Genomic DNA, 57,671 nt, shown 5'->3' on the forward strand with positions numbered 1-57,671 from the left:
GGCCTGGGCGGGATTGCGTTCGCGACCCGCGGCGGGCTGGCGCTGGATCGTGGCGGCAGGCGTTCTCACCTTGTGCGTGGGCGCCATCTTGATCGCGGCATGGCCAAGCATCGGCCTCTGGTTTCTTGGTGCCATGCTTGTCGTCGATCTGATCTTCCAGGGATGGGGTTTCCTTGCCTTCGGTATCGCGCTCAAGGTGCGCGCGTCGCGGCATTCGAGCGAGTACGCGCATACGTAGGCCTCCCGGATGCTGCACGCCGCCATTTGGGGGCTGTCATTCAAGCGACGCGCCAGGAGATGTTGCGATGCGCCCTCTCGGATTTACGGAATTTGCCAATTTGCAGTGGAGGGGAGCCGTGCCGACGCGTTCCTTGCGGCCGGTCGCCGAAGAAAGCGCCATCGCGCTGACCTATAACGGCTCGACCTATGCGGTCATGATGGCGACGCCGGCGGATCTCGGCGACTTTGCCGTCGGTTTTTCGGTCACCGAAGGCATCATCGATGGCATCGACGAGATTGAGACCATCGACATCATCGAAACCGGGCTTGGAATTGAGGTGCAGATGTGGCTCGTCGAGACTCGCGCGGAGCGTCTCGTCGCGCGGCGGCGGGCGACTGTCGGTCCGGTCGGTTGTGGGCTGTGTGGAATTGAGAGCCTGGAACAGACACAGCGGGCGCCGCGCCCAGTCAGGTCGGGTGCGAAGTTCGGCGCGCGCGAGCTCCTGGACGCAATGTGCGCGCTCGGGCCGCAGCAGCAGCTCAATCGCCGGACTCGGTCGGTTCATGCGGCGGCGTTCTGGCGGCCAACTTCCAGCATCGGTCCGGTTCGGGAGGATGTCGGTCGCCACAATGCGCTCGACAAGCTCGCGGGCGCGATCCTGGCCGGGAATGTATCTGCCTGCGACGGGGCGGTCCTTCTCACAAGCCGCGTGTCCGTTGAGATGGTGCAGAAGACTGCGATGATGGGGGTTCCGCTGCTTATGGCGATGTCAGCCCCCACGTCGCTTGCAATACGAACGGCAGATGCCGCCGGGATCACGCTGATTGCGGTCGCACGTCATGATGGCTACGAGGTGTTTACGCAGCCGCACCGCATCACCTTCCCAGTAGGCGCAGCGCATTGCGCACTTCAAGACGATTGTGGGCTCCCGGTCGCATGAGGGCATCGGCGCCCATGCAAATCGGCAAAACCTATTCGTTTGCGGAAAGCCAGCCGCGGCTGGTGTCGCTAGCCTGTAGCTGCGTCTCACGGTCGGGACGCCCGCGATGGGAATGAGCATGAGCGATTTCCGTACCGAAACAGATAGCCTTGGCGAGGTGAGGGTACCCGCCGACAAGCTCTGGGGTGCCCAGACGCAACGATCTCTCGAGCACTTCAGCATCGGCAAGGATCTGATGCCACGCGAGATGATCACCGCCTATGCGGTCCTCAAGAAAGCGGCCGCCAATGCAAATCACAGAGGCCATCGACTAAGCGATGAGGTGCACAGGCTCATCGTTCTGGTCTGCGATGAGATCCTTGCTGGCCGGCACCACGACATGTTCCCGTTGCATGTCTGGATGACCGGAAGCGGTACGCAGTTCAACATGAATGTGAACGAGGTCATCTCCAACCGCTGCTGCGAGCTGGCGGGAACACCGCTTGGGAGCAAGAAACCCGTTCATCCCAATGACCATGTCAACATGGCGCAATCCTCGAACGACAGCTTTCCATCCGCGATGTACGTCGCGGCGGCAGTCAACGTGAAAAAGCGCCTGCTGCCCGCGCTGAAGGCGCTCCATGACGCCATCGCGGCAAAGGCGGCGGAATGGGACCATGTGGTCAAGATCGGGCGGACCCACATGCAGGACGCGACGCCGCTTACGTTGGGCCAGGAATGGTCAGGCTATGTGGGCATGCTGGCGGACAATATCGAACGTATCGAGGACGGCTTGAAAGGCGTTTACCGGCTGGCGCTCGGCGGCACCGCTGTCGGCACCGGGATCAATGCGGCGCCGGATTTCGCCGAGGCCGCAGCGGTCGAGATCGCCGCGTTGACCAGCCTGCCATTCGTGAGCGCGCCCAACAAATTCACGGTGCAGGGTGCGCATGATGCGCTGGTCCAGCTCTCCGGCACGTTCCGCACTCTTGCGGCTTCGCTGTACAAGATCGGCAATGATATTCGCCTGATGTCCTGCGGTCCGCGCGCGGGTTTTGCCGAGCTTTTGATTCCGGAAAACGAGCCGGGTTCCTCGATCATGCCGGGGAAGGTCAATCCGACGCAGGCGGAGGCGCTCACCATGATCGCCGTTCAGGTCATGGCCAATGACGTCGCCGTCGGCATTGGCGGCGCTGGCGGCTACCTCGAGATGAACGTCTATAAGCCGTTGATGATCTACAACATCACGCATTCGATCACGATCATGACCGACGGCTGCGTCAATTTCCGCAAATTCCTTATCGAGGGGACGCGCCCCAATCTGAAGAAGATCAAGGAATATGTCGAGCGTTCGCTGATGCTTGTGACCGCGCTTTCGCCTGTTATCGGCTACGACAAGGCGTCCAAGATCGCGCATTACGCAATGGACAACGACCTGACCCTCAAGCAGGCCGCGCTCAAGCTCGGGTTCGTCGACGAGCAGGAGTTCGATCGTATCGTCGATCCGATGAAGATGGTGCGGCCCTATGTGGCCACGGAGAGCGATCTCGCCGCTCAACGGCGTTGAGCAGATCGGAGCGATCGTCATGATCAGATGCGTGCGGTTATGGACCGGACCGGATCGCAACTCCTATTTCGAGGAGGGGACGATTGATCTGGCGCCGGGTGTGCGCGGCGACTGGTTGAGCGAGAAGATCAGGGTGGCCAGCATCTCGTTCCAGGAGACGGCATCTGGTGGTGCGTTCACTTGGCACACCGCCCCGGTCCGCCAGCTCGTCATAACGTTAAGCGGCACGCTGGATTTCCAGACACGTGAAGGCAAGCACTTTGTCCTCCACCCCGGAGACGTGCTGCTCGCCGAGGATACAGCCGGTACCGGACATAGCTGGCGGCTGGTCGACGCTTCGTCCTGGCGCCGGGCCTACGTCGTGCTTGAAGCCGGAGCGGAGGTACCGTTCAGGGCCGAGCGGCGGCAAGCCACGAGCTGACTGACAAGCGAAACAGGACTCCGGAAGAACTTAAGGAAAGCCATTATGCAGACCGACCTGCCGACCGAATGCGATGTCGTCCTGATCGGTGCGGGCATCATGAGCTCGACCGTCGGGGTGTTCCTCAAGGAGCTCGAGCCGTCTTTCTCCATTGCCATGCTCGAGACGCTGGAGGATTGCGGGCTGGAAAGCTCGGAGGCCTGGAATAATGCGGGCACCGGTCACGCCGCCAATTGCGAAATGAACTACACGCCGGAACGGCCGGACGGCACGATCGATATCTCCAGGGCCTTGCAGGTTAACGTCGAGTTCGACCTGTCGCGGCAGTTCTGGTCATACCTCGTGCGAAGGGGCGCGATCAAGGAACCGCGCAGCTTCATCCATCCCGTGCCGCATATGAGCTTCGTCCATGGGGCCGCCAACGTTGCCTTTCTCAGGAAGAGATTTGCGGCGATGTCGGCCCACCACTGCTATGAGGGCATGGAGTACAGTGAGGATCGCAACCGGATCGCCGATTGGGTGCCCCTGGTGATGGAGGGACGGGGCGGTGACGAACCCGTCGCGGCGACGCGGATCATCACGGGCACTGATGTCGACTATGGCGCGCTCACTCACCACCTAGTGCAGCATCTCCTCGATCAGCCGGGAGTCACGGTCCATTACAAACACCGGGTCACCCATCTTCTCCGCGCGGAAGATGGCCGCTGGCGGGTCGAGGTACAGGATCTCGAAAGCGGTGATGTCCGTCCGGTGACCGCCAAATTCGTGTTCATCGGCGCGGGCGGCGGTGCGCTGCCGCTGCTGCAGAAGTCCGGCATTCCGGAAGGAAGGGGCTATGCCGGATTTCCCGTCAGCGGCATCTGGCTGCGCTGCGACGACCCCGAGATCAACAAGCGCCATCATGCCAAGGTCTACGGCAAGGCCGCGGTCGGTTCGCCACCGATGTCGGTGCCGCATCTCGACACACGCGTGATCGGCGGAAAGCACGAACTGCTGTTCGGGCCCTATGCCGGCTTCTCCAGCAAATTCCTTAAGCACGGCTCATTGCTCGACCTCGTCGAGTCGATCAGGCCGGCCAATGTCAAGCCGATGCTGTCGGTCGCCCGCGACAATTTGGATCTGACCGAATATCTGATCGAACAGGTGCTGCAGTCCGAAAGCCATCGCTTGGCGACGCTTGACGAATATTACCCGAAGGCCGACCCCGGGGATTGGAGGCTGCAGGTGGCCGGTCAGCGGGTTCAGATCATCAAGCCAGACGTCAGGCGCGGCGGCGTCCTGGAGTTTGGCACCGAGCTCGTGGGCGCGGCAGACCGCTCGATCGTCGCGCTGCTTGGTGCGTCGCCGGGGGCGTCAACCGCGGCATTCATCGCAATCAGTGTCCTGCAGAAGTGTTTTGCCGATGAGCTGACGGCGAGCGCGTGGTTGCCGAAGCTGAAGGAGATGATTCCGTCCTACGGCATCTCGCTGATCGATGATGCCGCGCTCTGTCGAAACATCCGCGCGGAAACCGCGCGTGTTCTTCAGATCGAGAATATAGCGCCGCCCGCGACCGGCCGTGCCTCAGTGCAATGAAGCGCGCACCGAGGGTCTGGTCCGAAGTCGTTTGAGTTGAGCTGGAAGGAAATTTCCGATGGACATGACGGCGCTCCTCCTGTCGCGGATACAGTTCGGCTTCACCATCTCCTTCCACATCATTTTCCCGTCGTTCACGATCGGTCTTGCCGCCTGGCTCGCCGTACTCGAATCGATGCGTCTTGTGACGGGAAGGCCTGTCTATCAGACCCTGTTTGAGTTCTGGCTCAGGATATTCGGCGTTGCCTTCGGCCTCGGGGTCGTTTCCGGCGTGGTCATGGCGTTTCAATTCGGGACGAATTGGAGCGTGCTGTCGCGGATGTCCGGACCGATCCAGGGGCCACTGCTGTCCTACGAGACGTTCACCGCTTTTATGCTGGAGGCCGGCTTCTTTGGCGTCCTGATCTTTGGACGAAAGCGGGTTGCGCCGGGGTTCTACCTGTTCTCGACGGCCATGGTCGCGCTGGGGACGACGCTTTCGGCATTCTGGATCATGACCAACAATAGCTGGATGCAGTTTCCGGCCGGTTATGCCTTACGCGACGGCGCCTTCGTGCCCGATGATTGGACGAAGATCATCTTCAACTCCGTCGTCTGGGTGCGCTTCCCGCACATGCTGCTGGCGTCCTACCTGACCGGCGCATTCTGCGTCGCGGCGACAGGTGCATGGTATCTCCTGAGGCGAACCTACCGGGCCGAAGCGCGGATCATGCTTCGCATGGGACTATTCCTCGCCGCCGTCCTGATCCCGCTGCAGCTCGTGTTCGGGCATCTGGTCGGCGACTATGTTCATCAGCATCAGCCGGCAAAGTTCGCGGCGATCGAGGCGCGCTGGCACGACGAGCAGCCGGCGTCAGAAGTGCTGATCGCGATTCCCGATTCGATGACGGAGACCAACAGGTTCGAGATCAAGATCCCGGTACTCGGGAGCATCATCGGCAGCATGAGCCTGACGTCAAAGGAAATCGGATTGACGGACTTTCCGCCACAAGACCGGCCACCCGTGCTCGTTCCATTCATGACGTTCCGAATCATGGTCGGCTGCGGATTGATCATGCTGGCACTCGCCTGGCTCGGATCGTACTTGATCGTGAAAGGCCGGATCGAACGCAGCCGCCTGCTGCTCTGGCTCATCTTTCTAAGCTTCCCCTTGCCGTTCATTGCGATCCTCACCGGCTGGTACACCGCTGAGATCGGTCGCCAACCGTGGGCCGTCTACGGCGTGTTGCGCACGGCCGACGCGGTGACGCCTTTCCTGACCGCGCCCGCCGCGATGACGTCGCTGATCCTCTTCGGCGCGGTCTACGCCTTCATCTTCTCGTTCGGGACCTATTACATCTACCGTCTCTTGCGCGCTGGTCCGGTCGCCGCCGCTCCCAAGATCTGGGAAACCGCGGTGCCCAGCCGGCCCATGTCACTGGCGGACAGCGGGCCCGTCGCTACTCGTGGCTATATCGGTGCAGGAGAATAGCCATGGTGATGTTCTGGGTTGCTCTCCTCGCCATCAGTATTCTGATCTACCTGCTGTTGGATGGGTTCGATCTTGGAATCGGGATGCTCTTCGGTTTGACAAGGAGCGAGGCGAACCGAAGCGCGATGCTGAGCACCGTGGCACCGGTCTGGGATGGCAACGAGACCTGGCTGGTGGTTTCCGGCGTGATCCTCTGGGGAGCTTTTCCGGTGGCTTATTCCGTTCTGCTGTCGGCCTTCTATGTGCCTGTTATCGTCATGTTGCTCGGCCTGATCCTGCGCGGGGTGGCCTTCGAATTCCGCAACAAGGCGCTGCGCACCCGCTGGATATGGGAGGCAGGCTTCGCCGGCGGCTCGCTTGCGGCGAGCTTCATGCAGGGCGCGATGGTTGGCGCCCTGGTGAGGGGATTGGCATTTGCCGACGGCGAGTACACAGGAGGCGCGCTCGGCTGGCTGTCGCCATTTTCGGTGCTGTGTGGTGTCGGACTGTGCCTGGGTTACATGCTTCTCGGCGCTTGCTGGCTTGTCAGGAAGTGCGATGGCGTCGTGCGCGCGACGGCACGCCGTCAGATACCGATCCTCGCAATCGGCGTGTTGGGATTCCTGGTCCTTGTTTTCGTCTATGCGCTTGCAGAACATCTGCTTATTCTGCACCGGTGGATCGACAGGCCATATCTGTTCGTATTCCCGGCGATCGGCGCCGCTGCCGCGACGGTGCTTGCAACCAGCATTCTGCGTCATAACGACTATTGGCCATTCCACATGGTAGCGCTGATCTTCGCCTCCGCGTTCGGAACGTTGGCGCTGTCGTTCTGGCCTTATATGATCCCATTCGTCATTACGATCGATGAGGCGGCGGCGCCCCATTCCAGCCTCGCGTTCATGTTCTGGGGCGAGGGCCTGTTCGTGTTTCCGCTCCTCCTTGTCTACACCGCGGTCGGTTATCGCGTCTTTCGCGGCAAGGTCGGACCAATGGTCGATCATTATTGACGCAGCAAAGGCCGCTCGCGAGCTGGTTCAGGAGCAACTGAACGGATACGCTCAGGCAAAGCAGTCATGCCGCGGCATCGATATTCGGCTGCGGCCGATCGACGCGTTTTCACCCGTTCCCGCAAAGCTTCTTTCGCGTTCCATTGATTGCGCGAGCATGTGTGGATCGGGACGCGGCTTTGCCGCGATCCTCGGTGGACAGGGGATGACGATCGAAAACGAAGCAGGATGAACAGGTTAGTTCCGGCATCGCGAGCACCCTTGAGAAATCCAGGATGTTTCACGGCAGCCGCGGCGCGCCAGATTTGCCGGAACCCTGGCCAACCGCCCCTTTCACAACGGGCCATTGTGACCAGGGGAGACATGCCGAAAGCTCGGCTTGCTATGACCGGAACGAGGGGCTGGCAGCCGTGCTGCAATTGCGAATGCTCCCAGAGTTGTTCTAGTTTCTGAGACCAAGTCTTGGGAACAACATGATTATTGTGAGAAGTTCGCCTCCGAAAGCCCGGTCGTTGTTTTTGGCGATTGCTGCCTGAGCCCGCCTATGTCGAAGCCATCTCCTGCGTCCACCCAGCCTGCAGGCTACGCGAGCGGCCTGGATACGATGGTATTCATCGTCGACGATGACGAGAGCGTCAGAATTGCACTGTCCAATCTGCTGCACTCGGTCGGCCTCGAGGTCCAGGAATTTGCCTCGGCTGCCGAACTGTTGCGGAGCAAGCTTCCGGAGGTGGCAAGCTGCCTCGTGCTCGACATTCGGCTGCCGGGATTGAGCGGGCTCGATCTTCAGCTCGAACTGGCGAAGGCGAACATTCGCGTCCCGATTATCTTCATGACCGGCCACGGCGATATCCCGATGAGCGTCAGGGCCATGAAAGGTGGTGCGGTCGATTTCCTGACCAAGCCGTTCCGCGATCAGGATATGCTCGATGCCGTTGCGACGGCGATAGAGCGCGACCGGAGGAGACGCGAGGCTGAACGCTCCCTGCTCGGGTTGCGAGCCCTTTATGAATCGTTGACGGATCGCGAGCGCGAGATTTTCAGCCTGGTGGTGGCCGGGCTCATGAACAAGCAGATCGCGGCGGAGATCGGCGTCGCGGAGATTACGGTGAAAATCCATCGCGGACGTGTCATGAAGAAGATGGGCGCAAGATCGCTGGCCGATCTGGTCAGGATGGCCGAGGCGATCGGAATAAGCCCGATGAAGATCTAAGGGGTTGCGAAACCTAAGTATAATTTCCCGATCCTCTGGCTGTACGCAGATTGTTCGCGGGCCACCTTCCGAAGGATCGCTAACTTGCCGCAGCCTCCGATGATTTCCATCATCGATGACGATGCGTCTGTTCGTGCCGCCGTTGAAAACCTTTTGAGTTCGCTGGGATACCTTGCCTACAGTTTCGGTTCGGCCGAAGAATTTCTTCAATCGGAGCGCCTGCACGATACCGAATGCGTGATCGCCGACATCAATATGCCTGTGGTAAACGGCTTCGAGCTTTTGGTTCGATTTCGCGAGCTTGGAAAAGGCGTGCCATTCATCTTCATCACGGCGTTTCCGGACGAGGCCATATCGGAAAAGATTCTGAGCGCCGAAGCCACCTGGCTTTTGACCAAGCCTTTTGAAAAGGACAGCCTGATTCAGAAACTCGAAAGTGCCTTGCTTCACGCCCAAGATGGCAGGTCCGGCGATTAGCCGATGGGGTGGTCTCGCTCAAAAACTGCAAGGGGATTGAAACGTCTATACCGCTCGTGGTGCCTTCCGAGACCGCATCATGAGCTGACGAGAGGAAGCGTCGAATGAACGAGGGCCGAGGTAGCGGTGGTGCGAGTCCTTCGGGTCCATTTATCGAACTGTCGGGCATGACGCTTCGCTTGGGATACGAACCGTCGCTTTCAAAGCACAACGCCGCAAGCATCGCGCGGATTTCGTCAACGCTCCTGCGCTACGTCGTGGCGGTCCTCTCGATCGGCGCTGCGGTCCTGGCCGCGAAGGCTTCTGTTTCCTTCCTGAACACGGAGCCATTCGTATCCCTGTTTCTCTGCTCAATCCTGTTTTCCGCATGGTTTGGCGGGCTCGGTCCAGGGCTGTTGGCCATCGCGCTGGCTGGGCTTGCTTTTGATTACTATCTGTTGCCGCCGATCGGTTCCTTCGTCATGGGGTCGAAAGATGCGGTGCGCCTGATTGTCTTTTTCGTGCCAGCTTTGTTCGTGGTGGGGCTGACCGCCGCCCAGAGAAACGTGGCGATAACCCTGCAACGATCCCGGCGCCAACTGACCGTCGCCCTTGAAGAGCAAAGAAAGACAGAGGCAAGGTTGGCGCGCAGCGAGATGTCGCTGGCCGAGGCGCAGCGACTGAGCCAAACGGGCAGCTTTGGCTGGAAGGTCGCCACCGGCGAACTCATCTGGTCCGCGGAAACTTTCCGCATCTTCGGATACAGTCCATCGGTCACTCCGACCTTGGATCTTGTCGTCGATCGGGTTCACCCGGCCGACCGTGCCTTGGTGCAGCAGAACATCGAGCGCGCCTCCAGCGAGCAAAGGGACTTCGATTACGAATTCCGACTGTTGATGCCGGACCGAACAGAGAAGCGTGTGCGCGCCTTGGCTCATGCGGCGAAGGACGCGCAGGGCGAGTTCGAATTTATCGGCGCGGTGATGGACATCACGGCCGCAAAGCAGACCGAACTCGAGTTGCGGCAAAGCGAGCAGCGCTTCCGTGACTTCGCGGAAACCGCGTCCGACTGGTTCTGGGAGACCGATCGGGATCATCGCCTGATCAGGGTGTCGCGGGAGTCCAGAATAGTGCGCGAAGGAATCGGCGTGGCGCCTTGGGAGTTCGCCGCTGATCGCGAGGAGGAGCCGGAAAAATGGCGCGATCACTTCGCCGATCTCGCGGCGCGAAAGCCGTTTCGAGAATTCAGGTTTCGGAGCGTTCGTGACGGTGGCCCCACAGTTCATCTTTCGGTGAGCGGAAAACCCGTCTTCGATTCGACGGGCGAGTTCCTGGGTTATCGCGGCGTAGCCAGCGACATAACGGCGCGCATGCGTGGAGAACAGGCCGAAGCGGCGCTGCGGAGCGCCCAGACCGATCTCGCCCACGCCGCGCGCGTGATTGCGCTTGGCGAGTTGACCACCTCGATTGCTCATGAAGTGAACCAGCCGCTCGCGGCGATTCTGTCCAATGCCGAGGCGTGCCTGCGTTGGCTCGATCGGGGGCCGGACCACGTGGGTTCCGCGCGCCGCTCCATCGAGTGGATCGTCAAGGATGTCAATCGCGCGGCCGAGGTCATCGGGCGCGTTCGGTCGCTTGCGAGAAAAACTGACACCGAGCGAAAAGTTTTCGACATAAACGAGGTGATCAAGGAAGTCAGCCTGTTGCTCAGACGAGAGCTGGCGGAAAACAGGATCCTGTTCGGCCTGCAGCTTTCACCGGAGCAACTCACCGTGCGGGCCGATCGGGTTCAATTGCAGCAGGTCATCATGAACCTGCTGATGAATGGAATCGAGGCCATGCAGTCGGTCAGCGATCGTCCACGTGAAATGGAAATACGATCGCAACGCAATGAGGCCGGCGACATTCTCGTCGTCGTTGAGGATCGTGGCATCGGCTTCTCCAACGAAAATTCAGAGCGGATCTTCAACGCGTTCTTTACGACCAAGCCAAGGGGGCTCGGCCTAGGTCTTTCGATCTGCCGCTCGATTCTCGAGTCTCACGGCGGCCATCTATCGGCGTTCCGCAGGTCGGGGCCTGGGTCAGCCTTTCAATTCACTCTGCCGCTCCATCAAGCCGAGTGAGGGCTCGCGAAGCGAGCGTGCTTTGCATCCTTCGGGCAATCCAAGTCATAGCCCAGCCGGTCCGCGCGTCGCGTCGTCGGGTCCGCGGTCCCTATGCGATCTTCGGCATCACGCCGGGGCTGTTGTCGGGCCACTTCGCAATGCTCGCTTCGTCGACATTGAGATGCTGGGCAACCAACTTGGGAGGCGTATGCGTGAGCCAGTTGGACAGCGAAATTTCCTCGTAACGTGGCGCGCGAAACACGCCGAGGAATTGGAGGTCGGTGTCGCCGACGTTTTCGACATAATGTCCGTAGTTGCGCTTCACATAGCCGATGTCGCCGGCCGCAAAGTCCATTGTCAGCGCGTTCGGCCCCGTGTTGAAGACCGTCATGCGCGCCTTGCCCTTGATGTAGTATTGCCATTCATCCGCGTTCGGATGCCAATGCATCTCGCGCACACCGCCAGGTTTGACGGTGACAAGCGCCGCCGCGACCGTCTGGGCCACGTTGAAGTTGGTGCTATCGGCAACATGGATCGTGCCCGCGTCGGACTGCCTGACCGGGCGCGAGCCTTCGAGCGAAAAAACGAACGGGTGGGGCGGGGCGAGGGCATTCCTGCTGATCGCGGCGCGATCCGCCGCGAGGTCGCCGGGGACCGTACCTTGAAAAATCCAGAGGTTATGAAGCGGGATCTTTGCGAAAGTGTCTGCCGGAACGCCGAAGTTCTTCGCCAGCACCTCGGGCGGCGTGTGCGCGAACCAGTCGGTCAGCAGCAGGGTGTTGAACTCGTTGGCGTGGCCGTCGTCGAAGCAGATCACGAACTCGCAACCATCAGGACCAAGGCCCTGCAGCGAATGCGGCGTGCCCGCCGGGAAATACCAGAGATCGCCTGTCTTCACGTCGGCGACATAGGGGCGTCCCTGTGCATCGAGCACGGTCACGCGGCAATTGCCATAGGTCATGATGGCCCACTCGGCGGCCTGGTGCCAGTGCAACTCGCGAATGCCGCCGGCGGTCAGACGCATGTTGACGCCGGATATCTCTTTCGAGATGGCGAAATCCTCGACCGTAACCTGCCGCGCCCAGCCGCCGTTCTGAATCCGTTTCGGCGCATTGTTGAAGGAGGCCCAGGTCATGGGCATGCCGCCTACATCGGTTGCCGGCGGAAATTGCGCTGACGGGAATTCCTTGGCAATTGCCGGGTTCTGGGGGCCGGGATCGGCAAGCGTTCCCGGCGCCTTGGCGTTGATCGCGCCCTGGGGAGGCTCATCCGGATTGCCGAACGTGGCAGCCCGCGCGGACGCGGTCATTGCCGCTCCAAGGGCTGATGCAGCCAGCATGTCTCGTCGTGAAAGCATAGGCGCCACTCCAAATGGGGATGGATGAAACCAGGCAGGGCTGTGCTTGCCCTCGCGCTCAAAAACTAAGTGCCCCCGCCACGCTTTGCTTTCCCAAACAGCGGGTTTTTCCTGGAAAGCACTGCCGGATTGTCGACCTGACGCATCGCGAACGTGTTGGAAGGGAAGGCTGTGCAAGCCGCGGAAGATGCAATCAGAGAAGACACAGGTCTTTTTGGTAAGACATCGATCCGGAGCGGGCGCTTAAATCTGTCAGCGATCATCATCTTTAAAGGCAGCTCCGATGGCAGATCGAAAGGCTATTCGTCCCTATCGCCAGCCGGCCGGCGGATGGGGAGCGCTCAAGGCCCTTGGCGAGCACCTCGTCGAGCAGGACATCGCCTTGAAAGGGGCGGCGACCTTGATGCGCATGAACCAGCCCGAGGGATTCGATTGTCCCGGCTGTGCCTGGCCGGATCCGAAGCACACATCTTCCTTCGAGTTCTGCGAGAACGGTGCCAAGGCTGTCGCGTGGGAAGCAACCGCGAAGCGCTGCACGCCGGAGTTTTTCGCCGAGCACAGCGTGTCCCAGCTTTCCTGCTGGAGCGACTACGAGCTCGAGATGGTGGGACGGCTGACACATCCGATGGCCTATGATGCGGCGTCCGATCGTTACGTTCCCGTCAGTTGGGAGGAAGCTTTTGCGACAATCGGGTATCATCTCAATGCGCTGCCCGATCCGAACATGGCGGCGTTCTATACGTCCGGTCGCACCTCGAACGAGGCCGCATTCCTGTATCAGCTCTTCGTGCGCGAGTACGGCACCAACAATTTTCCCGACTGCTCGAATATGTGCCACGAGGCGACCAGCGTCGGCCTGCCGGCGTCACTGGGCGTCGGCAAGGGAACGGTCCTGCTCGATGATTTCGACAAGACCGACTGCATTTTCATCTTCGGCCAAAACCCCGGCACCAACAGCCCGCGCATGATGACGAGCCTGCGCAACGCATCCCGCCGCGGCGCGCCAATCATTTCTTTCAACCCATTTCGGGAGCGGGCGCTCGAGCGCTTCCAGGCGCCGCAGAGTCCGGTCGAAATGGTGACGCTGACCTCGACGCAGATCAGCTCGCGGCTGTATCAGCTACGCGTCGGCGGGGATATTGCGGTCCTCAAGGGCATCATGAAGATCATGGTCGAGGCTGATGAGGCGGCGCGCGCGAAGGAGCAGCCGGAGATTTTGGATTGGGATTTCATCCGCGGTCACACCGTCGGCATCGACGCGCTCGTCGAAGATCTGAAAGCGACGCCATGGGCGGACATCGAGCGCATTTCCGGGATCGCGCGCGAAGATATTGAATATGCGGCCAAGGTTTACATGAAGGCCGAACGCGCGATCATCGTGTACGGCATGGGCATCACCCAGCACCGGCAGGGCGCACACAATGTCCAGCAGCTCGCCAATCTGGCCTTGCTGCGCGGCCATATCGGACGCGAGGGCGCAGGGCTCTGTCCGGTTCGTGGCCACTCGAACGTGCAGGGCGACCGCACGGTCGGCATCACCGAGGTCCCCTCGACGGAGTTTCTCGACCGCCTGGAGAAGCGCTTTGGCTTCAAGCCGCCGGCGGCGCCCGGTCACAACGTCGTCACCGCGCTCGAGGCGATGATCCGCGGCGAGGTGAAAGCGTTCATCGCAATGGGCGGCAACTTTGCCGCGGCCATTCCGGATTGGCAAACGACGCGAGCGGCGCTGACAAGTCTCGACCTCTCAGTTCACGTCTCCACAAAGCTCAACCGCAGCCATCTCATCCACGGCCGGGAGGCGCTGATCCTGCCGTGCCTCGGACGTACCGAGATCGACATCCAGCCTGATGGTCCACAGTCCATAACCGTGGAAGACTCGATGTCGATGGTGCATGCGTCGGCGGGTCGAAATCAGCCGGCATCGGAGCATCTGAAGAGTGAACCGGCGATCATTGCGGCGATGGCCCGCGCGACGCTCGGGAATAGATCCGTCGTCGATTGGGAGGGATTCGTTGCCGATTACGATCGCATTCGCGATGCGATCGAAGACGTCTTCCCGATTTTCCAGGGCTATAACGCCCGGATCCGCATCCCCAGCGGTTTCCATCTCACCTCGACTGCGCGAGAGCGCATTTGGATGACGCCGTCCGGAAAAGCCAATTTCCTTGTCTTCGACGGGCTAGGCGAGGATCTGCAAGAAAACGATCCCGACGCTCTCTGGCTCAGCACGGTGCGAAGCCATGATCAGTACAACACGACCGTCTATTCCATGTCGGATCGCTACCGCGGCATCTACGGGCAACGTGACGTGGTCTTTCTGAACGCCTATGAAATGGAGAAACGGGGTCTCGCAGACGGCGACCGCGTCGACCTGGTCACGCTGTCGACAGACGGCGTGGAAAGGAGAGTGCGGAATTTCCGGGCGGTCGCCTATTCGTTTCCGGACGGATGCTGCGCAGCATATTATCCCGAGACCAATCCGCTCGTTCCGCTGTATGCGCACGATCCCTTGAGCTTCACCCCGTCATACAAGGGTATCCCGGTCAAAGTCGTACGCTCGGATGCGGCCGCTGCGTGAAGCTTCCGGAGCCTTTTGGAGGGAGCGGCTAGCGTCGGATGCGAGTGTCTCACCCGCGCTTTCTAGAGCGGGTTGGGATCGAATTGAATCGTAGGGGATTCCCAAATCAGGCGAACCATGATTCATCCTCAAGGCCGGGAGGAGGCTGGCAGGGATGGCGCATGGGGAGGCTCTTCGGATCGGGTGATCAAGGCCGTGGTTGAGGACGGCCTTTCGCGGAACGAGGCGGCGCGGATTTTCCGGGTCGGGATCGCGAGCGCGATCCGTTGGGTGAAGGAGTTCGAGGAGACGCGCCGCGCGGCGGCTTTGCCCACCGGCGGGGACCGACGTTCCGTGCTGAAGCCGCACCGGGATTGGTTGCTGGAACTGCGTCGTAGGGAGAACGATCTGACGCTCGATGCGATCGCCGAGCGTCTGCTTGGCACGCACGGCGTGGAAGCCGACAAGTCGATGCTGTCGCGCTTTTTCGCCGCGGAGGGGATCAGCTTCAAAAAAAACCGTGCGCGCCAGCGAACAGGATCGTCCCGACGTCGCTGAGCGCCGGGAAGCGTGGCGGCGCGCGCAGAAGGACCTTGGTGGCCGGTTGATTTTCCTCGATGAGACTTGGACGACGACCGCGATGACACGTCGTTACGCCTGGGCCGACGTCGGCGCACGCGCCATCGGCGATGCCCCGAACGGCCATTGGAAGACAACGACGTTTCTTGCGGGCCTCACCTGCGAGGGGTTGATTGCACCTTTTGTGCTCGACCGGCCGATCAACGCCGAGTGTTTCCTGGCCTATGTCGAGCAGATCCTCGTCCCCGTGCTGCGCCAGGGCGACACCGTGATCCTCGACAATCTGTCGAGCCACAAGAACGAAGAGGCCGCTCGCCTCATCGCAGGCGCCGGTGCGCGCCTACTATTCCTGCCGCCCTACAGCCCCGATCTCAATCCGATCGAGATGGCATTCGCCAAACTCAAGGAACTGTTGCGGCAAGCCCAGGCCAGAACCGTCGACGCCCTCTGGGATTTCATCGGACGCACCCTGAACCTGTTCACCCCTGAAGAATGCGCCAACTACGTCCGTCATTGCGGATACAATCCGCTTTGATCGCAACAGGCTCTAACGCTGATCTCGATCAGGCGCGACCGGACCGCCGCCAGATGGCCATTCCCTCTCTCACCGCGAACCGCCGCTCGAACTCCTCAAGCTTGACGATGCCGCGCCGGTGAGTGCCCTCGCCGATCTTCCGCTCGTCGTTCCAGGCCTCCACTGCGAACAGCACGCGCTTGCCCTCCATATCGATGACACGCGCGATCGTGCGAACCGTGCGGCCGATGGGCGTGGCAGCCAGGTGGCGAACGTTCACTTCCATGCCGACGCTGACGTAACCCGCAGGCAAGCAGTCGGCAATTGCCGATCCGGCAGCCATCTCCATGTGCAGGATCATCATCGGCGTTGCATAAACCTGCGGCATTCCCGCAACGAAATGACCGATGGTCATGTCGGGCGTGACGGTGACGGTCTTTTCGGCCGTCATTCCCAGCATCACTGTTTCGAATGTGTCCATAGCCCTCATTCCTTATTCGGCGGCGACAGGGACGGGCTTTTCGACGCGCGACTGCTTGCGCCTCGCGAACCAGGAGCCGAGCCCATCGAGATAGAGGTAGACGACTGGCGTGGTGTACAGCGTCAAGACTTGGGACAGCAGCAGACCGCCGACGATCGTATAGCCGAGCGGCTGCCGCAGTTCCGATCCCGTGCCGGTGCCGACCATCAGGGGCACGCCGCCGAGCAGCGCTGCCATCGTCGTCATCAGAATCGGCCGGAAGCGCAAGGTACAGGCTTTGTACACAGCCTTTTCCGGGGACGCGCCTTCGTTGCGCTGCACTTCGAGTGCGAAATCGACCAGCATGATGCCGTTCTTCTTGACAATGCCGATCAGGAGAATGATGCCGATGATCGCGATCACGCTAAGGTCCATGCGCACCGCCATCAGCATCAAAAGAGCGCCGATGCCGGCGGAGGGGAGCGTCGAGAGGATCGTGAGCGGATGGATGAAGCTTTCGTAGAGGACGCCAAGGATGATGTAGATAACGATCAGGGCGACGCCGATCAGCAGCGGCGTGCCTGACAGCGAGGACTGGAAAGCCTGGGCGTTGCCCTGAAACGACGTGGCGAGCGATTCCGGCTTTCCCGCTTGCCTCTCGATTTGTTCGATGCCTGCCACCGCATCACCGAGCGCAACGCCCGGCTTCAGGTTGAAGGATATGGTGACGGACGGAAACATGCTCTGGTGATTGATGAGAATCGGAGCGGGCTTGATCTCGCTGTTGACCAGGGTGCTGAGCGGCACCTGCTGTCCGGTCGAGGAGTTCAGGTAAATCTCGCTCAGAGCTTCCGGGCCGTATTGGAAGCGCGGGAGCACTTCGAGCACGACGTGGTACTGGTTCAGCGCGGTAAACATGGTCGAGACGATGCGTTGTCCGAATGCATCGTCCAGCGTGTTGTCGATCGTCGAGGGAAGAATTCCATGGCTGGAGGCGACTTCGCGATTGACGGTCACATTCAGCAACGGGCCCGCATTGGCCTGGTCACTTGCGACGTCCGTCACGAAAGGCAGGCTCCTGATCTTTTCCAGGAAAATGGCGGACCAGTGTGCGAGTTCGTTGGAATCCGCATCCGTCAAGGTGTACTGGTATTGCGTCTTAGATAAACGCGCGCCGATAGTAATGTCCTGGGCGGCCTGCATGTAAAGCGTGATGCCTTGGATGCGGGCAAGCTGCGGCCGCAGGCGATTGATGATTGCATCCGCGCTCGCCTTGCGCTGAGGCTTTGCCTTCAACATGATGAAGATGCGCCCCTGATTGAGCGTCGCGGTCGGCCCGCCCGGCCCGATATAGCTGGCAACCGAGTCGATATCCGGATCTTTCAGCAAGGTGTCGACAAGTGCCTGCTGGCGTTCGGCCATCGCCGGAAAGGAGATATCCTGCGAGGCTTCCGTGATGCCTACGATCTGACCAGTGTCTTCCTGCGGGAAGAAGCCCTTGGGGATGATCATGTAGAGATAGCCGGTCAGCATGACCGTGCAGAGCATCAGCGTCAACGTGACGAAGCGGTGCCGCAGCACCACCTGAAGACCGCGCGCGTACAGGCCGAGAAGTGCATCAAAGCCGTGCTCGAAGGCGAGGTAAATCCTCCCATGCTGCTTCTGGCTATCATCCCGCAGCAGGCGCGAGCACATCATTGGCGTCAATGTCAGCGAGATCACCAGCGACAGCAGCAGCGAAGCCGTGATCGTGATCGCAAATTCCTGAAACAGCTTGCCGACGTAACCTCCCATCAGAAACAACGGGATGAAGACGGCAATCAAGGAAAGCGTGATGGAAACGATGGTGAAGCCGATCTCGCCTGCCCCCTTGAGGGCCGCCTGCATGGGGCTGAGGCCCTGTTCGAGATAGCGCACGATGTTCTCGATCACGACCACTGCGTCGTCGACAACGAAGCCGACCGCGATCGAGAGCGCCATCAGGGAGAGATTGTCCAGGCTGTAGCCGAGTGCATAGAGAACTGCGAAAGTGCCGACCAGTGAGAGGGGGACGGTGACGGCCGGAATGACGGTCGCCCACAGGTTTCTCAGGAAGAGGAAGATCACCATTACCACCAGCGCGACCGTCAGCATGAGGGTGAACTGCACGTCCGCGACCGCTGCGCGGATGGTGGTCGTGCGGTCGGCCGCGATCGAGACTTTGATGGCCGGCGGAATTGAGGCCTGGATCTTGGGCAGCAAGCTCTTGATGTGGTCCACGGTCTCGATGACATTGGCGCCGGGAACGCGTTGCACGGCAAGGATGATGGCCGGTTGCTTGCCGTACCATCCAGCCAAGAGGTCGTTCTCCGGCGCTTCGATCGCCTTGCCGATATCGCGGATTCGTACGGGGGAGCCGTTGCGATAGGCGATGATCAGCTCGTCATAAGCCTCGGGCTTCAACAATTGGTCGTTGGTGTTCAGCGTGTAGGTGACGCGCGGACTGTTGAGCGTCCCTTTTGCCTGGTCGACGTTGGCTTCGGCAATGACACCGCGCACGTCCTCCAGCCCAATTCCCCGTGCCGCCAGCGCCTGCGGATTGACCTGAATTCGGATCGCCGGTTTTTGCTGGCCGCCGATGCCGACCAGGCCGACGCCGGGGATCTGCGCGATCTTGGGCAGGAGGATATTTTCGGCGCAGGCGTCGATGGTCGTCAGTGGCAGGGAATCGGATGTGAGCGCGATCAGCATGATCGGCGTTTCCGCCGGGTTCACTTTCCGGATTGTCGGAGGGTATGGAATATTCTGGGGGAGGTAGGGACTGGCCGCATTGATCGCGGAGAGCACATCGACGGCGGCACTGTCCACCGTGCGTGAAAGTTCGAATTGTACGATGATCTGTGCGACGCCCAAGGCGCTTGACGAGGTCAGTTGCGTGACGCCCGGAATCTGGCTTAGCTGCTGCTCGAGCGGCGTTGCCACCGAGGAGGCGATCGTCTGCGGGTCAGCGCCGGGCAGTTGCGCCGAGATCTGGATGGTCGGGTAATTGACGTTCGGCAGCGCGCCAACTGGCAGCAGTGGATACGCTGCAAGGCCGCACAACAGCAGACCGGCCATCAGCAGAACGGTCGCGATCGGCCGGGAAATGAACGGGGCTGACAGGTTCATGGAATCGCTTCCTGCACCGCGCTCTGCATGTCGGCTTCCGTTGCAGCCTTGCCATGCAATTCCTTGACGCGGCTGCCTTGCTGCAGCCTGTATTGTCCATCGACAACGACCGTCTCGTTCGCCTTGAGGCCATCATCAATGAGCGCCTGCCCCTGGCTGATCTGGGCGACTTTCACCGGCCGCACCTGCGCCGTCTTGTCCGGCGTCACCACGTAGACGTATGACCCATTTTGACCCTGCTGGACTGCTGAGGCGGCGATCGTCAGTCCATTTTTTCTGATGTCGATGAGCAGGGCGACGTTGACGAGCTGGCCCGGCCAGAGCCGGTGCGCGGTGTTCGGAAACTCCGCCTTGAGCTGGATGCTCCCGGTCGCCTGCACGATCTCGTTGTTGACGAGCAGCAGTTTGCCCTCGTCCAGCTTGACCTTGTTGTCCTGGCTATAGGCAATCACTTTCAGCGGACCGTTGGCCATCTGATCCTGGATTTGCGGCAGATCGGTTTCCGGCAGTGTGAAAATCAGCGAAATCGGCTCGACCTGGGTAACGACGACCAGTCCGTTCGGATCGGTCGGGTGAATGATGTTGCCGATATCGATCTGCCTGACACCGGTGATGCCCGGAATCGGTGAGGTCAGTCGCGTATAGCTGAGCTGGACCTTCGCCTCATCGATCTGTGCCTGGTCCGCCTTGACGGCGCTTTCCAGCTCCGCGACCTGCGCCTTCTGAGTCTCGATGAGCTGCGGCGTGGCGTAGCCCTTGTCGCCGAGCTGGGTGTAGCGCGACAGGTTGGCTTGCGCGTTCATGAGATGAGCATTGTCGCGGGCGAGGTTTGCGTTGAATTGCTCGATCTGCGCCTCATAGGGGCGGGGATCGATCTGGGCGAGTAGATCGCCAGCTTTCACGCTCTGTCCCTCGACGAAGGTGATCTGCGTGATCTGGCCCTGGATCTGGCTGCGTACGACATCGGTATTGTAGGCGATCACGGTACCGACACCGCGCAGATAGATCGGCACGTCTTTGCTGCGGACCGCTGCGGCGACGACCGGGATTTCCGGCTGTGGCGCTGGCTCGGCCGCGTGCGTTGGCTCGGCCTGGCGATCGAAGTACCAAACGGCGCTCGCCGCCGCGGCGACAATGAAGAAGGCTGCAGGAAGGGCGATCTTGTACTTCACGGCCGTTTGTCTCGCATCAAGGATCGTTCAATATTTGCTCGGAGAGGAAATCACCGCAGGCGGTCCCTGAAGCAGCCAACGAGGCATTGCATGGTTCGGCAGATTCAAACCCGACGGCACCGGGCGGCAGCGGGATCGTCGGCACCATGCTCAGGACCTGGCTCAATGGGCTGGCGGGCTGGTGGAATGCCCATACGCCGCGACGGCTGCCGATGCTTCAGGTGCCGACGACAAGCGAAGTGCCTCTAACCTGATCGGGTCTCGCAATGCGGGGCTCCTCGGTCGCCTGATCGGAGGTAGGTTAGTTTGCGAGCACAGGCGGGTATTTCAAGAAAGCACGCCACCGCAGGCGTCTCGGGCGCATACCGAAGTATGACTTGCTTAGCCGACGATATACTTATTCGAGACGCCGGTAGAATAGTGAGCGCAGCGCTGCTCGATATCTTCAAGCTGTAACGGTCGGAATGCCTCGAGGAGAAGCGCGATTGCGATAGCTGGATTGGCGGGCTGGCCCAATCCAAGGTTCTATCGGCGACGCAGCTCCGGTGCTTTCGGCTCACGGTCAATACAGTCAAGAGAGATTGATCCATGCTGCTGCACTCGCACTTGCTACAAGGAGTTCAAGCCGATATCGCCGGACGCGCGACGACCGGCGCAATGACGGGATCTTCCTCAGGTTTTCTCCGCGGCGAATCTGTCGCACTTTTGTTGAACGATCGGGCTGGTGCAGCACTCGTCTCGCGTGAGGGCCTGGCTGCGGAGAATGGGATCGTTCTCGCCTTTCAACGGCTTCAAATCGTCCTCGCGGGCGCACAAGCGGAATCGGACGAAAGACCGGATTCCAATACGTCATCCGGGACGCCCGACATTCACTCGCAAATTGCAGCGCGCCTAGTCGGGTCGGCTCTGCAAAGCCTGCCAGCTCGCTCCGCGGTCAAGGAGATGACAGACCCTGTGATCAGGCGTCTATCCGATGCGCTGGCCGCCGCAGAGGATGCCGCTGACCAGCATTCCACCATCTATGCGGACGCCGTGCGGCTCGCTATCGCCATCAGATTGCTTGGGCGGCAGTGCGAAACTCGACCGTCTGCGCCCGACATTGGGCCGGTTGAGCCGGAGTGTGGCGCGCGACAGGTGCGAGCCTTGCAAAAATGGCGGCTGAAGCGGGTTATCGAATATGTCGACAATCATCTGTCGAGCAAAATAGGACTGGGTGATTTGGCTGCGGTTGCCGGGCTGAGCCGAATGCACTTTGCCTCTCAGTTCCGCGCCGCAACTGGGCTGCGTCCGCATGAGTACCTGTTGAGGCGACGAATTGATCGTGCCGAGGAGTTGCTGCTTCGCTCGGCAATGCCGATCGTCGAGATCGCGCTGACCGTCGGCTTCCAGACGCAGGCTCACTTCACGACGGTGTTCAAGCGGTTTGTCGGGCATACACCCTATCAGTGGCGCAACGCCAATCGAGCCGACGGCCTTGCCGCGATGTAGCTCCCCCGGCGTAGCCTGTACTGGCCCGTGCTCCGCGAACTAGCGCGACGCAAGTGCCCGTCTGGCCTTGTCGAGTTCGAGCCTGCACAGGGCAGGGTTTCCATGGCGGTCGGCCGCTCGGGCGCGTGCGAGCCGATTGAGCGCGCGCTCCAAGCCGCGGCCGGCCGGCCCCTCGGCTGCAGCGATCGATCCCGGCGTCGGTTGATATCCGCGAAGGGCATCGACGCTTTCGGGCTTCCACGGACCTGCACCCGCATTCCTGTCGATGGCTGCATCGACCTGTGCCTGAACCCGGTCGATGGCGGTCTTGCAGGGCCCCGCGACAGCGGGCAGTGCCGGAGCCAGCAACATAATCAAGGCAATGCCGAATGACGAGGATCTTGTCACAGCGTGGGTCTCCTTCAGAAGCGAAACCTGATCGCATTTGAGGCAAATGCCAGCAGCGACACCGGTCGTCTTTCGGAAATGACCGTTTTGAGCATCGGGTCGAACTGCGCCATTGTAACCGCGGCCTGCTGTACGACTTCAGTGCTTCGTCCCTGCTTAAGGGCCGCCCAGACCAGTTTTCAATGTCGGTGAGCGATCGAGGCTGTGCAGGACTTCGCTGGCCGCACGTAATCCCGTTTCATACGCACCGTGGGCCGTGGAGAAGAATCGTGGCGAAGTGGCTTCGCCGGCGAAAAACAGGCGATTGTCGATCGGTGAGGCCAGAGCCGAGCGCAAAGCGGTGCAGCCGGGCAGGGCATGCGAATAGGATCCGCGAGAGAAACGGTCATTCGCCCAACCTGATGCGGCCAGCGGCCTGATCTTGCCACGAATATCAGAACCCAGCAGCTTGGTGAGCTCCTCGACGGCGTACGCAGCCATTGCGTTGCCGTCAACGAGCGCGCGGGCAAGCGCGCCGCCGAAGAACGCTTCGATGCATGGCCGGCCCAGCGGCCTCAAATCGTAGCTGCCGGTCTGCGTGCGGTCGGTCGCACCGAACAGATGGCCGTCGAGCGGCAGCATCTCAGGCTGTTCGACAAAGAGCATGACCTTCTCGGCATAGCCGAGCGGCAGGCCGGCGGCCGCGTTCACCTTATCCGGGAGAGGCGGCGAAAATCGCACGGTCTCCTGCGCGATCAAGTCGGTCGGCAGGGTGAAGATCAGCGCGCTAGCCCGGATGGTGCCCTGTGATGTCTCGACCATGATCTCGCGGCCGGAGTGGTCAATGCTTAGTACCTGCGTGTTCAGTGCCACGTTGCACGATGACCCGAACATTGCAATGAGCGCTCCGTATCCGGCGCTTGCGCGCCAGTTCGTGTCGGTATCGCAATAACCGGTCGTGTCACGGACCGACACTTTCGACAGCTCTGCCCCGTTTACATAAGTGCTGATGGCATCGATCAGAGCATTCCATCGATTGCCCGGTTGCAGCCAATCGGCCGCCGCCGTGTCCTGCGGAAGATGCGCTGCGGCCTCGAGACGGTTCTCGAACGCGCTGAACGCGGCCTGAAACTCGCGTTGTTCGCGAACCGGGAAATTGATGTCGAAACTTCGCTCGCCCCACTGCGGTTCGCCTTGGACCAGTTCGAACCCCAGGCTTCGGGCGATTGGCACAAAGCTGTTCCGATCCGCCGAATGAAGCCACTCGCAGCCGACATCAAACGCGATGCCGTCGGCGAACCGCCACGTCAGCGCGCGCCCGCCGATGCGATCCCTGGCCTCCAGGATCAGGACCGAAAGCCCATAAGTAGAGAGCGCCGTGGCCGCAGCGATGCCGGCCGCTCCGGCGCCCACAATGGCTACGTCGACCGACGAACTGCGCCGCATTTCCCACCATTCCTGCGCTGCGCCATCATAGCTGCCGCTGCTGCCGTTCGGTTAGGGGTCTGGCCGTTGTCCTTGTTTTTTTCAATTTTGAGCGAGCCGTGACAGGCTGCCTCTGGTGTTCGAAGCGAAGCGGCTGTCAGCGCCATCCTCGTATGTCCCTATATATGCTCTGCTTGCGACGAACTTCTGACGACGCGTTGGCCCCGCGAGCGCGATGGCGCTTCGCGCGGTCGCCTTAGTCCACCGCTTTCGCACGGGCCTGAAGATCAGCGAGAAACCCAACCAGCGAGCCGGCGGCATCTTCACCGTTTTCAGCAGTGACCATCTTTATTCCCCAGCGCGCAAGCAGCGCCTCCTGTACCGGGTTTGGCGACGGCATGAAGATGAAGGAGGGCGGGCGGTTTTTCTCGTAGCCGGACTGCCGCCAAGTACCCCAGATCCGGTGCAGCAGCAGGCGAATGTTTGGGTCCGACATGCTGTAGCCGATGAACAGGATCATTCGGCCGAGTGCGTCCGCCCGAAATAGAATATCGAGTGGCGAGTCGAAGGAGAGTCGGTCGAGAAAATCGTTTTCAGTCAGCACCAGCGAGGCGTCGTCGTCGAAGTCGCCATGGTATTTGACGATGCGGGTGACCCCGTCGGGGGCCTCCGCGATTTCCTTCGCATTTGCGATTTTCGCGTAAGGCCGACCGTGGGCTTCAAACGCCATCTCGAGATTCCGGTCGTAATTCGTGGTGTAAATGACCGGAAAATCCAGTTCCACGATCAGCCTGTGCAGATCGGATTTCGTCACCCGGTCCTCGGCGACTTTCCAATTCCGATCAAGCCAACTCCGCAGCGGACCGATGCTGCCGCGCTTGATACGATAATATTCCGCCAGCATCTGATGGGTTTCGCTCAGACCCTCGACGGTTCTGTGTTCAAGTCCGAGCTCATCAAGCAGATACGCGACGAGCCTGTCCCACGAGGGGAGGCCGACCGCCATGGATACGCCCGCGCCGGCGAAGAGGATCGTGCGCCGTTGCTTGATCGCCTTGGCCAGAACGTCCCTGTAATCTGACATTCCGTTCACTGCGCCGATCAACGCCTCCGCAGCGACGGCGCTCCTGCTTTGCTTGCCTCAGCCCCAAAAAGCCGAAGCCCCGCTACCGGCGGGACTCTCTTCAGTGATTGTTTCCTTGGCTCGAGCTTGCGCCAGTTCCGCCGCTGCCAGTCACGCCTGACGAGCCGCGGCGATTTCCTTGCGTGGTTCCCATGGAGCCGGTCCCTCCGCTCACTGAATTGTCTGGGCTCATTCCGGTCGTCCCGGACCGGCTCGACGCGCCGCCCGTCTGGCCTGCGGTACCGGAGCCCATTGCACCGCCGCTGGTACCACCAGTCGCGCCGGGTCCAGTTCCTGAAGCGCCTGCCGATGCACCTGCGCCGGCCCCGCCCGCTCCGCCGGCTCCTCCGCCTCCGCCGCCGCCACCCCCGCCTCCTCCGCCGCCCTGGGCCAGAGCAATCGTGCTGGCGGAGGCGAACGCAGCGGCGAAGATCAGTGTAAGCAAATTCATGCAACATCTCCTTGTTTGGACGATGGGCAATGACTGCTGCTGTCGTTCGTTCCTAAATTGATCCGCCACTAGGCCGCCTGAGAAGCGCAATGTGATCCATTGCGCACCGCGGCACTTTCAATGGAGAATGAGCTCTTCCGGAAACGGGTGTCCGCTTTTTCCGGATTGGGCTTTAACGTTCGATCAGGCTGGAAACGACGTTCAGGAGAACAAGTCATGGCAGTCAGACGACCCACCCTCGATCAGTTGCGCTCCGTCGCCGAAGATCTCGGCATGACCATGAGCGATGCCGAGCTGAAATCCTACGACGCTTTGATGCAGGCGAATTACGCCGCTTACGATGCGGTCGATGCGATGGCCGATTACGTGCCGCCGGTGAAATATCCACGCACGCCCGGCTATCGTCCCGAAGGTGAGGAAAACAAGTACAACGCCTGGTACGTCAAGACGGAGATCAAGGGCGCGCCCGGCGGCAAGCTGGCCGGCAAGAAGATCGCGCTGAAAGACAACATCTGCCTCGCCGGCGTGCCGATGATGAACGGCGCCTCGACGCTGGAAGGCTATACGCCCGATACCGATGCCACCATCGTGACCCGTATGCTGGACGCCGGCGGCACGATCATCGGCAAGGTGCACTGCGAATATTTCTGTTTCTCCGGCGGCAGCCACACCTGCGCGGCAGGCCCGGTCCACAATCCGCACAGGATGGGCTATTCGGCCGGCGGCTCGTCCTCGGGCAGCGCGGTGGTGGTCGCGACAGGCGAAGCCGACATGGCGATCGGCGGTGACCAGGGCGGATCAATCCGCATTCCCTCTTCCTTCAGCGGCATCTATGGGATGAAGCCGACGTATGGCCTCGTCCCCTATACCGGCGTGATGCCGATCGAGCTGACGCTCGATCACACAGGTCCCATGACGCGGACAGTGCGCGACAATGCGCTGCTGCTCGAGGTGTTGGCGGGTGCGGACGGGCTGGACCCGCGGCAGGGCGCGCCGAAGGTGTCGAGCTATACCGAGGCGCTCGGCGCCGGCGCGCGGGGTTTGCGCATCGGCGTGGTGCGGGAAGGCTTTGCCCACGCAAGCTCCGAGCCAGATGTCGATGCAAAGGTCAAGGCGGGCGCGGATCTCTTCGCCAAGCTCGGTGCGACCGTCGAGGAAATCTCCGTGCCGCTGCATCTCGCGGCTCCCGCGATCTGGTTGCCGATCGCGGCCGAGGGCGCCACCGAGTTCATGATGAAGGGCAACGGCATGGGCACCAATTGGCGCGGCCTTTACAACACCACGCTACTCGATGCCCATTCCGCCTGGCGGCATCGCGCCGACGAACTCTCCGACAGCCTCAAGATCACGATGCTGCTCGGGCAGTATTTCACCAAACATTATCGCGGGCATTTCTATGCCAAGGCGCAGAACCTGAACCGGAAGCTGCGCGCGGCCTATGATGAGGCATTGGCCAAATACGATCTCTTGCTGATGCCGACGCTGCCGATGAAGGCGACTCCGCTGCCGCCGCCGGACGCGCCGCGCGAGCTCTATATCCAGCGCGCGTTCGAGATGGTGCCGAACACGGCACCTTTCAATGCCAGCGGGCATCCCGCGATGAGTCTGCCATGCGGGATGAGCGACGGCCTGCCCGTCGGCCTGATGCTGATCGGAAAATATTACGACGAGCCGACCATCTACCGTGCCGCCGCGGCCTTCGAAGGCGCCGGCGACTGGACCAAGATGTAGTTCACGACGCGGCCGGCTTTGCCGAGCCGGCCGCATTCCCATTCCATAGCAGCTACGATGAATCTCTGGGTCATTGCGAGCGCAAGCACAGTGCAGGACGTCGCCATGGCTCAGTCTTTCCAGGGACTGAAACTTTTCGTATCGCCTGGCCTGAGGCCACCGAGATGGCGGAGCACGTTGTCGTAGCCGCGGTCTGTCGACTTGTAAATGAGCGTATCGTTGATTTCCTTGCCGTCGCCGGTCAGGCGCAAATGCAGGACGAGGGATCGATCGTCCTGCATGGTCGCGGTACCGGTGAAAGGCATCGATGGCCTGGCATCCGAGGGCGACGGCTTGACGTCATCGGCGACGGCGGCGCTGCTTGCGCCGAGGAGCGCCACGACAAGAAGTCCGTCGAGAAGCCGCATCGACAGAGCCTATACGATGTCGTTTCGCCGCCACACGCCAATGACGCGTCCGGTCTTGGGATCATCGTCCTCGCGCAGCATTTCGAACGGCGGTGGAAGCTTGAACGGCGGCGCGCAAAGGTTGAGGTGCCTCACCTGGCCGAATTTGATGTCGGTATTGCTCCGCGCGTTAGGGTAGGTGGTCGCCAGAAGATAGCGAATGCTGGACTTCCGGAATTGCGTGAGGGCAGCCTGGACCGCCTCGTCGGGGAAATGGATCATCAGGTCGCGCGCGAGCCAACTCTCCACTGGCGGAAGTGGATCGGAAAGCACGTTGAGCTCCATGAACTCCGTATATGGGTATTTCTTGCGATTTTCGACGATGAGATCGTGCACGATATCCGCGCCGACGTAGCGAAATCCCGGCGGCCATTTGACATGCCGCATCCAGTGAAAATCGCCGCACGGCGCATCGAGCAGCGAGCGGATGGAATGACGCTGCACGAATTCGAGAAGCTCGGCCCTGATCGATACGGTTCGCCGAAGCTCGGCGCCCCATCCGCTGCGGCTCTCGCCGTTGTTCCACCAGTTCTTCCGGAAAATGTTGGTGAAGACGAGCTTCGGGTCGTCAGTCCCGAGGCTCTCCACCGTCATCCGCTCGTTGATGATCGAACGCAGCCCGGAGGGCGCGTTGTTGCGGATCGACGAGTAAAGCCGCGGCGTGTGCCGCTTCAGCAGCAGCGCGGTTCCGGTTACAGCCTTGGAAAGCATGCGGTGGCTCCTGGCTCTTACGTGTTCAGCGCGCTCGGCCATTGGTGGACAGCGCCGGGCGACGGGCATTCTCGAATGACTGCGCGATCACGTTCCACAACGGCTTTGGCTGCAGGTGGTCGTCATAGGGCAGGGGTCGGGCAGGCCGCGTGCTCCTGTACTTGCTCATTCCGCGATAGAAGGAATAATTATCGGCAAGCTCCCAGCAGATGAGGGCCTTTACCGCGGGATGACGCAGCGTCGGCTGCAGAAACTCCTGCGCCGTCTTGGCGACCGCGGCGTCGCGTGCGGCGACATCGTCGGGAAAGGTGCCGTCGTAGACGTCGAATTCGGTGATGTAGATGTCGACGCCAAGGTCCGCCAATTGATGCAGGAATTCGTCGAAGCGGCCGGGATCGTGCGGATACTGCGGCTGCAAATGGCCCTGCAGGCCGACCACGTCCAGCTTGATGCCTGCGTGCTTGAGGTCGGCCACCAACTTCAGGAGGCCGCTGCGCACGGCAAGTCCGACCGCGTCGTCGCGCTCGGTCTGTGCCTCGTTCAGCACCAGTTTGGTCTTGGGATCGACCTGCGCGGCGCGTTTGAAGGCGCGGGCGATATAGTCGGTGCCGAAGGCGTCGTACCAGGGGCCGACGCGGAAGCCGCCGGGCGCGCGGTGCCCCGGCCAGAACGGCTCGTTGACGACGTCCCAGGACTGCAGTCTGCCCACATACCGCGCGACGACCTCGTCGATGTAGGAATCGAAAAACGAGCGCCGCTCCTCGACGCTCATGCTCTTGATCCAGGGCGGCACCCATTCGTTCCAGATCAGACAATGGCCCCGCATGGCGATCTTGTTCTGGTCGCAGAATGCGAGCATCCGGTCCGCCCACTCAAAATGCTTTGGGCCGGGCTGCGGCGCCACCCGGGCCATCTTCAAGGCGACGTCGGTGGTGATAAGCCTGGTCTGCGTGGCAAAGAGCTGACGATACGCTGGGTCCTTGTCGATCACCTCGGCCGCAGCCGCGCCGAACAGGTAGCCATTATTCGTGGCGATCGCGCCGAGATTCTCGCTCGGCGTTGCGGCGGCCTTCCGTCCGCCACCGGCGGCGGCAAGGCCGGCAACCGTCATTTGCAGAACATCGCGGCGCGAAAGCGAGCTCATTCGACAAGACCTTTGATCTGCTGGCACGGGGTCGACGAGGTGGACGACGTCCTGACGATGTCGGCGAGAGAGCGCGCCTGAGCCAGCTCCCGCTTGGTGAGAAAGTGCAGTGTCGCGCGCGGATAGGCCTCGCAGAATTGCGAGAGCGTTGCCGCGGTCGCCGCGATCGTGTCCCGCTTGGGAACCACGGCGATCCCGCCATCCTTCAGAATGTAGGCGTCCTTCACATTGGTCATCGCCGCAGTCGCCAGGCATCGCTTGAACAAATCGTCAAAATCATTCGGCTTAAGCGTCAGGTCGCCACCAAGGCCATTGAGTAGATACTCCCGGCTCTTCTCGCAATTGTCGGCGCGTGCTGCGCTCGCGGCGGATGCGAGCAGGATCGCAGCGATAGCGAGCCGCTTCATGTGGTCCTCAAGCCGGATAGGCCGGGCGCGCGGAATCGAGTCGGCGCGGCAGAACTCCGTCCATCGGCGACGCAGCTCCAGCGACATTCTCTGTCGCGAATTGGGTCAGCCCATAAGTCTCGGCGGCACAGCGCTTCCATGACAGGTTGTGGGCATGCGCAAGAGCACCTGCGGCAAGCGTCGACCGCGTTGCGCTGTCCGTCGCGAGCGTGGTGATGGCCCGCGCGATCTCATCCGCCGCGGGCGGCACGAGAAGCCCGGATTGCCCAGCGACGACTGCGTCGGGAACGCCGCCGATATCGGTTGCGACGCTCGGCAGCCCGGCGGCGCCGGCCTCGAGATAAACCAAGCCAAACCCTTCCACGCGGCCGGACGATTCAGGCAGTCCCGTGAGGCAGAAGAAATCGCTGGCGCCATAGATGTCGCGGATCTGCTCGTTCGATAACGTGCCGAGAAAACGCAGGTCGCAATCGGCGGCCGCCGCCGAGTTCCGCAACTCCGCGACATAGTCGGTTTCGCCGTCGGGTCCGATCAACAGCCAGGTCAGCCGCCTGCGCAACTCCGGCGACAAATGCCGAAGCGCCTCGAGCGTCAACAGGTGCCCCTTGCGCCGCGTCAGCCGCGCGACGGTCACCATCACCATGCGGTCGGCGCCAATCCCATGCGCCGTCCGCGTCGCCGCGCGTGTCTGTCGGCCGCCGAACCAGAAATCGGCTACGCCGAGCGGTATCGCGTGAATGCGTTGGCTATCGACCGTGAATCGCTGGCGGAAGAGGTCGCGCGTGTAGCGGCTGTTCGCAGCGATGATCGTCCGGGAGCCGAAAACACCGGCGGTGCGAATGGCGAGGCGCTTGAGTGGCGTCTGGGTCTCGTTGATTTCGGTCCCGTGCACGGTCATCAGGATGCGTGCCTGTGTCAGTCCGCGCGCGAGCGCGAGTGGGATGAAGAAGGGCCAATCGGCGGCGTGGACCACGTCGAAGTAGCCCGACACGACCTGCCGGCGCGCCAGCGCGATCTTGGACGGCAGATCCCGCATCGAGTGCAGGCCGCCGCTAAAGCGGCGGATCTCAAAGGGCAAGCGGCGATCATCCGCCGACCTGTCCTTCCCATAGTCAGGTGCAACCACGGTCACGTTGGCGCCGAGCTCCGTCGCGGCGACCGCGATCTCCCGCGCATAGGTTCCGATCCCGCCATTCGCAGGCGAAAACTCGCTCGTGAGCAGGAGAATGTTCACGGCGCCACCTCAGTAGGCCGACGAGGCGACCGTCATGCCTCGTGCGTTCTGGATGTCCTGATGGTAGCGAAAGACGCGTGCAAGCTGCTTGTTCGGTGTGAAATCGGAGATGGCACCTGCAACGCGCACGTGATCCATCTCTCCGTTGCTGATGGCGTCGCGCAGAGTGACGAAGCGCTGCGCCACCGCTTCCGCCATGTCGTCGACCGAACCGGCCCGCTGGACCAGAAAGCCGCTCTCGCCGTCGTGAATCACGGATTCAAGCTGTGGCAGATGCACGGCGACCACAGGCCGGCCGACCGCGAGCATTTCAAGCACGCAGCGCGGCATGCCCTCGAATTCGGACGTCAAGATTCCGGCATGCGCGTGGGCGAGCGTCGCCGCCATTCCGGCGGCATCCTTGAAGCCGTGGCGAATGGTGATGTCCTCGATCAACGCGTAATCGGTAAAGCGATGCGGATCGCTGGTCCCGATATAGTGGAATTCGACCCCCTCATCGAAGCGCTTGCGAAGGCGGTCGATGGCGCGGAACATCAGCGCCGGGTTTTTGAAGTCGTCGAGCCTTCCCGCATAGACGATCCGGAAGGGATCGATATCGCGGTCCAGCGGCTTGGGCTGAAAGATCTCGGTGTTGACCCAGGTCCACAACGTGTCGATCTTGTCCTTCTGACGCGGATAGGTCTTCTGCAGCCGCTCGGTAATGAACGGGTTGACGCAAAGGAATTTCGCACTGTTTGCCACCGCAAACCGTTCGCCGGCGCTGTGCACGAACCAGTATTTGCGCAGCAGCGAATCCATCTGCAGCTTCGGCACGCCTTCGCCATGCAGCATCTGGACGAAGGGCAGCCGCAGCACGACCGGCAGCCAGGAATATTCGACGCGACGCAAATCGATCGTGCAGCGTCGTGAACGGATAATACGCGATATCGGGCCAAAGAAGCGCAGCAGCGCCAGGAAGAACTGGCCGGTCAGCGATCTTCTCAGGCTGCGGGCAGCTTCCCGCGCCTGCAGATCCGAATAGTGCAGGATAGGTAGGAAGTCGAAGGTTCGGCCGCGAAATGTGAGCCTGTGAATCTCACCCAGCTTGAGATCACCCTTGGCGTCGACACCGATGAACAGTAGATCAGTATCCGCGGGATGAAAGGTGATGAAGTCCCGAATATAGGTCTCGAGCCCGCCGACTTTCTCGCCGCGGGGATCGAACGGGTGAATGAGGCAGATCTGGTAGCGGGGCTGGCCGTAGCTCGCGTTGCGCGCGCGCAATGCCAATGTCACCGAAGATGTCATGCGGCCTTCCTCATCCGTGCGGTGAGAATTTGCGGGATCGTGCGCGCGACCAGCCGTGGGACGACGGCCATGCAGCGCGCATAGCGAGGGCCTAACCGGCGCGGGTCGTGCAACATCCGCCACGCCCATTCGAGCCCAATTTTCTGCGTGATCGAAGGCGCCCGCGTTTGTGTGCCGGCGATGAAGTCGAGCGCAGCACCGATGCAGAGCATCCCGGTGCCCTTGAGCTCGTCGAGGCAACGCGCGGCAAAGAGTTCCTGGCGAGGCGCGCCAAGCGCAAGGAAACAAAGCTTGGCGCCGGAGGCGCGAATGCGTTCGACGGCGGAATCCGCTTCGCTCGAATAGGGATCGAAATTTCGACCCGGCGCGTAATAGCCGGCGATCTCAAGACCCCTGAACTTTTCACTCAGTCGTTTGGCGGTCAGCGCGAGTGTCGGCTCGTTCGAACCCAACAGGAATACCGAGAGTCCTTTCTTCTGCGCCTCCTGGCACACCGGTTCGACCAGATCGGCGCCGGTGGTGCGGCTGACTGGAGTCCCGAGCAAGCGGCTGAGTACGACGATCGGAAAGCCGTCGGCCGTGACAAAGCGAGCGCGACGATACGCCGCCCGAAATTCCGGCCGTTGCTCCAACTGCACGACATGATCGAGGTTGAGCGTACAGACGCTGAAACTATCGCCGTTTTGCGCGGCGGACACGATCGATGAAACAGCTTCTGGAAGTGATGGCACGTTGATCGTGATCCCGTCGACCATGAGGTTGCGTCGTTGTTGCGTCTGTGCGTGCAACATGTCGATCCCTTGATGACAGTTGTAATAACAAACGCATGATCAAAGTACCGTCTGCTTGCCCGCTGCCAGCGCAACGGGAACAATTGAAAATGAATCGTCGTCAACGAACGCCGCGTAAGTAATCGAACTATTGCGACGCAACGATGGCGGTGTTGACTCTCGAGATGCTGAAGTTGTCGGCAACACATTCTTCGCGAGAAGAGCTGCCATGCGGCGAACAAGCGTGAATGTTCGTGAGTAACATTGCGGCGAACGCGACATCGAATGTTTCATGTTTCCGATTGCTGCTGGCGCAAGCGAAACATCTTGAGCAATGCGGGCGCATAGAACACCGCAAGCGCGGCGGCATAGATCGCGGCGCCGAGCACGACATGACTGGCCAGAACAATCAGCGACGACGCTTCCGGCAGCATGTTCAGCGCAGCCGCCATGATTGCGGTGGCGACGGCGAGCGGCGCGAGATGTTCCAGCGGAAGCGTCAGGCCGAATCTCAGAAAGGCGATGGCAAAGCTCGTGCTCGCGGCAACGAGCGCGGCGACCACGGTGGCGCCCGCCGCGCCAGTCAAGCCCCAGCGACTGACGAAGACGAAGCTGAGCGCAAGGGTTACGGCTGCATCGATGGTTGTAACGATCGCCAGCAATCCGGTGCGATGATGCAGCAGGAACGTCTGGTCGACAAAATGTGCGCGGAGACTCCTGATCGAACCGGCGAGCACGGAGAGCGGGAGAATGGCGAGCGTGACCTGTCGGAAGGCAGGGGCAATCAGGAGATGCACGATCTCCAGGCGCAGCATGAAAATGCCGGTGATGCAGGGGGCAAGAATTGCGATCAACAACGCGCTGTTGTCGGCAAGCTGGCGCATGGCAACCTTGGCGCCGTGGCGTTCCATGCTTTTGACGGCGATGGGATAAGCGGCAGCCGTCACCAGCATGGCGGCGAAGGTCGCCGCCCGCTGGCCGAGGCCGTAGCCGACGGCGAACAAGCCCGCAGCCGCCACGCCCAGCATATCGTTCACGACAAAGCGCGACGCGTTGAGCCCGACCCAGCCGAGCGCGCCCCCAATGATCAGGGGAACGCCATATCGCGCTGCGTGGTTGATGATATCGCGATCGAGCGGCCAAAGGCCGCGGCCGCAGCCGATTTTGGGTAACACGATGAGCGCCGCGGCCAGTTGGGCAATGGCATAGCCAACGAGCGGCCATTCCGCGGACCGATCGATCAATTTGATCAGGATCATCCCGATCACGAATCCGAGCGCAGGACCGACCGTCACCTGGATCGAGTAGAGGGCGATCTGGTGTTGAACCCGCGCGCGGTCGGCAAGGTAGAGATTGAGCGTGCGGCTGGCAACATAGGCAACGGTTGCCCCGACGAGCCTGCCATTGGCCTCGGGCGCGATCACCATGAAGAGAATGGCGACGACGATCAGGCTCTGCAGGACGACGGAGCCGAGCAGCACCGCATTCTCGGTGCGATAAAATCGCGCCGTGTCGCCTTCGTCCTGATAGCGGCCGAGAAAGCGTAGGGCGTATTGCGACCACCAGGCAAGAAACACGATCTGCAGGAGCTCGTGGGTTGCGGTGACCAGCGTGATCACGCCGAGCGTCGGCTCGTCGACCACGTGGGTCCAGACGATCATCGCAACCAGTTGGGCCAGCGGACCGACGATCTGCGCGGGCATATAGAGCAGGGTGTTTTTCAGCAGCATGGGTCAGGCTCCCAGCCATCGGCAGACGCGGCGAGGGACGAATTCCCTGACGATCAGCAAGGCGGCAATGCTGCCTGCCGCCGCAACGGCAAAGGTGATCAACGAGGCGGCCGCCGGACCAAGTTCGCGCAGCGGCGCGTGGTCACGCATTAGCATCACGAAGAAAATATGCCAGAGATAGATGAAGTAGCTGCCGGAGCCTAGCGAGGCGACGAACGGCGCCTCCACATCGAAGGAAAATAACAGGAAGCAGAACAGGGCGGCATAGCCGAAAAACGCCATTGAATCGTAATAGCCGGCATCACCCAACTGAAACAGCCGCACACCCGCGTAGATGCCATAAGTGACAATCGTAGCGGCGGCGAGCAACGCGCGTGCGTCAGGGAGCGCGGATTTGATGGCGAATAGGCCGGCCAGCGTTCCGAGCGCCATGAAGGCGAACCAGAACGGAATATCGCGCATGCGGGCTTCATCGATCATGCTCTCGGTGAAACCAAGGTGCGACAGCAGCGGATCGAGATAGCTGCCAATGAGCAGTCCAAACAGAATGGCAAGAAGCAGTAGAACGACCAGACGGGTCTGGAATTTCGGGCTCGACGAGGCGGCCGCGAACACCAGCCACAGCACGATCGTGCAGCCGATATAAACGAACACATAATAATAGACGAACACGTAAGCGAGAGCGAAGCGGGCCAGCGTCGTGGTCGGACGGTGGTCCATGGCCGGATTATGCAGCGCCATGTAGATATAGGCGGCGGCGAAGGCGATCGCATAAGGAATGACGGCCGCCTTCAGGCGCTTCATGAGCGGGACCTTGCCGGAGAGCGCGGTGAGATAGCCCGAGACGAACAGGAAGATCGGCACGCACGGCCGTAACACCGAGTCGATCGCAAGTTGCCCCGCGCTCAGCGGCTGCTGCAGGGAATGAATGCCGATCACCATCAGGATCGCGAGACCTCGCATGGTATCGATGGCGGTATCCCGGCTGGCGGCGCCTGTCCGCACGCGCGGATTGGGGATGGACGGAAGTGAATCTTGCGCCGCCAGGGACGTCATCTGATGCAATCCGGACCTGGCCTTAATGCTCGACGACATGGCCGCCGCCATGCTGCAAGGACACAGGCGCCTCGCTTCTCGCGAGGCTGGCGATCAGGCCAATGACGGTGTCGCGGTCGGCGCTTGCCAGGGCGTTCCAGCGTCGGAGGTTCTGCGTATCCAGCGCGACATAGCGCGATCGCCACTCGTGATCCGACAACAGCCCGGCGATCCTGGCGGCGGCCGCTGCGGGGTCGGCCGGATCGACGAAGATGCCCGAGGCATCCAGCACTTCGCGAAAAATGGCGGCGTCGGGCGCGACGATCGGCAGCCCGCCATATTGGGCTTCCAGCAGGGGCAAGCCCAGACCCTCCTCGTGAGAGGTGCAGATGAAGATGTCGGCGGCGTCAAGCAATTCCCGCACGCGATCTTCAGGCTGATAGCCGTGGAGCGTCACGCCGGGACAACGGTCGAGCGCCTGCCAGTCGTCGCCCCAACCCTGCCGTCCGACGATGTCGAGCGTCGCATCGGCAAGGCCCTGCGCGCGTAGCGCTCGTACAATTCGCGCTGCTGCGATAAAGTTCTTTCTCGGCTCGACCGTTCCCAGCGCGACCAGCCGCAAGCCATGACCCTGGCGTTCGGCGCGGCCCGCGGCGTTGAGTCCGAAGACATTGCGGACCGGCGGTCGGTAGAGCGTGATTGCCGCATCGGGGCGGCAATGCGCCGCCAGCTTCTGCCGGGTGTCGCAGGAATTGGCGAGGAAGCGGGGATAGCTGCGCAGCGCAAGGCGGAACGGGGCGGCCATATAGAGGCGTGCCCGCAGGTTGAGATCGGCCGGTCGCGACAGCAGGAAAATGTCATGAATGTAGGGCAGCACGCGGGACGCGAATGGCCGCAGCAGAGGGCTCGGCGGAAAGCCGGGACAGAGCAACACCGACGAGGGCGCTGCGAGCCGCAGCGCCAATCCAAAGGTCTGGCGCATCACCATTTGACGCGTGCCGTGGGCCGTGACCGGAACGACATCCAGAGGTGCCAGAGCCTTGCGGGAGAACAGTTCGAGCGTGATGCGTTCGAGGCCGGTGACGTGGCGCCCAAGGTGGGTGTGATCGACATAGATCGTCATGGAGTGGCCTCATGCGTATGCCGGAACCGGCCGCGGTCGGCTCTGGGGACTGACAAGCGGCGCCACCTTGCGCTCACGCGGCAACAGTAACGTGATCAAGGCCGCAAACTGGGCAAGCTGGATGTTCTTCGACGAGAAGCTGACTGAACTCGCCGCGATGATCGTGATCAGCAGCAGGATCAGCCACGCCGCGCCCGTCGCGCGCTTCAGGATTTCCGTGAACAATCCGGCCAGTCCGAACGTCAGCAGCACGGTGGAGACGATGCCGAACTGAACGATCGAGGATATCCAGAAATCCTCGATGCCGAATTTGAGGCCATAGGCCGTCTGCAGCGCGGATGCGCGGACCGGATCGGGACCCAGAATGAGTTCCTGCCACTGAAAATGGGACAGCAGGCTGAACGTGGCGTAACGCGCCGAGGTGCTGCCTTTGTCGGACGAAAACCGCAGCAGCATCTTGTCAAAGATGCCGTGATCGAGCGCGATGAAGATGAGCGCAGCCCCGACGAACACGAGGCAGATTGCCCCAACCACGGCCAGGACCGAGGTTCGGCCGCCGCACAAGACACGGAGGACCCGTAAACCCGCGGCGATGCCCATAATAATGAGTACGGTGACGAGCGAGGTCCGGCCGCCGAATGCCATCAACGAGGCGAGAGAGAGGGCGATGAGCGGCAACCGCACGATGGCCGGCGGGCAAATCGCCGGACGGAAGACGAGCGCAATGATATAGCCGGCGATCACGCCGGACGCCGTCAGCGGGTGACCGAGCAGCGCCGAGGCGCGCCACTCGCCGGTGACGACCACGTTGCCGAGTGTCAGCGGAATCAGCCGATGCCCGGTGTGATATTCATAAAAGCCGATCACGATGTTGATCAGAATGGTGAGGTGGAGCACCCAGATGATCGGCCGCCGCTGCCAGGAGGAGAGTTGCCAGATGACCAGACACAGCAGAAGCGGGAGCAGAAAGGTGTCGATGATCACCGTAAACGGCCGTTCCGTCAGCACCATCTGAACCAGCAGACAGACCCAGCAGAGCAAATAGAACAAGAGGAGCTTTGCCCCGGAAAACATCCGGATGATGTCTCCGACCGGATCTCCTTGGCGGATCGCAAGCAGGATGAAAGCGAGCACGGCGAAATAAGTCGCCGGATGCAGCTTTTCATAGAAATTCCCGCCCGAGGTCATGTAGTGGATTTTCCAATGTGTCAGCATCCCCGCCGACATCGTGAAGATGCTGGCCACGGCGAGCAGCACCAGTCCCGTGATCGCCGCATCGATGAGCTGGATCAATGCGGCTGGCCTTGCGACGATGCTTGACGGCTGGCGGCCGGGCGCCGCGGCCCGAGCCGCCGCGCGCGGCGCTCTCGGCCCGGCAAGGCTCGCCGGCGGCACTCGGGGAGCGAACGACATTATCGTGCGGCCTCGACGGTGAGGCCGGAGGTGGCGTAAGGCTTGAGATAGGCCGAGCTCTGATAGTAGTCGTAAAAGCGCAAGCGGCTCAGATCGACGCGTGTCAGCACCGTGCCGAGAATCCGGTCGTGCACCGGTGCGAGCAGGTCCATGGTGTGAGAGAGGACCTCGCCCGGGGTCTGGTCCCACGCTAAGGCCAGCACGATACGGTCGGCAAGCTCGGCCAGGGCGCGGCCGTCAACCAATGGCACCAGCGGCGGGGAATCGATGACGACCAGCTCGTAGCGATGGCGGCAGTGGTCGAGGACATCGACCATCTGCTCGGAAAACATCAGCTCCGTGATGAATTCGGCCCGCTTGATGGTGGTCGACGGCAGAATCGACAGGCCGGTGCTCGGATCCACCAGGATCGCCCGCTCCACGGGGGCGCGACCCGTCGCGATCTCGAGCAGCCCGGTCTCGGCATGCGGGCAGAGCGAGCGCGTCAACTGCGGATTGCGAAGATCGCCGTCGATCAGCAGGGTCTTGATGCCCAGCGTTGCCAGCGACTGCGCAAGATTGGCGGCGAGCGTGGTTTTTCCCTCGTTTTCGAGGGCCGAGGTCACCAGCACGACCTTGACCGGTTGGACCCGCATCGTTCGTTGCAGCGCCAGTCGAATGGAGCGCACGGCTTCCGCGAAGAACGTGCCGGGCGCCTCGATCGCGTAGCGCATCAACGGCGGCTGCAATGGCGCCGGCAACAATGTCGTCGTCTTGGGGTCATAGCGGTCGAGCTCACTTCGGCCTCGTTTGGCCCGCCCGGCGAGTTCGCCGGCGCTGATGAGCGGAACCGCGGCCAGCGCCGGAACGCCGGAGATCTCCTCGGCCTGATCGAGCGTCTTCACCCGTTCATCCAAGTAATCCGCGATGAACGCGAGCACGCTCCCGATGCCAAGCCCCAGCGTCAGCGCAAGACCGAGGATCAGAAACTTCTTGGGCCAGGACGGCGAGATCGGAATGCTCGCCTTCGTGACCACGTGGGAATCCGGCAACTGCAGCGCCTGCTGGGCCGTGCTCTCCTTGTAGCGGGCAAGATATGATTCATAGAGTGTACGGTTGGCTTCGGCCTCGCGCTGTAATTCGCGCAAGCGCACCTGAGCCTGGCCTGAGGAGGTCGCTACGCCCTGCAACTGGTCGAAGTTCTGCTGCAGTGAAGCCTCGCGGGAGCGCGCAACGTCGTAATCATGCTGCGTACTCTGCAGGATACGCTTGATCTCATCATCGATCAGGCGCTGGGTGTCGCGGAGCTGGGCATGGACGGCAGCTACCGAAGGATGGCGCGGCCCGTATTTGCTCAAGAGATCGGCTTCGTTCTTGGCGATATCTGCATATTGCGTGCGCAGCCGGGCGATGACGTCCGAGGAGATCGCCGCGTTGATCCCGCCGGGATCGCCGCCGTTCTTGGATAATTGACGGGCCTGCTCGTATTTGGCGCGGGCTTCCGCGGTCTGCACCCGCGCGGCGATGAGTTGGTTGTTGAGGTCGGTCAGTTGCTGATCGTTGACCGTCACGCCCTGTGACACCGTGAGGTTATTGGCGGCCCGATAGTCCTCGACCGCCTTTTCCGACGCCACGACCCGCGACTTCAGCTCGTCGATCTGCCCGTTGAGCCAGGTCGCCGCGATTTTGGTCGCGTCGTTCTTGGCGCGTACCTGTTCCTCGAAATAGGCGTCGGAGACGGCATTTGCGATCATCGCGGCCTTGCGCGGCGATTGAGAGCTCACATTGATGTCAACCAGGAATGTGGTGCCCTGGCGCGCGACCTTCATTCGCCGCTGCAGGATGTCGACGGCCCTTGCAATCGCTGCATCTTGCGGGCTCGCGCCGCCCTCAGGACCCGCCGTCTTGAAGAACGACTTTATATAGTCGAGCACGTTGGGCGGCGGATTAAATTCCTCGTCGCTCGTGAGTTTGAGTTTCTCCACCACCCGTTGCAGGATGGCGATCGACTGGATCAGCATCGCCTCGCTGTCGATGGTGGCGTCGTCGGTGCCATAATTCGAGGTCTCGACCGACGATTGGTTCGATTCGATCGCGGTGGTGCGCCGCGGATCGACGAAAACCGTCGAGGTCGCGGTGTAGAGCGTCGTTGCCAGGATGAAAATATAGATCAGCGCGAGTGCGGCCAGCGCGGCCGAGCTTGTTGCCACGAGCTTCCAGCGCCGGCGCAGGATTCGCGCCATTTCACGTAAATCCACCGTCGGCTGCGGCCATTTTGTGGTTGCCGGCGGGGCTTGTTCCTCCGGCACCGGAGGCTGGTCAAAACTGCGCTGTAACATTTATCCCAACCAGGTGTTTGTCGAAGTTGAAGACCGGCACGTCGCTGTTGCGGTTGGCGTACTGGTGATAGAGAGAAATGTAGCCGTACCGATTGAGCATGTATTTGATGCGCGCCTCGGTGCTGACGACATGGTCCTTGCGGACCATCCCGAAGAACCGATCCATCTCGTAGGCGCCGCTCAGTGACAGGATGACGTTACGGCGCAGCTCGTAGTCGGCGCCGAGCTGCAAGGCGTTGCCGAGCACGCCCGTGGAACTGGTCTGCGAGGTTTCCGTGACGAGCTGCTCGGCCTTGAAATGGAGGTCGAGCAGGCGTGTCGGTCGCCAGGTCACCATGGCACGATAGGAGGGACCTGCAATGGTGCCGATGGTCGGGTCAACGAACTGCTGCTGCACGTAGCCGGCGCCGATTTCACCCGTGATGAGGTTGTTCAATCCAAGGGTGATGCCCGAAAGCGCCCGGTATCCTTGCGAATCCAGCGGCTGCCCCGGGTTCCCCCGAACGTTGCGTTCATTGCCTTCGGCGGCCGCGAACCAGCCGAACATTTCCGAGATGGCGTAATCGGCCCGGCCGTGAAGCGAATAGACCTGGCCGTCGAGGCTGTCCTGGTTGATGACCGCGCCGTTCTGCGCGCGGGTCGATCCATAATCATAAGAGTCGGTCCGAAAACCGACTGACGTTGTCAGACGATTGAATTCCTTGCGGACACTGACATCGCCGGAGAAGAGATTGTAGGGCGTCGGCTGAACGGCGCCGGCCGGCGAGGCCAGCGTGCCGACGCCGACATTCAGATGTGCGACCTCGAAATTGGTCAGCACCGCGAGATCGCGGGAGATATCGTACCAGGCATTGCCCTTGAGGCTGGCGTTGGTCTGATCAAGTCCAGGATTGGCCTTGTAGGCTGTTTCTTGTGCATCAAACGTCAGGTCGATGCCATGCCGCTCCCAAAGCGTATGCGCGCGCAAGCTGGGCTCGATCACCGCGGCGATATCCGAGCGCTTCATGATGTTGGACGAGAAAATATTGCTGTCGTAGAACGCGCCGGCCATGAAGGATGGCAGGAACATCCACGAGCCGTCGCGAATTCCGACCTGCTCATATCCCGGTTGTTGTCGAGTCTTCACCGGCGTGTCCTCCGGAGCCACCTCCTCACGGCTGTCCCGATCCGTCAGCAGCGGCAGCGGCGTCGGATCGAATATCCGTTGGGCGTTCCATGGCGGAGCAACTTCTTCGGTCGTCATAGGGACTACCTGCGCTTTCGCCGGTGATGCGAGGCTAAGCGCAATCGCCGCAGCGGGTACCGGTGCAAACTTCAGACCACGACCGCGCAGTGATCTCACGGAACGAGCGATATCTTCACTCACGTTCACGTGTGAGATTGCAAACGCACACATTTCACCATCTGTCCTTTGTGGGAAGCGACGAACGCCGCTACTCAACTACGTTCGATCGTTGCCCAAAAAAACATCGTGAAGTTCGTTTGCGGTCCACGTATCCATCTGCGTCGCACGGCGTTGAGTGATGAGCTTCAAGGGTGTCCTTCACTGCAACGAGAATGAAGAAGAAAAGTTTTCCGCGCCGCAAAAAGAATTTGCATTCCAAAGAGACGAGACTATGGCGAGCCAGTAAGACGAACGTGAGAGCCGCGCGAACGCACACTGTGAATCGAAACAGGGTGAATCGCGTGCGCTGACATGTGTGGATGCACGCTGCGCAGGAAATGCTGAGCAAAGCTGTCGCGATGTTGAGCAACGCAGCGGTTCCAATGTTACTTGGGAACACTCTTCGCAGCATATCGGCAACCGTTCAACGTTAACGTCCCGTATCGTCCGGCTTCGCCGGCAAAGGAACGAGCAATCGGTCGGCGAGAACTTTCTTGAACAGTCGACGCGGTCGCTCGAAGAGCGCGCTGAAGCCTGAGGCAACAATGATGCACGCTGCGCACAGGCAAGCGAATTCCAGCACCACCAACAAGGTAATCGCCGTATGGCGCGTTGGACGATGAGTGGCGTCGAGAAAGTGCATGTAGAGCCTGATCAGCGGATAGTGAGTGACGTAGAGCGAGAAGGAGAGGTCGGCAAAGCGTCGACTCCAATCCGTCAAATGCTCTGCCAGCACCGAACGGATGCCCGATTGCGGCATGGCCCGGTTAAAAAACGTGATCAGCACATAAGAGAAAGACACTGCCAGAAGCAGGTCCCGGAGCCAAAAATGCTCCTTGCCGAACTCGAGGCGGCCGAAGACCAGCGCGCCAGCCAGCATCACGGGCGCCGGCCAGCGCTGGCGCGGAAAGCCGGCCGGGACGAACCAGAGCGCCGCGCCGATCAGCCAGAACGGGAAGTCGAGGACAACATTGGTGTCGTCAAGGGCCGCGAACTTGAAGGACAATGCGACAATCAGCGCGACGCCGGCGCATGCAACGACGAGCCAGGCTGAAAACACCCGGGCGAAGATGGCGACCATCACGGGGAACGCGAAATAGTACACCACTTCGTTCGAGATGCTCCACAGCGGCAGATTGTTACAGAGCGGCCTGACCAGGAAGTTTTGAAATCCCAGCGCATTCCCGAGTACGGTCTGCGGCGTGTCGTCGCATCCCAAGTTCGGCGCGAACTGTTGCAGCGTGGCCGACAGAGCCGTCGCCGCGATCAGGACCGGCCCAATTCGGATGCTGCGGTCCAGCCAATACTCGCAGATGTCGCGCGGCGATCGCATGTCGATGCGAAGGACGGCTCCGCCGACCAGGTAACCACTGAGAACGAAAAACACGATCACCGCGTCGTGTCCGAACGTCGTGATCATAAAGAAGGCACTGCTGAGCCAGTTGCGTGCAATCAGAGAGTCATAGGGAACGACAAGCGTCGAGCGGACGTGAAAGAACAGGACGAGCAGAGCGGCAATGGCGCGAGCGAAGTTCAGCACATGCGAAAGTGCCATCGTTGGCGCCAGCGGATTGACAGTAGATCTGTGCATCATGGCATGCCGCAATCCGTTCCTTCGTTGTGAAGCCGAAAGCGCGGGTCAGACGAGGATATCGCCCCGGATGCGCGGCACGTGGGCGGCCGCGCTGGCGCAACGTCCTTCGATGCGCGTTAGAACCAGCGTTCGGGGATGCGAATATTGTCGCCGGGAAAGACCGGGATCGGCGCGTCCAGCGAGTAGACTTCCTCGGTCCCCGCTCCCGCGCGCCGCAGATAGACCTTGTTTTCGTTGGCGCGGTAGGTGAAGCCGCCGGCGCTCGCCACGGCATCCAATACGGTCAAACCGAGGCGATAGGGATATTCGCCGCCCTTCTTCACCTCGCCGAGAATGTAATAGGGCCGATAAAGCGCGACCTCGACGTTCACGCGAGGATCGCGGACGATGCCCTTGGCCAAGGCCGAGGTGATCGCGCTCTCAAGCTGTCGCGTTGTGAGACCTTCGGCGCGGATGCGGCCGGCCAGCGGAACCGAGATGTGCCCGGTGCTGTCGATCTCGTACTCTCCGGTGATGTCGGGCTCCCCGTAGACCTTCACGCGAACGCGATCATTCGGCCCAAGTACATAGGTGGACGCGGTCGGCGCCGGCAGTGAGGCATGTTGCGCCCAGGCCACGGAGCGAGAGGCGAGGCCTGACGCGGCAAACATGCTCAGAGCAAGGAGTAAAGAGAATCCGACGGCGCGCGTCGATCGTCGCTGCATGAGTGTATCCCCAAGAGACAGGCAAGAGACAGAAATCAGCGGCGAATGATTGTTGATCAAAGAAGGCAAAAAAATGTGAGCGAGACGTCTGTTGTCTGCTCATGCAAAGACATCACTCATAGAAACTGGATCGAAGTGTCCTCGAGAATAACACATGTTAAAATTCCGGAGCGCCATGCGCCGGTGTCGATGTTGATCCGATTGGAGCGCACGTCCGGATGCGGAACCGGTGTGTGTCCATGAACGATGAGCTTGCCGTGATCGCGAGGAGAATCCAGAAACTCACTTCGGATCCAGAGAAGGTCCCGCATCGTCTGTCGATCCAGGGGAACGTTCGGCTTGATGCCAGCATGCACGAACAAATAGTCGCCGCAACAAATCCAGGGCTTTAGGCATTTGAGAAACAGCGCGTGTGCTCTTGGAAACGCACGACAAAAGCGCTGATGCAGATCATAGTGGCTCTCCGCGCCGTCGTGACGCAGGGACACGCCGTAGGAGGCGAGCGTTTGCATGGCGCCGAGCTTGAGCCACGGGGAGAGAATGGCCGGATCGTACAGGAAACGCTCCAACAGTTCCTCGTGATTGCCGCGTAGGCAGACTGCGTTGTTTCGGACCAGGCGGGTCGCGAGCAGATCTATGACTTCTTTGGAGTCCGGACCGCGATCGACGTAATCGCCGAGATAGATTTCGACTGCGTAAGAGACGGGCCTGCGCCACAGGTCCTCATCGATACGCTCCATGGTTTCGCTCAGCAAATCGGCGCGGCCATGAACATCGCCGACGGCGTAAATGCGCGTTTCTGCTGGAGTCGAATGAGCGATGGGTGGAGAATCGGTAGCGGATCGCCGTGGCATGATCCGCAATAGCCATCATGGAACCGCTTCCCGGTCAAACAAAAGCGGAGTTGTCCGGATCGGCGCCCGCGCTTAACAGAAAATAAACCGGACGAACGCGATGATCGCGACCCAGGCCATCATATTGGCAAGCAGGATCCGGTTCCGGAGCTTGCGATCGGGTGGATCGCGCGGCTCGAGATGCGGGTCGACCGGATACGGCTCGGCACGTTCAGCGCACATCGATGCCTCCCCGCGCGGTCGAGAGACAGGGAAAACGTCAACTGGAGTTGTAACGTCCTTTCGCAGCGGCGCTATCATAGGAGAATTTTGACACTTCCGTATCGACTGGTGCAAGCCGGGTAAGTACGGGAGCAACGCTTATTTTTCCATGAAGCCTGTCGCGTAAAAGCAAATCCAGGCGTCCGGCGGACGCGGGGCTTTCGTCGCTTTCGAGGAAACATGCGCAAGTTTTCACCGTTCGCTCGCGCGCAAAAGGTTCCTAATTTTTTAATTCTGCATGGCTGCGTCGAGATGTGCGCAGCGTATTTTTTGCGCAGGTCACACTAACTGCTTTTCGCAGCAGAGATTTTCTGCGACGCACAAGCAAGTCGACGCCGCGTTGCGAAATGGAAGCGCAACATTTTCGTTTCGCTGCCCAATTTCGTTCAAGAACTTCGGAAAAATTTTAGACAAAGGCGGATCATCGCGTGGTTTGTGCTTGCTAGAGTTCGCATCTGCGAAAGTCACGGTGGCGGCTGGGCGCCGTTGCCGAATGCACCGCTGCGCTGTCTTCCGCCGGTTGGAGTGACCAACTTTTCAGCAGAGGCAAAAGCCATGGCGGCCACCATCGCAGCGCGTTTGCAACAGGACAATGTCGCGCCGTTTCGCAGCGAGCGAGGATTCATCGCGGTCAGACCGGTCGAATGCGGCAGCGGCGCCTACGGATATGGAAGACACAGATACGGTCGCCGGCACGCGCGCAACGCATCGCGCATCGAGCCGGCAAGTTCGCTTAGAAAGCGCCTGTTCGATATCGTTGCGGCAGGTACGGCTCTGCTGTTTTTTGCACCGTTGTTGATCGCGATTGCGATCGCCATCAAGCTGACCTCGCGAGGGCCGGTGCTGTTCTTTCAGTATCGCTACGGCTATCGCAATCGTCGTTTCAAGATCTACAAATTCCGCTCGATGCGCGTCGACGCCTGCGATGTGGCCGGCGTGAAGCAGACGGTGCAGGGCGACTCGAGGGTCACCTGGATCGGCAGGGTCTTGCGGAAAACCAGCCTTGATGAAATCCCGCAGCTCTTCAACGTGATCAAGGGCGATATGTCGCTGGTCGGGCCCCGTCCGCACGTGCCGGGAATGCTGGCGGCGGATCGTCTTTATGAAGACCTGGTGCCGTATTATTTCCAGCGCCATACGACGCGGCCCGGGATCACGGGCTTGGCTCAGGTGAGCGGTTACAGGGGCTCCACCGCGCAAGCCGATCCTGCGATCTCGCGGATCGATTACGACCTCTCTTACATCGAGAATTGGTCACTCCGCCTGGACATCATGATCATCCTGCGAACGATCCGCAGGGAGTTTCTGTCGGGCAGCGGCTTCTAGTTCCGTTGAATTGTTTGATCAGCATGGGTGATGGCATGGCGACGCAGGCGGGCGGCCGCATAACTCCCGTTCTCTTGTCAGGCGGAGAGGGGTCGCGGCTGTGGCCGCTGTCTCGCGAAACCTATCCGAAACAGTTGCTGTCCGTCCTGGGCGAACGAACGCTGCTGCAGGAGGCCGCGCTGCGCGTCGCCGATCGGTCGCTGTTCGTCGAACCGATCGTGATCGCGGATGTGCAACATCGTTTCATGATCGGTGAACAACTGCGCGGCGTCGGACTGTCCGCAGCCACGATCGTGCTAGAGCCGTTCGCGAAGGGAACGGCACCGGCCGTTGCGACCGCCGCGCTGCTTGCGGTTCGCTCGGATCCCGATGCCATGCTTCTTGTCATGCCGGTCGATCATTGGGTTAGGGACCGCGCCGCGTTTCATGCCGCACTTTCCGATGGCCTAGCCGCCGCGCACAAAGGACGCTTCGTCCTGTTCGGCGGCAGCCGGACAGGAGAAAAGCAGGCCGGAGGCGTTCAGGCCGGTTCGGCGGTGGAAGCGATTCCGGCCGTGCGCTATGCCGCGAGCGGTACAGATAACGCCGACTTGACGGCGATCGGGACGTGGTCTGGCGACGGTCACGGAATCTTTCTGCTGCCGGCATCGCAGCTCATCGATGAACTCGAAGCACGCGCGCCGGACCTGCTGAGCGCGTGTCGTGCCGCGCTTGCGGGCGCGACCCGCGATCTCGATTTTCTGCGCCTGGAGGAAGCGGCTTTCGAAGCCTGCCCGGCCGCGTCCGTCGAGAAGGTCATGGCGGAAACCGGCAAGGCCGTGGTCGTCGAGGCGTCGTTCGACTGGAATCACGTCGGGAGCTGGTCCGAACTGTGGGGCTTGGGCGACAAGGACAGCGCCGGCAACGTAGCGGTCGGCGACGTGGTGCTGGAAGACTCCTCCGGGTGCTATGTGCGGGCCGAAGGTCAGTTGGTGGTTGCGCTCGGCGTGGATGATCTGGTCGTAACCGCGACACCGGACGCGGTGCTCGTGACCAGGCGGGACCGCGACCAGGACGTCGCCAGGATCGTCGAGCGCCTGAAGACGAACGGCCACCGCTCGGCGACCGAGAGGCTCAGCGTGCATCGCCCATGGGGCTATTATCAATCGATCCATGCCGGCGAGCGCTTTCAGGTGAAGCGGATCACCGTCAATCCCGGCGCCAAGCTGTCATTGCAGAAACATTATCACCGCGCCGAACACTGGGTGGTCGTCAATGGGACCGCGATCGTCACGCGAGATGACGAGGAAATCATGGTGCGTGAAAACGAATCGGTGTTCGTGCCGCTGGGCTGCACGCACCGGATCGAGAATCCGGGCAAGGTGCCGCTCAACCTGATCGAGGTGCAGTCCGGATCCTATCTCGGCGAGGACGACATCGTTCGGATCCAGGATATCTATCATCGGGTCTAATTCCCGATGATCGGCAACAGGAGAGATCAGTCGCAGATGAGTGCCAGGCAGCGAACCAAAGAGCTACTGAAGGAAGCATTCCCGTCAATCTGGCTGCAATGGCATTTCATGCACCGGCCCAAAACGGCGGAGCAGGAGCTCAATTTTCTCGACAGGATCGTTCCGGAAGGGGCCGTCACCGTCGATGTCGGTGCAAACTGCGGCCTCTACACCCGCAAGCTGTCGCGGCTGTCCAGAAAGGTCCATGCCTTCGAGCCGTCGCCCAAGATGGCGGAGCTGCTGCGGCGAACCGCGGCGTCGAACGTGAACGTTCACGAGATCGCCTTGTCGGATCAGGTCGGCGATGCCGAGCTGTTCATCCCCCAGGACAACAACCAGCCGGTCTATGGCCTGGCTTCGCTGGAGCCGCGGCTTGTGGGCTCGAACCAGGCGGTTGTCGCCACGAAGGTGCCGACGGCACGGCTCGATGCGATCGTCCACGAGGACGTCGCCTTCGTCAAAGTCGATGTCGAAGGGCACGAGCTGAATGTCCTCAATGGCGCGGTCGAATTGCTCGAGAATAGTCAGCCGGTGTTCCTGGTCGAGGCGGAGGACCGGCATCGCGAGCAGGCGACTCGGCTGCTCTTCGATTTCTTCGCGCGGAGGGCCTACCGGGGCTACTTCCTCAAGGACGGCAGCGCCTTCCCGGTTCATCAGTTCCAGGTCGAGGAATTGCAGGACGAGACCGTCCTTCTTCCCGACGGCGGACGGAAAAGCGGAACGTCCTACGTCAACAACTTCTTCTTCTTTCCGCGACACATGGATGGAGCGTCGATCCTGAATGGCTAGCGCGCGATGTCGTTTGGTTGAGTCGGCACCTGCTGCGGATTGGGTTCACCTTTCCCCGCTGGGGCGAGGTGAGCCATCGAAGCAGCAACTGAACCTAGTCTCATCTCGCGCTCGCTCGGGGCTTCCCGACAATTCGATCGACAACCTCGAAATACAGATCATCAGGTAGGACCCTCGATGCGCATTGCCATGATAGGCGCCGGCTATGTCGGCCTGGTGTCCGGAGCGTGCTTTTCCGATTTCGGACATCATGTGACCTGCATCGACAACGACGACGGCAAGATCGCCGCCCTCAAAGCCGGGCAGATTCCGATCCACGAGCCGGGGCTCGCGGAACTGGTCGCGAACAATGTGAGCCAGGGGCGCCTCGCCTTCGATATCGACTTGAAGCCCGCGGTCGCCAATGCAGATGTGGTCTTTGTTGCGGTCGGCACGCCATCGCGGCGCGGTGACGGACACGCCGATCTCTCTTACGTCTACGCGGCAGCGCGCGAGATCGCGCGATCGCTCTCGAAATTCACCGTCGTGGTGACGAAATCGACGGTGCCGGTCGGCACCGGTGACGAGGTCGAGCGGATCATCCGCGAGGAAAATCCGGACGCGGAATTTGCCGTCGTGTCGAACCCGGAATTCCTCAGGGAGGGCGCCGCGATCCGCGACTTCAAGCATCCCGACCGGATCGTGATCGGGGCCAATGAAGCGCGCGCCCGCAGCGTCATCACCGAAGTCTATCGGCCGCTTCATCTCAACGCGCCGCCCATCCTCTACACCGACCGCCGCACCGCCGAGCTGACGAAATATGCGGCCAACTCCTTTCTCGCGACCAAGATTGCGTTCATCAATGAAATCGCCGACCTGGCGGAGAAGGTCGGCGCCAACGTTCAGGAGGTCGCGCGAGGCATCGGGCTCGACAACCGCATCGGCATGAAGTTCCTGCATGCCGGCCCCGGCTTCGGCGGATCGTGCTTTCCGAAGGATACGATGGCCCTGATCAAGACCGGTCAGGACAACGAGACGCCGCTGCGGATCGTCGAAACCGTCGTTGCCGTGAACGATCAGCGCAAGCGCGCGATGGCGCGGAAAGTAGCCCATGCCTTCGGCGGCAACGGCAATTTGCGCGGGAAATGCATTGCCGTCCTGGGCCTGACGTTCAAGCCCAACACCGATGACATGCGCGATGCTCCCTCGATCCCGTTGATCACGGCGCTGCAGGACATGGGCGCGGAGATCCGGGCCTTCGATCCGGTCGGCATGCCGCAGGCCGAGAAGGTGCTGGAGAACGTGACCTTCTGCAAGAGCGCCTATGATTGCGCCAAGGGCGCGCACGCCGTCGTCATCGTCACCGAGTGGGAGCAGTTTCGGGCGCTCGATCTCAAGGAGCTTTCCGCCGTCATGGCAAGCTCGGTCATCGTGGATCTGCGCAACATCTATTCACCGGAAGAGGTGATGCGAAACGGCTTCCATTATTGTGGCGTCGGACAGCCGAAGCCGCTGGCCTACTGAGCCGACGCGATCATGGTGTCCGGGACGAATGAAAGCGCGGACGCAAGCGTCCTGGTGACGGGCGCCGCCGGCTTCATCGGCTTCCACGTCGCCCAGCGCTTGCTGCAGGCCGGCCGGCGGGTCGTGGGGATCGACAACCTCAATTCCTATTATGACCCCGCGCTGAAGCAGGCCCGGCTTGATATCCTGGGCAACCACCCTTCGTTCAGCTTCCAGAAATTGGATCTCGCCGATCGCCCCGCCATCAGCGAGCTGTTCGCACGCCATCGCTTTGCTGTCGTGATTCACCTGGCGGCGCAGGCCGGCGTCAGATACTCGCTGCAAAATCCGCACGCCTATGTCGACGCCAATCTCGCAGGCTTCATGAACGTCCTGGAGGGCTGTCGGCATACCGGCTGTCATCACCTGCTGTTCGCCTCGTCCTCATCGGTCTATGGCGCCAATACCAAGTTGCCGTTCTCGGTGCACGACAACGTCGATCACCCCGTCAGTCTTTATGCCGCCAGCAAGAAGGCGAACGAGCTGATGGCGCATGCATACAGCCACCTCTACAGGATTCCCACGACCGGCCTGCGGTTCTTCACGGTGTATGGCCCATGGGGGCGGCCGGATATGGCCATGTTCATCTTCGCCAAGGCCATCATCGAGGGTCAGCCGATCAAGCTGTTCAACAATGGGCAGATGCGGCGCGACTTCACCTATGTCGATGACGTCACCGACGCGCTGGTCCGGCTGATCGATCGCGCGCCGCAGGGCAAGGCGACATGGTCGGGCGCGGCGCCGGATCCGGCGTCCAGCGCCGCGCCGTGGCGCATCTACAATATCGGCAACAACAAGCCGGAAGAGCTGACCCGGGTGGTGGCGATCCTCGAAGAGGAACTGGGACGCAAGGCCGTCAAGGAATTCCTGCCCATGCAGCCGGGAGACGTCCCGGCGACTTACGCCGATATCGACGATCTTGCCCGCGACGTCGGCTTCCGCCCCGCGACCTCCGTCGAGGAGGGTATCCGCCGGTTCGTGGCCTGGTACCGCAGCTATCGGGACTTCTGAGCGCACCCGCGCCGCGCGTGCAATTGCCGGCCTTTCGGAACGGCCGGTTTCGTGCTCATCTTGCGGCTTGCAAATCCATGCGATTGGCGGCGTCGCCGGCTCAGCCAGGCGAGGCGCAGTCATCGAGAAGGCGGGAGCATGACATTATCCGGAAAAGTTGCCGCCATCACCGGCGCGGCGCGCGGCATCGGCAGGGCCTGCGCCGAACGATTCCTGCAGGACGGCGTGAAGGTCGTCATCTCGGATGTCGATGGCGAGGCCCTTGCCAAGACTGCCAGCGAGCTCGGCCGCCCGAATGAGCTGCGCGCCGTCGTGGCCGATGTCGCCAGGCGCGCCGACGTCGACCATCTGGTCGCCTCCGCTGCCAGGGAGTTCGGTCGGCTGGACATCATGGTCAACAATGCGGGCGTTGCTCGCAACCGGGATTTTCTCGAGATCTCCGAGCAGGAGTTCGACGAGATCATCGGGATCAACCTGAAGGGCGCGTTTTTCGGCGTGCAGGCCGCGGCCAGGCAGATGATCGCGCAAGGGGGCGGCGGCGTCATCATCAACATGTCCTCGGTCAATGCGCTGCTCGCGATTCCCTCGCTTGCGACCTATGCCATGTCCAAGGGCGGCATGAAGCAGCTCACTTCGGTTGCGGCCGTGGCGCTCGCGCCGCACGGCATCCGCGTTGTGGCAGTGGGACCTGGAACGATTTTGACGGAGATGGTCGCCTCGGCGATCTTCTCCTCCGAGGATGCGCGGCGCAGCGTGCTGTCGCGAACGCCGGCCCGACGCTGCGGCGAGCGGAGCGAGGTCGCCTCCGTCGTGGCGTTTCTTGCCAGCGAGGATGCATCCTACATCACTGGGCAGACCATCTATCCGGACGGCGGCCGTCTCGTTCTCAACTACACGGTGCCGGTGAACGAGCAAGGTTGAGCAGCGCGTCATTGCGATCCGCCGTCGCTCACGCTCGCAATGACGGCGGATGTTGCGCGCGTACTCTCGACCGCCGCAATGGCGTCGCTGCGGGGCCCTATTCGCTACGCGCCTCCAGCAGCGGGCGCTTGAGAAGCGATCTGCTGTATTTGCCGCTTCGTTTCAATTTGGCGCCGAGCGACGCGTCGGCCAGGCGGAATATCTGCGTCGAGTACGCGGCGGCGGTGGCGGAGTAGATAGGGTGCGCGGCTGCTCCAATCCTGTCCTCGGAAATCGGGAGCTTGCTGAAGGCGTTCAACTGCAGCCGCTCGGAGGGATCGGTCAGCAACACCCAGCTATCGTCGGCAATCTGCATGACGGAATCGACGTCTTCGTCCCAGGCGCACAGCACCACTTCCATCCTGGAGAATCCGCCCGGGTCGGTCGCAAAGGCTCGCGCCGCGGCTTCGATCGCGCCGCTGACGCTCTCGGCATCGCCGGCCAAGACGTCCCGGATCAGCACCGTGATCGCCCCGCCCGTCTGCGATGATCCCTGCATGATCAAATGCGACTCCGGCGCCTGATGCCTGCCGTATCGCCGCGCGCGCTGGAAACGCGACGCGATCAATGGATCCGGCGCGACCGAGGGCTCGGCACGGTCGTATTGAATGACGGCGGGCCGGCCTTTTGCGTTGTCGGCCGCCCGCCAGTAGTCGTCCGGCAGCCAGGCGGTCTCGATCTGGCGCTGCGAGGATAGCAGCGTCCAGGCCTGATCGAGCAGGAAGGCTTCCGGCACGTCGGGATAATCGCGGCTCAGGCGTTGCCAGGTATCGAGCAGCGAGCGCGCCGGCTCGGTCTGATGAAAGAACAGGACCCCCGTTTCCATCTGGCCGGTGCGCGACTTGTAAACCGCGAAGTCGCATCCGATGGCTTGCGGCAGCACGGGGTGCCGGCAGACGGTTGCGTTGGGGGCGATCCAGAAGATGGGACGGTTTGCGCGCTCCCACTGCCGAATGATGAAGTCGATCTTGAATGTCGCGCTCGATGGCGCAGCGACATCGACACCCTCGATGACGCTCTGCAGTCCAAGGCGCGTGAAGTCGGCGGCCAGCCGCTGCGGGCTGTCCTCGAAGGGGAAGGTGCGCAGGAACGATGAAAGGAATAACGTATCTTGCCTGGGATAAAGCCCAGTGGGCACCGAGACGGGTTTGACGCCGCCCCACCAGACGTGATGCGGCGCCGTCGTGCCTTGCGAGCCGATCGAGCCATAGGGATGAAGCTTCGATTTGAGAAAGTCGAATGCGGGATTCTCGCCGAACGGAATGATGATGATCGAGTTCTCGTGCAGCGAGCCGATAAGCATTTCGATCCGGGCCGGATTTTCCGCATTCAAGACGACCACGGCGAGGTCGGGCGCCTCTATGGCGCTGCTGCCGTCCCACACAACGGTGCCGCGATGGCGTCGGACAAGCTGGCGCAGGCGGTAGCGCTGGATCTCGCCGAGGCAAAGCCCATCCAGTTCGCTTTGCGGGGGACACTTTTCGTTTGCATCATTCATGCTTGATCGACCGGGTCATGAGGGCACATGACTGATACGGTCGGCACGCCGAATTCAGGCGAAATTGCGCTGGAGCAGTCGCCGGGCTGAGCGAAATCGGAGGGCGCGCGCTCCGCCGTCATTGCGAGCCAACGGGTCCGCGCGAAGCGCGGCCCGATGACAGGCTCCGCGAAGCAATCCAGACTTTGTCCGCCGATACAGTCTGGATTGCTCAGGCGCGCATTTCGAATGCTGCAAGCGATGGCGCATCGACATGCGGCGGCGGCTCGGCCTGGCGCCCCATCACGCCGTTCAGGTGAAAACGCAGGCCATGCAGGGTGATGGTGAGGGGAATGCCGCGAAAATCATCATCGAAAGCACGAATGCGGCGCTTGAGCTCGGCGGCGCCGATGTTTGCGGGAAGCTCGCAATAGTCGCGATACATCTGCCGGGTGCTCTTGGTTCCGCTCCAGCCAATGGGCAGCGTCGGCAGCGGTCCGGGCTCGCAGGCGATCTCGCGCGCTTTCCGCCAAAACAGGTGGCCAAGGCGCACGTAAGCGATCTGTTCGAGTTCACGCACGCTGATATTGTCTGGAACGACAAACGATTCGACACTGACGATCGGGCCGGAATCCACCTTTGCGGCCATCACGTGCATGGTTGCGCCGAAACGTGGGGCGCCGTCGTAGATCGCGAAATTGGCCGGCGCCCATCCCGGATAATCGGGCGGCCCGGGATGGAAATTATAGGCGCCGTGACCCAACGCCTCCAGCATCGCTTGCGGAACAATGACACCGGTCGTGAAGGCCACCAGCCGCGCGTTGCGCCACACCGCGGGCTCGATCGCGGCAAGATCCTCGAGCCTCAACGCCTTGCGGAACGACAGCGCGGGATTGTGGGCCATCAGGAGAACGCTGAGCGCATGCTGCTGGTGCGGTGTGGCTGTGAGAAGGATGATGGTCTTGAGCATGTGGCTCCTGAACTCGTCGTCTTGCGAAGGCCGAAGCACCCCATCGCCCTTCCGGGGAGGCCGGCCTTCCGCCGTCACGAACGCAAAGCGTTTGCGCGGAGCTCACGCTTGAACAAGAACCGAAGCGGGCGGGCGAGCTTAAGAGACGCCATCACGCCATTTGCTGTTTGAGCATCATGCTCCGCTCGCCCTCTCCGACGGCAACGATGCGGTCGCAGTCGAGCGAGGCCAGAGAGATGGTGTAGATCGCTACCTTGCTGCCCGGCGGGTCGACCCGGACCAGCAGGCAGCCGCGCTCGTCGTCGGCGCGGTAGTGGCGGCCGTTGCGCGCGACGCCGGCAAAGATCAGCCTGTCGTCGGCGACCCGCACGACGTCCGGATTATCGGCGGCCTGAGCTGTGTCCTTGCCCGACTGCACGACAACGCCGTGGATGATGCCGTCGCGCGCGAGCTTGCCGAGCGGAACGGCGATGGTCGCCACAGCCATGTCTCGCGCGATCGGAATGCGCAGCCGCAACTCGCCGAGCCCGCTCTGAAAGACGGTGATCGTCTCGATCGTGGCCCGTCCGTTCGATCCAAACAGTCCGATGCCAAGCGAACCGCACGCCGTCTCGCCGAACACGTTGGGCGGCAGCCGGTTGGTGCCGAACAGCACATAGAGATAGGCATGAGATGAAGAGATGCTCGCAAGACTGCCGGCGAGCCACATCGGCGGCTCGGGGGCCGTGCAGGCGATCGGCAGCCCGCGCGCAATCACCTGATCCTTGACTGTATTGCTGTCGAGCATCGGCACCATCTTGCGCGTGCCGAGATTGATGTCGTGACTGAAATTGCTGAACAGAACGAGCTCATCGTCGTCAGGCAGCAGCAACAGGCGTCCCAATATCGCCGCCGACCAACGCGCCATGACATCGGAGGCTGCGTAGGGACGCAGGCCGTAGCGCGGAGCGAGCCCGCGCGCCTGCGCCGCAAAGGTGCGCGCCCCCGTCTGAATCTCGGCCGCCAAGGCGAGTTGGTCCGCCGGGCAGAGATTGTCCTCGCGAAGGACCTCTCCGTCGCGATAATCGCGCACCGATCCCTCGGCCGCGCAGCAGATCTGTTCCAGCAGCGCGACGTTGCGCAGCATCATGCGCTTGGCATGGGGTGTCACGACGAGGTCGGAGACCAGGCCCTCGGCGGTGTCGCATTCGGCGACATCGTAGAAGGCGTCATCCAGCGACAACAGATAAGTGCCGTGGAGGCGGGTGGTGATGCCTTCGCGATCGAAGATGCGCCGCAATCCCTTCTGTACGCTGCCGGAATAGCCGAGATCGATGAGCATCAAATCGGTGCAGGAGTCAAAATCGGGAATCGTGTTGCGCAGATAATCGAGCAGCCGCTTGCGGATGCCTGCGGCGATCTGGGCGACGTGGCCAGCATCGACGAGGCGGGGCAGGGCGCGGCTGATGTCGCGGCCGGTGGCGACCCCATCCGGGCATTTCGCAAAAAATGCCTTCACCGCCGGCGGCAGGATAGTGAACATCTGTGCAAAGCTCGGCTCGTCGATCTTGCCGAGCTTTTCAAGCAGATCGCACAACGGCTCGAGTGTATCGGCCGAGCCGAGCAGGCTGACGCGGCGATTGATTTCGAGATAGGCCGCCTCTCCGTGCGCATCCTGCCAGATGCGATGTGGCAGGAAACCGTCGCGCCCGAGGAAGCCGATGGCGACGCGTCGGCCCGCCTGGGCGAGCTGCGCGCGGCGCGCCTCGATATAAGCGTCGAAGGCTGTCATTAACGGACCAAGCACGGTCAAGCCGAGATGAAAGCCCGGACGCTTATCGCTGCTGGTTGCGGCGACCACGCGGCGCAAGGTCCGCCCGCCATGATCGAGCCGCGACGGCCGTTCCGGACACAGCAATTCGAACATGGCCGTTTCGCGCTGCAGCTTGGAGGCGAATGCTGCGCTGGCTTGCGGATAATATTGCGGCCGGATTCCGTAGCGCCGAGCGCCCGCGATATCGGCTTTTTCGTTGTCGCCGAAATGGATCGAGCTTGCCGGGTCTATTCCCTGCTCCGCCAGATATTTGGCGAATAGCTTCTCGCCCTTGCCGCTGTCGTGATCGCAGGACGCATAGAGGAAATCCCAGCTCAATTCCGGACTGCAGGCACGCAAGAGGCGCGCGAGTTGTTGCGAGTTCCAATAGGTGTCGGAGATGAAGCCGACGCGGTAGCCGGCGCGCTTCATTTCCGAATATTTCTGAACCATGTCTGGATTGGCGCGGCACAGTTCGAGCTCGGCGGCAAACTCCGCCTCGGCGAGATCATCAAGCGCGCTGCGATCAAGCCCGAACAGCTTGAATGGAAAATAGGAATAGATGTCGGAGATGTGCACTTCCACGGAGTCGC

At 61.5% G+C, this 57,671-nt stretch carries 47 protein-coding genes (2 of these 47 cut by a window edge); 20 read left to right on the plus strand and 27 right to left on the minus strand.

Going from position 1 to position 57,671, the window contains the following annotated elements; genetic code table 11:
- The 10 genes from P6U23_RS06815 to P6U23_RS06860 form a co-directional block, all read left to right on the plus strand.
- Positions 1 to 238 carry the end of an HdeD family acid-resistance protein gene (locus tag P6U23_RS06815; protein WP_407178797.1) on the plus strand. 371 nt of this gene lie to the left of the window's left edge, so the window shows 238 of its 609 coding nt (coding positions 372-609); the start codon falls outside the window, past its left edge; its stop codon occupies positions 236 to 238.
- A gap of 67 nt (positions 239 to 305) precedes the next feature.
- Positions 306 to 1,160, plus strand: a complete 855-nt coding sequence (gene fdhD / locus P6U23_RS06820) for a formate dehydrogenase accessory sulfurtransferase FdhD (RefSeq protein ID WP_407178798.1) — start codon at positions 306 to 308, stop codon at positions 1,158 to 1,160.
- Positions 1,161 to 1,278: 118 nt separating this feature from the next.
- The gene (fumC, locus tag P6U23_RS06825; RefSeq protein WP_407178799.1) at positions 1,279 to 2,706 is read left to right on the plus strand and encodes a class II fumarate hydratase; all 1,428 of its coding nucleotides are present in this window, start codon (positions 1,279 to 1,281) and stop codon (positions 2,704 to 2,706) included.
- A 19-nt stretch (positions 2,707 to 2,725) separates the two neighbouring features.
- A complete protein-coding gene (locus P6U23_RS06830) occupies positions 2,726 to 3,127 on the plus strand; it encodes a hypothetical protein (RefSeq protein ID WP_407178800.1) in 402 nt (133 codons plus the stop codon).
- A gap of 45 nt (positions 3,128 to 3,172) precedes the next feature.
- Positions 3,173 to 4,702, plus strand: coding sequence for a malate dehydrogenase (quinone) (gene mqo, locus P6U23_RS06835; RefSeq protein WP_407178801.1), 1,530 nt, complete (start codon positions 3,173 to 3,175; stop codon positions 4,700 to 4,702).
- Positions 4,703 to 4,760: 58 nt separating this feature from the next.
- On the plus strand, positions 4,761 to 6,173 hold the full coding sequence (locus P6U23_RS06840) for a cytochrome ubiquinol oxidase subunit I (RefSeq protein ID WP_407178802.1): 1,413 nt from the start codon (positions 4,761 to 4,763) through the stop codon (positions 6,171 to 6,173).
- A gap of 2 nt (positions 6,174 to 6,175) precedes the next feature.
- The gene (gene cydB, locus P6U23_RS06845; RefSeq protein WP_407178803.1) at positions 6,176 to 7,162 is read left to right on the plus strand and encodes a cytochrome d ubiquinol oxidase subunit II; all 987 of its coding nucleotides are present in this window, start codon (positions 6,176 to 6,178) and stop codon (positions 7,160 to 7,162) included.
- Positions 7,163 to 7,706: 544 nt separating this feature from the next.
- The gene (locus P6U23_RS06850; protein ID WP_407178804.1) at positions 7,707 to 8,375 is read left to right on the plus strand and encodes a response regulator transcription factor; all 669 of its coding nucleotides are present in this window, start codon (positions 7,707 to 7,709) and stop codon (positions 8,373 to 8,375) included.
- Between the two features lie 99 nt (positions 8,376 to 8,474).
- A complete protein-coding gene (locus P6U23_RS06855) occupies positions 8,475 to 8,852 on the plus strand; it encodes a response regulator transcription factor (RefSeq protein ID WP_407178805.1) in 378 nt (125 codons plus the stop codon).
- Positions 8,853 to 9,019: 167 nt separating this feature from the next.
- On the plus strand, positions 9,020 to 10,954 hold the full coding sequence (locus P6U23_RS06860) for an ATP-binding protein (protein ID WP_407181360.1): 1,935 nt from the start codon (positions 9,020 to 9,022) through the stop codon (positions 10,952 to 10,954).
- 91 nt (positions 10,955 to 11,045) lie between these two features.
- On the opposite strand, the gene P6U23_RS06865 is transcribed toward P6U23_RS06860, so the two are convergent.
- Entirely contained in the window at positions 11,046 to 12,293 is a 1,248-nt protein-coding gene (locus tag P6U23_RS06865) for an oxalate decarboxylase family bicupin (protein WP_407178806.1), read from the minus strand.
- Positions 12,294 to 12,576: 283 nt separating this feature from the next.
- Here P6U23_RS06865 and P6U23_RS06870 point away from each other — a divergent pair, with 283 nt between their 5' ends.
- Positions 12,577 to 14,871: an FdhF/YdeP family oxidoreductase gene (locus tag P6U23_RS06870; protein WP_407178807.1), complete on the plus strand. Its 2,295-nt coding sequence runs from the start codon at positions 12,577 to 12,579 to the stop codon at positions 14,869 to 14,871.
- Between the two features lie 117 nt (positions 14,872 to 14,988).
- Positions 14,989 to 15,964, plus strand: a protein-coding gene (locus P6U23_RS06875) for an IS630 family transposase (protein ID WP_407178808.1) whose coding sequence is annotated in 2 segments (ribosomal slippage) — positions 14,989 to 15,362 and positions 15,361 to 15,964 — 978 coding nt in all. Because the reading frame shifts where the segments join, the coding sequence is not laid out codon by codon here.
- Positions 15,965 to 15,992: 28 nt separating this feature from the next.
- Here the strand turns inward: P6U23_RS06875 and P6U23_RS06880 are convergent.
- Genes P6U23_RS06880 through P6U23_RS06890 form a run of 3 tightly spaced genes read right to left on the minus strand, consistent with a single transcriptional unit; the run spans position 15,993 to position 20,722 of the window.
- Complete coding sequence (locus tag P6U23_RS06880; protein ID WP_407178809.1) at positions 15,993 to 16,424, minus strand: thioesterase family protein; 432 nt, start codon at positions 16,422 to 16,424, stop codon at positions 15,993 to 15,995.
- 12 nt (positions 16,425 to 16,436) lie between these two features.
- Positions 16,437 to 19,550 carry an efflux RND transporter permease subunit gene (locus P6U23_RS06885; protein ID WP_407178810.1) on the minus strand — a complete coding sequence of 1,038 codons (3,114 nt, stop codon included), beginning with the start codon at positions 19,548 to 19,550 and terminating at the stop codon, positions 16,437 to 16,439.
- Positions 19,547 to 20,722 carry an efflux RND transporter periplasmic adaptor subunit gene (locus P6U23_RS06890; RefSeq protein WP_407178811.1) on the minus strand — a complete coding sequence of 392 codons (1,176 nt, stop codon included), beginning with the start codon at positions 20,720 to 20,722 and terminating at the stop codon, positions 19,547 to 19,549. Before P6U23_RS06890 ends, P6U23_RS06885 begins: the two co-directional genes overlap by 4 nt.
- A 588-nt stretch (positions 20,723 to 21,310) precedes the next feature.
- Between P6U23_RS06890 and P6U23_RS06895 the strand changes: the two genes are divergently transcribed.
- A complete protein-coding gene (locus P6U23_RS06895) occupies positions 21,311 to 22,210 on the plus strand; it encodes a helix-turn-helix domain-containing protein (protein ID WP_407178812.1) in 900 nt (299 codons plus the stop codon).
- Positions 22,211 to 22,249: 39 nt separating this feature from the next.
- Here the strand turns inward: P6U23_RS06895 and P6U23_RS06900 are convergent, their stop codons facing one another.
- From P6U23_RS06900 to P6U23_RS06910, 3 genes are all read right to left on the minus strand, one after another.
- Positions 22,250 to 22,597, minus strand: coding sequence for a hypothetical protein (locus tag P6U23_RS06900; protein ID WP_407178813.1), 348 nt, complete (start codon positions 22,595 to 22,597; stop codon positions 22,250 to 22,252).
- A 156-nt stretch (positions 22,598 to 22,753) separates the two neighbouring features.
- Positions 22,754 to 24,022: a flavin monoamine oxidase family protein gene (locus tag P6U23_RS06905; RefSeq protein WP_407178814.1), complete on the minus strand. Its 1,269-nt coding sequence runs from the start codon at positions 24,020 to 24,022 to the stop codon at positions 22,754 to 22,756.
- 235 nt (positions 24,023 to 24,257) lie between these two features.
- On the minus strand, positions 24,258 to 25,085 hold the full coding sequence (locus tag P6U23_RS06910; protein ID WP_407181361.1) for an SIR2 family NAD-dependent protein deacylase: 828 nt from the start codon (positions 25,083 to 25,085) through the stop codon (positions 24,258 to 24,260).
- Positions 25,086 to 25,791: 706 nt separating this feature from the next.
- On the opposite strand from P6U23_RS06910, the gene P6U23_RS06915 reads away from it, so the two are divergent.
- The gene (locus tag P6U23_RS06915) at positions 25,792 to 27,306 is read left to right on the plus strand and encodes an amidase (protein WP_407178815.1); all 1,515 of its coding nucleotides are present in this window, start codon (positions 25,792 to 25,794) and stop codon (positions 27,304 to 27,306) included.
- A gap of 110 nt (positions 27,307 to 27,416) precedes the next feature.
- On the opposite strand, the gene P6U23_RS06920 is transcribed toward P6U23_RS06915, so the two are convergent.
- The 17 genes from P6U23_RS06920 to P6U23_RS07000 form a co-directional block, all read right to left on the minus strand.
- Complete coding sequence (locus P6U23_RS06920) at positions 27,417 to 27,713, minus strand: hypothetical protein (RefSeq protein ID WP_407178816.1); 297 nt, start codon at positions 27,711 to 27,713, stop codon at positions 27,417 to 27,419.
- Between the two features lie 9 nt (positions 27,714 to 27,722).
- On the minus strand, positions 27,723 to 28,463 hold the full coding sequence (locus P6U23_RS06925; RefSeq protein WP_407178817.1) for a hypothetical protein: 741 nt from the start codon (positions 28,461 to 28,463) through the stop codon (positions 27,723 to 27,725).
- A gap of 25 nt (positions 28,464 to 28,488) precedes the next feature.
- Positions 28,489 to 29,607 carry an endo-1,4-beta-xylanase gene (locus tag P6U23_RS06930; RefSeq protein WP_407178818.1) on the minus strand — a complete coding sequence of 373 codons (1,119 nt, stop codon included), beginning with the start codon at positions 29,605 to 29,607 and terminating at the stop codon, positions 28,489 to 28,491.
- Positions 29,604 to 30,014 (minus strand): hypothetical protein, encoded by a 411-nt coding sequence (locus P6U23_RS06935; RefSeq protein ID WP_407178819.1) that lies wholly within the window; start codon positions 30,012 to 30,014, stop codon positions 29,604 to 29,606. The genes P6U23_RS06930 and P6U23_RS06935 overlap by 4 nt, the downstream gene beginning before the upstream one ends.
- 7 nt (positions 30,015 to 30,021) lie before the next feature.
- On the minus strand, positions 30,022 to 31,248 hold the full coding sequence (locus P6U23_RS06940; protein WP_407178820.1) for a glycosyltransferase family 4 protein: 1,227 nt from the start codon (positions 31,246 to 31,248) through the stop codon (positions 30,022 to 30,024).
- Positions 31,249 to 31,257: 9 nt separating this feature from the next.
- Complete coding sequence (locus P6U23_RS06945; RefSeq protein WP_407178821.1) at positions 31,258 to 32,535, minus strand: glycosyltransferase family 4 protein; 1,278 nt, start codon at positions 32,533 to 32,535, stop codon at positions 31,258 to 31,260.
- Positions 32,532 to 33,326, minus strand: a complete 795-nt coding sequence (locus P6U23_RS06950) for a WecB/TagA/CpsF family glycosyltransferase (protein WP_407178822.1) — start codon at positions 33,324 to 33,326, stop codon at positions 32,532 to 32,534. Before P6U23_RS06950 ends, P6U23_RS06945 begins: the two co-directional genes overlap by 4 nt.
- A 269-nt stretch (positions 33,327 to 33,595) precedes the next feature.
- Complete coding sequence (locus tag P6U23_RS06955; RefSeq protein ID WP_407178823.1) at positions 33,596 to 35,035, minus strand: lipopolysaccharide biosynthesis protein; 1,440 nt, start codon at positions 35,033 to 35,035, stop codon at positions 33,596 to 33,598.
- Positions 35,036 to 35,038: 3 nt separating this feature from the next.
- Positions 35,039 to 36,091, minus strand: coding sequence for an acyltransferase family protein (locus P6U23_RS06960; RefSeq protein ID WP_407178824.1), 1,053 nt, complete (start codon positions 36,089 to 36,091; stop codon positions 35,039 to 35,041).
- A gap of 22 nt (positions 36,092 to 36,113) precedes the next feature.
- A complete protein-coding gene (locus P6U23_RS06965) occupies positions 36,114 to 37,193 on the minus strand; it encodes a glycosyltransferase (RefSeq protein WP_407178825.1) in 1,080 nt (359 codons plus the stop codon).
- 9 nt (positions 37,194 to 37,202) lie between these two features.
- Positions 37,203 to 38,606 carry a VpsF family polysaccharide biosynthesis protein gene (locus P6U23_RS06970; protein ID WP_407178826.1) on the minus strand — a complete coding sequence of 468 codons (1,404 nt, stop codon included), beginning with the start codon at positions 38,604 to 38,606 and terminating at the stop codon, positions 37,203 to 37,205.
- On the minus strand, positions 38,606 to 40,828 hold the full coding sequence (locus tag P6U23_RS06975) for an AAA family ATPase (protein WP_407178827.1): 2,223 nt from the start codon (positions 40,826 to 40,828) through the stop codon (positions 38,606 to 38,608). The genes P6U23_RS06970 and P6U23_RS06975 overlap by 1 nt, the downstream gene beginning before the upstream one ends.
- Before the next feature lie 76 nt (positions 40,829 to 40,904).
- On the minus strand, positions 40,905 to 42,365 hold the full coding sequence (locus tag P6U23_RS06980) for an outer membrane beta-barrel protein (protein WP_407178828.1): 1,461 nt from the start codon (positions 42,363 to 42,365) through the stop codon (positions 40,905 to 40,907).
- A 373-nt stretch (positions 42,366 to 42,738) separates the two neighbouring features.
- Entirely contained in the window at positions 42,739 to 43,902 is a 1,164-nt protein-coding gene (locus P6U23_RS06985) for an acyltransferase family protein (protein ID WP_407178829.1), read from the minus strand.
- A 116-nt stretch (positions 43,903 to 44,018) separates the two neighbouring features.
- Positions 44,019 to 44,552, minus strand: coding sequence for a polysaccharide biosynthesis/export family protein (locus tag P6U23_RS06990; RefSeq protein ID WP_051386676.1), 534 nt, complete (start codon positions 44,550 to 44,552; stop codon positions 44,019 to 44,021).
- A gap of 170 nt (positions 44,553 to 44,722) precedes the next feature.
- Positions 44,723 to 45,460, minus strand: coding sequence for a metallophosphoesterase family protein (locus P6U23_RS06995; protein WP_407178830.1), 738 nt, complete (start codon positions 45,458 to 45,460; stop codon positions 44,723 to 44,725).
- Between the two features lie 72 nt (positions 45,461 to 45,532).
- Complete coding sequence (locus tag P6U23_RS07000; RefSeq protein WP_407178831.1) at positions 45,533 to 45,682, minus strand: hypothetical protein; 150 nt, start codon at positions 45,680 to 45,682, stop codon at positions 45,533 to 45,535.
- Positions 45,683 to 46,276: 594 nt separating this feature from the next.
- Between P6U23_RS07000 and P6U23_RS07005 the strand changes: the two genes are divergently transcribed.
- The 6 genes from P6U23_RS07005 (at position 46,277) to P6U23_RS07030 (ending at position 52,800) form a co-directional block, all read left to right on the plus strand.
- On the plus strand, positions 46,277 to 47,047 hold the full coding sequence (locus P6U23_RS07005; protein ID WP_407178832.1) for an exopolysaccharide biosynthesis polyprenyl glycosylphosphotransferase: 771 nt from the start codon (positions 46,277 to 46,279) through the stop codon (positions 47,045 to 47,047).
- A 35-nt stretch (positions 47,048 to 47,082) separates the two neighbouring features.
- The gene (locus P6U23_RS07010; protein WP_407178833.1) at positions 47,083 to 48,498 is read left to right on the plus strand and encodes a mannose-1-phosphate guanylyltransferase/mannose-6-phosphate isomerase; all 1,416 of its coding nucleotides are present in this window, start codon (positions 47,083 to 47,085) and stop codon (positions 48,496 to 48,498) included.
- Positions 48,499 to 48,534: 36 nt separating this feature from the next.
- Entirely contained in the window at positions 48,535 to 49,326 is a 792-nt protein-coding gene (locus P6U23_RS07015; RefSeq protein WP_407178834.1) for an FkbM family methyltransferase, read from the plus strand.
- A gap of 177 nt (positions 49,327 to 49,503) precedes the next feature.
- Positions 49,504 to 50,829: a UDP-glucose dehydrogenase family protein gene (locus tag P6U23_RS07020; protein WP_407178835.1), complete on the plus strand. Its 1,326-nt coding sequence runs from the start codon at positions 49,504 to 49,506 to the stop codon at positions 50,827 to 50,829.
- 12 nt (positions 50,830 to 50,841) lie between these two features.
- Complete coding sequence (locus P6U23_RS07025; protein WP_407178836.1) at positions 50,842 to 51,879, plus strand: NAD-dependent epimerase; 1,038 nt, start codon at positions 50,842 to 50,844, stop codon at positions 51,877 to 51,879.
- A 138-nt stretch (positions 51,880 to 52,017) separates the two neighbouring features.
- Complete coding sequence (locus P6U23_RS07030; protein ID WP_407178837.1) at positions 52,018 to 52,800, plus strand: SDR family NAD(P)-dependent oxidoreductase; 783 nt, start codon at positions 52,018 to 52,020, stop codon at positions 52,798 to 52,800.
- Positions 52,801 to 52,897: 97 nt separating this feature from the next.
- Here the strand turns inward: P6U23_RS07030 and P6U23_RS07035 are convergent, their stop codons facing one another.
- The 3 genes from P6U23_RS07035 to P6U23_RS07045 all read right to left on the minus strand — a co-directional run.
- The gene (locus tag P6U23_RS07035) at positions 52,898 to 54,337 is read right to left on the minus strand and encodes a hypothetical protein (RefSeq protein ID WP_407178838.1); all 1,440 of its coding nucleotides are present in this window, start codon (positions 54,335 to 54,337) and stop codon (positions 52,898 to 52,900) included.
- A gap of 211 nt (positions 54,338 to 54,548) precedes the next feature.
- The gene (locus tag P6U23_RS07040) at positions 54,549 to 55,286 is read right to left on the minus strand and encodes a formyltransferase family protein (RefSeq protein ID WP_407178839.1); all 738 of its coding nucleotides are present in this window, start codon (positions 55,284 to 55,286) and stop codon (positions 54,549 to 54,551) included.
- Between the two features lie 151 nt (positions 55,287 to 55,437).
- Positions 55,438 to 57,671, minus strand: partial view of an HAD family hydrolase gene (locus P6U23_RS07045; protein ID WP_407178840.1) — the 3' portion only. 229 nt of this gene lie beyond the right edge of the window; only the last 2,234 of its 2,463 coding nucleotides appear in the window; its start codon lies beyond the right edge, outside the window; it ends in the stop codon at positions 55,438 to 55,440.

This window comes from Bradyrhizobium sp. STM 3562 (assembly GCF_045571435.1).
Classification (GTDB): Bacteria; Pseudomonadota; Alphaproteobacteria; order Rhizobiales; family Xanthobacteraceae; genus Bradyrhizobium.

Coding starts and splice junctions, on each gene's coding strand:
- P6U23_RS06955 (WP_407178823.1), bottom strand. CDS start 35,035: ATGCTGCTGAAAAACACCCTGCTCTATATGCCCGCGCAGATCGTCGGT.
- fdhD (WP_407178798.1), top strand. CDS start 306: ATGCGCCCTCTCGGATTTACGGAATTTGCCAATTTGCAGTGGAGGGGA.
- P6U23_RS06935 (WP_407178819.1), bottom strand. CDS start 30,014: ATGAAGCGGCTCGCTATCGCTGCGATCCTGCTCGCATCCGCCGCGAGC.
- P6U23_RS07000 (WP_407178831.1), bottom strand. CDS start 45,682: ATGTGCGCTGAACGTGCCGAGCCGTATCCGGTCGACCCGCATCTCGAG.
- P6U23_RS06870 (WP_407178807.1), top strand. CDS start 12,577: ATGGCAGATCGAAAGGCTATTCGTCCCTATCGCCAGCCGGCCGGCGGA.
- P6U23_RS06925 (WP_407178817.1), bottom strand. CDS start 28,463: ATGCTTTCCAAGGCTGTAACCGGAACCGCGCTGCTGCTGAAGCGGCAC.
- P6U23_RS06915 (WP_407178815.1), top strand. CDS start 25,792: ATGGCAGTCAGACGACCCACCCTCGATCAGTTGCGCTCCGTCGCCGAA.
- P6U23_RS06840 (WP_407178802.1), top strand. CDS start 4,761: ATGGACATGACGGCGCTCCTCCTGTCGCGGATACAGTTCGGCTTCACC.
- P6U23_RS07035 (WP_407178838.1), bottom strand. CDS start 54,337: ATGAATGATGCAAACGAAAAGTGTCCCCCGCAAAGCGAACTGGATGGG.
- P6U23_RS06930 (WP_407178818.1), bottom strand. CDS start 29,607: ATGAGCTCGCTTTCGCGCCGCGATGTTCTGCAAATGACGGTTGCCGGC.
- P6U23_RS06950 (WP_407178822.1), bottom strand. CDS start 33,326: ATGTTGCACGCACAGACGCAACAACGACGCAACCTCATGGTCGACGGG.
- P6U23_RS06985 (WP_407178829.1), bottom strand. CDS start 43,902: ATGATGCACAGATCTACTGTCAATCCGCTGGCGCCAACGATGGCACTT.
- P6U23_RS06960 (WP_407178824.1), bottom strand. CDS start 36,091: ATGACGTCCCTGGCGGCGCAAGATTCACTTCCGTCCATCCCCAATCCG.
- P6U23_RS06975 (WP_407178827.1), bottom strand. CDS start 40,828: ATGGCGCGAATCCTGCGCCGGCGCTGGAAGCTCGTGGCAACAAGCTCG.
- P6U23_RS06830 (WP_407178800.1), top strand. CDS start 2,726: ATGATCAGATGCGTGCGGTTATGGACCGGACCGGATCGCAACTCCTAT.
- P6U23_RS06860 (WP_407181360.1), top strand. CDS start 9,020: ATGACGCTTCGCTTGGGATACGAACCGTCGCTTTCAAAGCACAACGCC.
- P6U23_RS07040 (WP_407178839.1), bottom strand. CDS start 55,286: ATGCTCAAGACCATCATCCTTCTCACAGCCACACCGCACCAGCAGCAT.
- fumC (WP_407178799.1), top strand. CDS start 1,279: ATGAGCGATTTCCGTACCGAAACAGATAGCCTTGGCGAGGTGAGGGTA.
- P6U23_RS07015 (WP_407178834.1), top strand. CDS start 48,535: ATGAGTGCCAGGCAGCGAACCAAAGAGCTACTGAAGGAAGCATTCCCG.
- mqo (WP_407178801.1), top strand. CDS start 3,173: ATGCAGACCGACCTGCCGACCGAATGCGATGTCGTCCTGATCGGTGCG.
- P6U23_RS06920 (WP_407178816.1), bottom strand. CDS start 27,713: ATGCGGCTTCTCGACGGACTTCTTGTCGTGGCGCTCCTCGGCGCAAGC.
- P6U23_RS06850 (WP_407178804.1), top strand. CDS start 7,707: ATGTCGAAGCCATCTCCTGCGTCCACCCAGCCTGCAGGCTACGCGAGC.
- P6U23_RS06990 (WP_051386676.1), bottom strand. CDS start 44,552: ATGTTTGCCGCGTCAGGCCTCGCCTCTCGCTCCGTGGCCTGGGCGCAA.
- P6U23_RS06885 (WP_407178810.1), bottom strand. CDS start 19,550: ATGAACCTGTCAGCCCCGTTCATTTCCCGGCCGATCGCGACCGTTCTG.
- P6U23_RS06855 (WP_407178805.1), top strand. CDS start 8,475: ATGATTTCCATCATCGATGACGATGCGTCTGTTCGTGCCGCCGTTGAA.
- P6U23_RS07005 (WP_407178832.1), top strand. CDS start 46,277: ATGGCGGCCACCATCGCAGCGCGTTTGCAACAGGACAATGTCGCGCCG.
- P6U23_RS06865 (WP_407178806.1), bottom strand. CDS start 12,293: ATGCTTTCACGACGAGACATGCTGGCTGCATCAGCCCTTGGAGCGGCA.
- P6U23_RS06945 (WP_407178821.1), bottom strand. CDS start 32,535: ATGACATCTTCGGTGACATTGGCATTGCGCGCGCGCAACGCGAGCTAC.
- P6U23_RS06910 (WP_407181361.1), bottom strand. CDS start 25,085: ATGTCAGATTACAGGGACGTTCTGGCCAAGGCGATCAAGCAACGGCGC.
- P6U23_RS06880 (WP_407178809.1), bottom strand. CDS start 16,424: ATGGACACATTCGAAACAGTGATGCTGGGAATGACGGCCGAAAAGACC.
- P6U23_RS06995 (WP_407178830.1), bottom strand. CDS start 45,460: ATGCCACGGCGATCCGCTACCGATTCTCCACCCATCGCTCATTCGACT.
- P6U23_RS07010 (WP_407178833.1), top strand. CDS start 47,083: ATGGCGACGCAGGCGGGCGGCCGCATAACTCCCGTTCTCTTGTCAGGC.
- P6U23_RS06895 (WP_407178812.1), top strand. CDS start 21,311: ATGCTGCTGCACTCGCACTTGCTACAAGGAGTTCAAGCCGATATCGCC.
- cydB (WP_407178803.1), top strand. CDS start 6,176: ATGGTGATGTTCTGGGTTGCTCTCCTCGCCATCAGTATTCTGATCTAC.
- P6U23_RS06970 (WP_407178826.1), bottom strand. CDS start 38,606: ATGTCGTTCGCTCCCCGAGTGCCGCCGGCGAGCCTTGCCGGGCCGAGA.
- P6U23_RS07020 (WP_407178835.1), top strand. CDS start 49,504: ATGCGCATTGCCATGATAGGCGCCGGCTATGTCGGCCTGGTGTCCGGA.
- P6U23_RS06905 (WP_407178814.1), bottom strand. CDS start 24,022: ATGCGGCGCAGTTCGTCGGTCGACGTAGCCATTGTGGGCGCCGGAGCG.
- P6U23_RS07030 (WP_407178837.1), top strand. CDS start 52,018: ATGACATTATCCGGAAAAGTTGCCGCCATCACCGGCGCGGCGCGCGGC.
- P6U23_RS06965 (WP_407178825.1), bottom strand. CDS start 37,193: ATGACGATCTATGTCGATCACACCCACCTTGGGCGCCACGTCACCGGC.
- P6U23_RS07025 (WP_407178836.1), top strand. CDS start 50,842: ATGGTGTCCGGGACGAATGAAAGCGCGGACGCAAGCGTCCTGGTGACG.